The sequence below is a fragment of the Spirosoma sp. KCTC 42546 genome (genome assembly GCF_006965485.1).
In the GTDB taxonomy this organism is placed as follows: Bacteria; Bacteroidota; Bacteroidia; order Cytophagales; family Spirosomataceae; genus Spirosoma.
Window position 1 is genome coordinate 3228889 of record NZ_CP041360.1, and the last position, 57671, is coordinate 3286559.

Consider the following 57671-nt stretch of genomic DNA (forward strand, 5'->3'; position numbering starts at 1 on the left):
GACTTGGCCGACCGTAATTTTAACGAGTGGTGGTACGATCGGGGGCATGATTTTAGTCGGGTCATTTATGGGGGGCATCTTAGCTACCGTAACGTAACCGGCAATAATGACAAACTTCAGGTTATTTTTGAGCGTGGTTTTTTGCAGCGAACAATCCTATCCTATTCTAAACCCTATATTGACCGTGCCCAAAAAATTGGCTTACGCATGGACGTAGGGTATGTGACAAACAAGGAAATTCCCTACCGCACCCAGTTTGATAAGTGGGTCTATGTAAAATCGGAAGAGGTGCTACGGGAGCGAAAATATGCCGCCCTGACGCTTACCCATCGACGTGGCCTGTATCACTATCATACACTCGATACCCGTTATACGCAGAATACTATTGCGGACACGATTGCCAAACTTAACCCCGACTATTTGTTAGATGGCAGCACTAACCAGCATTTTCTGGCAATGAGCTACAACTATCGGTACGACCGCCGTGATAATGTAGTCTATCCATTACAAGGCACGCTGTTTTCGGCAGGCATCGGGGTTTCTGGAATACTGCCTACTGATAACTTTCATTTTCTGGATCTTGCAACCTCTATCACGCGCTACTGGCCGTTGGGAGGGCACTTTTATGCCGCAGGAAGCTTACGGGCTCGTTCCACCTGGCCCACACGTCAGCCTTATATAAGTTTGCGTGGCCTGGGCAGTTCCACTGATATGGTACGCGGTTATGAACTGTTTGTTGTGGATGGGCAACGAACCTTTATTTGGCGGAACAGCCTTCGATACCAACTCTTTAATGTTCGCAAACAGTTGAACTGGTTGCATGTCCGGCAGTTTAACACGGTACCCATTGCGGCCTATCTTACCGTTTTTGGCGACACGGGTTACGTTAGCAGTACCGTTGCTGAACAATACCAGAGCCGGTTAGCGAATCGCTTATTGGCTGGTACAGGGCTCAGCCTCGATGTGGTGTCTTTTTATAACCTGGTGATGCGCTTTAGTGGAACCATCAATGCACAGGGCAACACCGGATTTTTCTTCAATCTAGCGCAGGAGCTGTAATTAATTCCACTCATCAAATCCCCTGCACAAGTTGGTTCTCAGGTAACCAATCATCCGAATTCTGATGCGTTGGAACTGCGTTGATCTATACATTTGACGCGTCAATCTGACAAACTAATCACTACTCCGATGTAGACGTATCGTCTTCAATTTCCGCTTACTACAGCGAGTCATTCGACTCTGATTTTCTTCCGCGTACGTTTCATTTTCTTAACCGTTTAACATCAGTTTATTCATGGAATTTTTATCCCTTGTATCCACGTGGGGCTGGGTAGCTCTGCTCTTAATGGCCGTAGTGCTCTACAAATTAGTCTTACGGTTTCTGTTCGGGATGGTTATTGTTCCCGAAGACCGGATTGGTCTGGTGACCAAAAAATATGTGCTTGTGGGTACCGATCGGGGCTTGCCCGATGGGCGTATCATTGCCACCAAAGGCGAAGCTGGTTATCAGGCGCAAACGCTGGCGCCGGGCTTATACTGGTGGATGTGGCCCTGGCAATATGGTATTACCATGCAGCCGTTTATGGTTGTTCCCGAAGGCAGGATTGGCTTAGTTCTATCCAATGACGGAGCCGAATTGCCTACGGGTAATATCCTGGCCCGACGTGTCGATTCCGATAATTTTCAGGATACGGAACGCTTCTTATCCAGTGGAGGACAAAAAGGTCGGCAAACGGCTGTACTCACACCGGGTACGTACCGGATCAATCCCTATGCGTTCACGGTGACGATTGCCGACATGACCGTTATCAAGGAAAACATGGTCGGAATTATCACGACGCTCGATGGTGCGCCTTTGCAACCGGGTCAGATTGCCGGTAAGAATGTTGAGGGGCATAACAACTTCCAGAACGTCGATTTCTTCCTGCAAAACGGTGGTAATCGAGGGCTTCAACCGCAGGTTGTGTTGGCGGGTTCGTATTACATAAACCCCTGGGCTGTCCAGATCGAAGAGATTCCGATGACCGAAGTACCTATTGGGCATGTAGGTGTGGTGATCTCATACATTGGTGAAGATGGCGAAGACCTTACCGGTGAATCGTTCAAGCACGGGAATATCGTTCGGAAAGGCTTTCGGGGTGTTTGGATGGAACCGCTTGGGCCGGGTAAATACCCCGTCAATACCTTTACAATGAAGGTTGAAGGTGTGCCGACAACGAACCTGGTGCTGAACTGGGCCAATGCCCGTACCGAAGCGCATAATCTTGATCGTAACCTCTCGACGATCACTGTTCGTTCGAAAGACGGTTTCCCGTTCAACCTCGACGTGGCTCAGATCATTCATATCCCATCAGTGGAAGCGCCTAAAGTGATTGCCCGATTCGGGAGCATGACCAACCTTGTCTCGCAGGTACTGGAACCAACGATTGGTAACTATTTCCGGAACTCAGCGCAGGATTCGGATGTGATCGCGTTCCTGAGTACCCGGAAAGAGCGTCAGGAAGCCGCTCGTGAACACATCCGGGCGGTATTGGAAATTTATAACGTGAACGCTGTGGATACACTCATTGGCGATATTGTGCCACCCGATAGCCTGATGAAAACCCTCACCGATCGGAAGATTGCGCAGGAAGAAGAAAAAACCTACGAAACCCAGCGGATGGCGCAGGAAAAACGGCAGGGTATGGAACGCGAAACGGCCCTGGCCGATATTCAGCGCGAAGTCGTAAAAGCGCAGCAAAGTGTCGAAATTGCCCAGCGTACAGCCGATGCTGCCGTTAAAAAATCGGAAGGAGAGGCCCGTAGTTTAAAATTGCAGGTGGGGGCCGAATCGGAAGCAACGAAAGTGCGGGCAGAAGCTAATGCCGAAGCCCGTCGTCGGCAGGCCGCAGCGGATGCCGAAGCCACAAAACTAACCGCAGATGCCGAAGCGGAACGGATTGCTAAAACGGGTAATGCCGAAGCCGAGAAAATCCTTGCCATTGGCCGGTCCACGGCCGAAGCCTACGAATTGCAGGTACGCGCGATGGGCGACGAAAACTTTACGCGCTTCAAGATCACCGAAGAAATTGGCAAAGGTCATATTCGTGTCATTCCAGATATTGTCATCAACGGATCAGGTACTGGTACGGAGGGCTCAATGAACGGACTTATGGGTTTGAAATTGCTCGAGCAAATCGAAGAACGGAAGACGGGGCAGGCTACCAAAATTGTGGATGTAACGAAGTCTGTTGAGGTTGCGAAATAGGTAGTACGGACGGTCGTCCATAGCCGTGGAAACCCATGTAGCCGAAGGTTAAGTTGTAGGTACTATTCTTCTACAATTTAATCTCCGGCTACGCGGGTTTCCACCCGCGCTACTTACCTTTGTGCTAACCTTCACCCCAGTCCAAAGCGTCGTCTTTGGCATTTTTCATGGACAAAGCTATGCCGCAAAAAGAAGCCCCTAAAAAGCCTTCATCGTCTTTGTTGAGCCTGCTAAAGCCGTATTCCAGAATGATTTTGCTGCTGATTCTATTTGCCTTGATCAGCAATGGCGTCAACCTGGTTCTACCGATGCTCATCTCGCACGGTATCGACGATTATTCGGCTGGAAAATTTGTGTTGCGCACCATCGTCATCGAATTTCTGGTAGCTACGCTGTTCATTTTTGTGTTCACCTACCTGCAAAGTGTTGTTCAAACGTACGCTTCGGAGCGTGTAGCGCGGGATTTGCGTACACAAGTAGCGGCTAAAATATCTCGGCAGAGCTTTACCTATATTCAACAGACGAACCCGTCGAAATTATTGACAAACCTGACCTCGGATATTGATTCTGTCAAGCTATTTGTCTCGCAGGCTATTGTCTCTATTGTTTCATCGCTCTGTATCATTATTGGAGCGAGTATTCTACTCATCAGCATCAACTGGAAACTAGCGCTGGCTGTATTGACAATTGTGCCGATTATTGGCATTACGTTTTATCTGTTACTCAAGAAAGTACGGGTATTGTTTATGCGTAGCCGGGAAGTAATCGACTGGCTCAATAAAGTCATCAACGAAAGTATTCTTGGTTCGGCGTTGATTCGGGTAATTAATTCGCAACAGCTGGAGTACGACAAATTCCTGGCGGCTAATACCGACGCGAAAGACTTAGGTATAGCCATTTTACGCTTGTTCGCAGCCCTGATTCCGGTAATCAGTTTTACGGCTAATATGGCGGGCTTAACCATTCTGGTGCTGGGTGGCCATTTTGTCATTACGGGTAGCATGTCGCTTGGGGATTTTGCGGCCTTTAACAGCTATCTCGCTCTGCTGATTTTTCCGATTATTGTCATTGGGTTTATGAGCAACGTTATTGCGCAGTCGTCGGCTTCGTTTGAGCGGATCAATGCTGTGTTGCAGGCACCTGAAACAGTGCAAACCGGGAGCGTAGAAGCTACCCTTAAGGGCGACGTTGAACTCAAAAACGTGTCGATGTACTACGGCGATAAACCCGCGCTGAAAGACGTTTCTTTTTCGGTAAAAGCCGGTACCCGAACCGCTATTGTCGGCCCAACCGCGGCCGGAAAAAGTCAGCTCCTCTTTTTGCTGACCGGCTTGTTAAAGCCCACGTCGGGAACGGTCGAGTACGATGGCAGGCCCATTGATATGTACGACGAAGAGGCTTTCCACCAACAGGTTGGGTTTGTGTTTCAGGATAGTATTATGTTCAACCTGAGCCTTCGCGAAAATATTGCGTTCAGCGAAACCGTGACCGACGAGTCGCTGAAAAAAGCCATTGACACCGCCGAATTACGGGAATTTGTTGAGTCGCTGCCCAATAAACTCCAGACTACCGTTTCCGAGCGGGGCGCTAGCTTATCGGGCGGGCAAAAGCAGCGCATCATGCTCGCTCGTGCGCTGGCACTCGACCCCAAAGTCTTGCTACTGGATGATTTCACAGCGCGGGTAGATTCCAATACCGAGCAGAAAATTTTGGCGGGAGTGCAACAGAACTATCCCGGCTTAACCCTGTTATCGGTAACGCAGAAGATTGCTCCGGTTGAAGACTATGAGCAGATTCTCCTGCTTATGGAGGGCGAAATTATTGCCAAAGGAACCCATCCCGAATTGATGGCCACCAGTCCCGAATACGTTCAGATTTATCAGTCGCAACGCAGCACCAGCCAGTATGAACTACGATCTTAATCAGGCTACCGGGCAAAAAGAGGAGAAGAATGCCACCTACAAAGCCCTCCGGAAACTACTGACCCTTATTGAGGATGAACGCCCAACCTTGATTCTGGCGTTTGTTGCCATTCTGGTCAATTCGGGCCTGACGCTGGTTGGGCCAATGCTGATTGGTCATACCATCGACAACTACATTCAGACCAAACAGTACGATGGCGTTCTGCGGAATGCGGGTATTCTGATCTGCCTGTATGTCGTTGCGTTCGGGACCAACTATCTGCAAACTCGCATGATGGGGGAGGTAGGACAGCGCACCCTGTTCAGACTTCGGAATGCGGTTTTTAATAAATTACAGGAATTGCCGGTCGCCTTTTTTAACCAGAACAAAGCAGGGGATCTGATCTCCCGGATCAATAATGACACCGATAAACTGAATCAGTTTTTTTCGCAGTCATTGATGCAGTTCGTGGGCAGCATTTTTATTATGCTGGGCGCAGGGCTGTTTTTGCTGTTTATCGACTTGCCGCTTGGAGCCGCATCCCTGTCGCCAGCGATCCTGATGTGGATTTTTACAACACTGACGGCGGCCTGGATTAAACGAAAGAATGCGAGTAACCTGAAAAGTGTTGGTAACCTGAGTGCCGAGATTCAGGAGAGCCTGAACAATTTCAAGGTTATCATTGCCTTCAATCGACGAGACTATTTCCGGAAGCGCTTTGACGAAGCCAATCAGCAGAGTTACCAGACTGCCATTGGAGCCGGCCTGGCCAACAACGTCATGGCACCTGTTATTGGTATGGTAGCCAATTTCGGTCAACTAATTGTCCTCACATTCGGTATTTACCTGATCTCAACCGGCCATTTTACGATTGGTTTGTTGATCAGCTTTCTGTCGTATGTGAACAATTTTTATAACCCACTTCGGCAACTGGCCGCGTTGTGGACGAATTTTCAGGTAGCATTGGCAGGCTGGGATCGTATCTCGCACCTGCTGGCGTTGCAAACGAATCTGAAAACCGTTGAGAATTCAGTAACGGTACCGACTTCGGCACTTCTCTCATTTCAGCAGGTGTCATTCAGTTATCCGAATGGACAGGAGGTGCTGCACAACATCAATTTTGACCTGGAACGCGGCAAAACCTACGCGCTGGTTGGCCCAACGGGGGGCGGAAAAACCACGACAGCTTCGTTGATTGCCCGTTTATACGATCCAACCAGTGGAACAGTGCTGCTCGATGGGAAAGATATTCGCTCATATAAACCCGAAGAACGTACCCGTAAAATTGGCTTTATTTTGCAGGAGCCTTTTCTGTTTACCGGCACAGTTCGCGAGAATATTCTGTATGGGAATAAACAGTACGAGAATTATTCCAACGATCAATTGGCCAACGTAATTCAGCAGGCGAACCTGGAAGGGCTATTGGAGCGGTTCGACGATGGCCTGGATACCAAAGTGCAGACCGGTGGCGATGCGATCAGTCTGGGTCAGAAACAGCTCATTGCCTTCATGCGGGCCGTTTTACGCAACCCAGACTTACTTATTCTGGACGAAGCTACCGCCAATATCGACACCGTTACGGAGCAGTTACTGGAAGAAATCCTCCAAAATTTACCCGAAACGACCACCCGCATCATCATTGCGCACCGCCTGAACACCATTGAAAGTGCCGACGAAATATTCTTCATCAACTCGGGTCAAGTGACGCGAGCCGGTTCGCTCAATGATGCGGTCGATATGCTCCTGCACGACAAACGGACGAGTTAAGCCTTTCAATTTTCTACTGATGATAAGTCAGTTGTATATACCTCATTTTTGAGGTTCTGCTGAATAATGCTGGCTTGGACCAATGGCCAGTATTTATCAAATAAGGTTAGAAACCATAAGGCGGTGATGGTAGGCAACAGGTATTTGTCCCATGCTACATAAGCTTTACCAAGCATCAGGATATTCACAAGCGCTATCCATCCTGCGAGACCGCTGTTAAATCGGGCAAAGCGTAGCACCGTAAGTAACATTAATCCACCAAATACAATCTGTTTCGAAACATTGTTGAATCCAACTGACATCACAAGTCGATCAAGCAATCCCAGTTCAGCGACCTTAAAATAATCATTGTAGGTTTGACGGGCAGGAAACCAGACTATAATCGCACAAATTAGTAAGAGCCACGTTAGTACTAGGGCGGGTTGCCGTTTAACATAGTCAGAATAAAATGATAGGTGTGGTCTGATCAAAAACTCAGGTATAACGTAATACGCCCCTATACAAGCGGCTGCATACATCACGAATCCTGGACTATAAAGCAGATTATATTGCGTTCGATCGTACTCCTGGCGAGCTATTTCAGCCGAGGGCCCCAGTCCGTTCCAGAATAATATCCAGCCCACCAACGTTAGCAAAGCCGCTACATACCAACGCGAGAAGCGAAGGTATCGAATCAGGTAACCTACTCTGGTTTCGTGGCTCGATTGTTTGTATGCCTGTACAAGCTCGAATCCTAGAATAGCTAGCGGGAAAACAACCATATATTGACGTGTGCTGATTGCCAAGGCCAGACAAACGCCACTTAGCCAATGTATCCGCTTTAGGTAAGCTATCAACCCGACCATAACAAAGGCCACCGCTGTCATGTCTGTATAAAAGTAGACGCTGCAGTAATAATAGTACTGGCTAATAGCAAGACCTGCTACAACGATCCAGAAGCGTCGTGCCGGGCCCGGATTTAACCAAAGGAGTGTCGTCAACAGCAGAAAGCTCAGGGCAACATTATAAAGCCTGAGGGTCTGAATCGTCGGATCGAACAATCGGCAAATCCAGCCTCCGATGATAAAGGCAAGTGGCGTAATCACCTCTGAATAGGTTTGCAAAAGCCTGGCTGATGGAATTGGTTCGCGGGCGAACTGAAGGGTCGTTTTGAAAAAATGAGTTTCGTCGGAGTAAAGAAATACGGGTAATTGAAAGCCATTCCTGAGCCAGGCGACACCAGCGTAAATAAACAGCAGGGCCACGAAGCTGTACGTTTTGTAACGTAGCATGGGTGGGAAGATAGATTACGAAATGTGGTGGATAAGTTTTATTGCTAAAATAGCTAATAGCCACATTAATAAACAAGTAGCTACTAAAAACATTGGAAAATTTACAATTAATATTAGTAGCTTGTATTGTAGCTAATGGTAGTTTTATAATTGCCTGCCTAATTTGTTGGATAAGGAACAGTATGGGAATAGGCTAACGACCGATTAATAGGAAATCAGATAGGTACCTGAACTTCAGACGTCTCCTGAAGCATCTGCTGTTTTTTCTCTTCAGCAATTTTTACAGGGCTCCCGAATATGTAAAACAACTTTTTACGAATGCCCTTCGCTTTTCTGACATCGGCGACCATATCGCTGAGTTCATGGAAATTGATAAAAATTGGGTTCGCCTTGTTCGGGATATTGGTTGTGATGCCGTAAATAACAGGTTCATCTTCAGGCTCAAATGTGCCAAATATACGGTCCCAGAAAATGAAGGTAGCCCCGAAATTTTTATCGATGTACTGCTCCTGCGAACCGTGGTGTACCCGATGATTAGACGGTGTTGCAAAAATATACTCGACCCAGGCAGGCATCCGACGAATGTATTCGGTATGCACCCAAAACTGGAACAAGACCGCAATTTGATTGGTGACGAAGAAAATAATTGGGTGGAAACCCATAAACGCTACCGGCAAAAAGAACACGATCTTTAAGTGCTGAATCCAGCTCAACCGATAGGAGACTGTGAGATTGTAAAATTCACCTGAGTGATGAACTATATGCGTTGCCCACCAGAAGCGTTGTTCGTGCGAAACCCGGTGCGCCCAGTAACTGAAAAAGTCGTAGATAATGTAGCAGGGAATGAGCGTCCACCACTGCAATTCCATGCGCCAGGGAATCAGATTGTAAATCCAGATACAGAGGTAAAGTAACCCGAGCTTGAGGGCAGCCGTTACAACCAGATTCCCCAGACCAACCAGAATGGAGCCAATTGTTTCTTTTCTCTCGTAGAACTCTTTCTCCTGATAATAGGTAACGGCCATTTCGATAGCCGTAAAAAATAGCATGACAGGTACAGCCCACAGAATTATATTGGGGATGTTTTTCTCGATAGTATGTACACTGTCAAAGGGAATTTTGCTGGCACCAAATAAAGGAAAATGCATGATAGGCCATTCATCGCAATGCGTGTTATGCACTTAGGAACTGCATTTGATCCGTTGAGTTTTTGTATCCGAGTAATTGAACGGAATCGTATAAGATTAAATTCGTAAAATACTATCAATGGCGGCATAAGCGAATCATCTATGAAAAGCACTCGCAAACGAAGCTTGGCAGAGAATTAGGCTAATGCATTACTTTTGCAAAATCAACCTGACATGTATGAAGTACAACTATTTTACGATCGGCTTGCTTAGTTCAGCACTCTTTTTTAGCGCCTGTAGCAACCACAAGCAGACGGATACTCAAGCTACGGACTCCACTGCAATTGCCGCTACAACTGAATCAACTACCGATATTCCGATTACCGAACGTATAGCCAACTTAGGTTTAACCGCCGATAGCGACTGGCGTGGAATTAAGTTAGGTGATGAGTTCGCGAACGTGAAAGGGCTTGAAAAAGGGGAACCGTTCGAGAGTGATTCCGATCACATTGGCTACACAATTGAGTTGAAAAATCTCGAAACAGCAGATATACTCTATTATCAAACGGATAAAAAAGTGTCGGCGATTGATGTAGACTTATTTTTAAACACTCGCCAGTCGGTGAGCGATTATCAGAAAGACCTGGATTCGTACTTTACCGCCCGTTACGGAACTCCCAAACCCGGCGATGGGGGCACGGTTTGGTCGGGCTGGAAACGAGGGGCGGTCACCTTGAAAGATGTCTCGAAAGGCAAAGATTTTGGTTTGAAAATCAAAATAGCATCGACAAGTAATTCGGCAACAGCTTCCGCGAAATAACATCATTTCTGCCTTCGTGGGTAATTTGTTCGACTACTAATAAGAAGGGCAGCTCGTTTCCGAGCTGCCCTTCTTATTAGTTAATTTTCAAGCACGCCATAAAAGCTTCCTAGGGGATTTCGACATTACCGACTTGTCTATCAAGCAGCCCGTAAATGTATGTCGGCCCGTATGTTTAAGGACGCTAGTAATTCTTCTAGTTGCCCTATATATTGTTGCCTAAGCCGTTCATACCCTTCAACCGCTAATGAGTCAACAGACGGTTGTTTCTCATGCAACTGGACCATGTCATTAAGCCGCTCAATACGAGTTAGAACATCCACGATTTCACTATGTAAGTTTGAGCGTCGATTCATTGTTCCAAGTTATTTGTATAAAACCCTTAGGGAATTTCCGTCGCGTTACCCGGTCTGGTTTGGTCATTGTAAACTGGAATAACCATTCCGCACGGTCTGAAACATACAGAAAATGATCCCGTTCACGCTCATCAATCATCCGTACGAAATATACATCTAATCTAGCAAATTGATTTTTTAGTAGGCGTAAATCCTTCTCAAACTGATGATGGATTATTTTGGGTAAAACAAACACCACATCAAGATCATTCGGCTTCTCTTTTTTCGTGACAAAGCTTCCATCAATCCAAAGGGTAAGCGATCTGATAGAAAGTTTGTTAATATCGTTTAGAAGCGAATGTAACAACTCAATTAATTCAAGACGATGATCATTCCATCCGAATGTTTCAACAAACGACTCCCAATCAGTTGCAATTAAGTCATATGGAACCAGATGGCCCTGTGCGTCAAAATGAAGGGTTTGCAATGCCTTAATTAATCTTCAAAACTGCCATAAAGGCTTCCTGCGGGATTTCGACATTGCCGACTTGCCGCATTCGTTTCTTTCCTTTTTTCTGCTTGTCGAGCAGTTTACGTTTGCGGGAAATGTCGCCACCATAACACTTGGCCAATACGTCCTTTCGGAGAGCACTTAAGGTTTCGCGGGCAATAATTTTCTGACCGATAGCTGCCTGAATCGCAATTTCAAACTGCTGGCGGGGAATTAATTCGCGAAGCTTTTCGCAGAGTTTTTTTCCCCATTCGTACGACTTAGACCGGTGAACAATAGCGGAGAGCGCATCGACTTTATCGCCGTTGAGCATTACATCGAGCTTCACCATGTCCGATTCTCGGTTATCCATAAACTCGTAATCGAGGGAGGCATAACCGCGTGAGATCGTTTTGAGTTTATCGAAAAAGTCGAACACGACTTCGGCCAATGGCATCTCAAACTGAAGTTCAACACGATCGGCGGTCAGGTATACCTGATTTTTAAGCAAACTCCGCTTATCCATACAGAGGCTCATAATACCACCCACATATTCAGCCTTTGTGATGATCTGAGCCCGGATAAACGGCTCCTCAATGTAGTCGATCAGGTTTGGATCGGGCATTTCAGCGGGGGCCGATACCTGAAGTTCTTCACCTTTGGTGGTCATCACCTCGAAACGCACCGATGGTACCGTAGTAATTACGGTCATGTCGAACTCGCGCTCCAGACGTTCCTGCACAATTTCCATGTGGAGCATACCGAGGAAACCGCACCGGAAACCAAAGCCTAAAGCCGCCGATGTTTCGGGCTCCCACACGAGGGCTGCATCATTGAGTTGCAACTTCTCCATGGCATCGCGAAGGTCTTCGAATTCACTGGTTTCTACCGGATAAATACCGGCAAATACCATCGGTTTTACTTCCGAGAAACCCTGAATAGCCACACTGGCTGGATTATCGATAGTTGTAACGGTATCGCCAACTTTTACTTCTTTGGCTACTTTAATACCCGAAATCAGATACCCTACATCCCCACACTCAATCACATCTTTGGGCTCCTGGGTCAGGCGGAGCGTGCCAATTTCATCGGCGGTGTATTCTTTGCCGGTGTTCATGAACTTCACCTTATCGCCCTTGCGAATACGGCCGTTCTTAACCCGGAAAATAACCTCGATACCCCGGTACGAGTTAAAGTGCGAATCGAAGATCAGCGCCTGCAAGGGACCTGAGGGCTCGCCTTTAGGGGGCGGAATTCGCTCCACAATAGCGGCCAGAATTTCCGGAACACCAATACCCTCCTTACCCGATGCCGGAATGATATCGTCACGGTCACACCCGAGCAGGTCCACCATTTCGTCCTTAATCTCCTCGGGCCTGGCACCCGGCAAGTCGATCTTGTTCAGGACGGGGATGATAACCAGGTCGTTATTAAGGGCCAGATACAGATTTGAGATCGTTTGTGCTTCCGTTCCCTGCGACGCATCGACTAAAAGCAATGCCCCTTCGCAGGCGGCAATCGAGCGAGAGACCTCGTAACTAAAATCTACGTGACCCGGTGTGTCGATCAGGTTTAGCGTGTAGAGTTCACCCTTGTACATATAGTCCATCTGGATAGCGTGACTCTTGATGGTGATGCCACGTTCACGCTCCAGATCCATATCGTCGAGCAGTTGGGCCTGCATATCGCGGGAACCAACGGTCTTTGTGAACTCTAATAATCGGTCGGCCAGGGTGCTTTTACCGTGGTCGATATGGGCAATAATGCAAAAATTACGGATATGTTTCACGTAGGGAAATGATGTTTTCGGTTTGTGGTATTCGGTTTACGGTGGGCTGAGGCAAAGACTGTTAATGCGTCAGCCCACCGTAAACCGAATACCACAAACCGAATACTACCTTATTAATCTGCAAAAATACGCATAAAAAACAAACGCCGGACTCATCGGGGAGCCGGCGTGTTCAATTACACTTCATCAACAAACTAAAAACCAAATGCTGTAGGAGGGGGACTCGAACCGCCCACGGTGCAGTTAGCTACAGTACAACTCTGGTGGTCAACCCCAGTCGCCACGAAGGCGGCATTATGCTGCGTTTATCCTTTATCACCACCCCCGAGACAGGAGGGCACGTCTGCCAATTTCGACATCCTACAGTGTGAGGAAAAAAAGCCAAGAAGACCGGCGTGTGACCCCGCTCGATCAACTTGACAATACAAAGATAGCTCATTCAGTACATCTGTTGCAAATTTTACATAAAAATTTCCTAAAATTTATCATGCGTTCAGAAATATGTTACTTTTGTTATGATCCATCAAAAATATAGCTAAAATGTCCGAAAAAAATTTAGAAATTGATAATACGGATCTAAAAATCCTGAGTTTATTAATGCAGGATGCGAACATGGCTTATACGGAAATTGGCAAGCGAATATTCGTCTCGGGCGGGACAGTACACGTGCGAATGAACAAGTTGAAGCAGATGGGCATTGTTCGCGGATCGCAACTAGTAATCGATCACGCCAAACTCGGTTGGGATATCAGTGCGTTTCTGGGTATTTATTTAGATAAAAGCTCCCTCTATGAGGAAGTTTCCAGGCAACTGGAAAAAATACCCGAGGTGGTGAATGTGCATTACACAACTGGTATTTACAGCATTTTTGCCAAAATCGTTTGCCGGGATACACAACATCTGCGCGAAGTACTTCATGATAAGATTCAGAAAGTTGCTGGTATTCAACGTACAGAAACCTTTATCTCCCTTGAGGAAAGCGTTAACCGTCCTATTCCGTTTGCAGAGAGTTAGTTTGATGTTTGTAGTTCGGAGTTTGATGTTGAATAGCTCACGCAGGTTTATTCGTCAGCCAACGTCAAACATCGAACTTCAAACATCAAACTAAACGTTATACCTCCCAATAAACACAAATTCATGCAACCCAAAATTCATGCAACAACAGTGGTTGGTATTCGACACAACGGGCAGGTCGCCCTGGGTGCCGATGGCCAGGCCACTATGGGCAATACCGTTGCCAAAAGTAATGTTCGAAAAGTACGTGTTCTAATGGGAGGCAAAGTGCTGGCTGGCTTTGCTGGCTCTACTGCCGACGCTTTCACCCTGATTGAACGCTTTGAAGAAAAGTTAAATGCCTATGGTGGTAACCTAAAACGAGCCGCTATTGAGTTGGCAAAAGACTGGCGAACAGATCGTTATCTGCGTAAACTGGAAGCCATGCTTATTGTGGCTTCGAAAGATGACTTGCTCCTTGTATCGGGCACGGGCGATGTTATTGAACCCGATCATGATATTGCTGCTATTGGCTCTGGTGGTATGTATGCCCAGTCTGCGGCAATTGCGTTGAAAAAACATGCGTCATCGCTTTCGGCAGAAGAAATGGTTCGGGAAAGTTTACACATAGCCGCCGATGTATGTATTTACACAAACCATAATTTAGTGGTTGAAACGTTATAGTGGAGTGAGTGTAGTAAGTGGGATGAATCACTCCACTCTTTTTACTCCCTCAACCTACTGCACTTAGTCTACGATTAGTTACATTTGTTGCCGATAGATTGCTCTCCGTTATGAAAATTGCCGCTCCATTTGCTCCAAAGCTCATGAACCGTCGCATTGCGTTGGGGTTCATTGTAGCAATGGTGCTGATTGCGTCGGGGTTTATTATATCATTCTACAGCTACAATCAGTACAGTGAGGATACTAAGCGGGTTCGGCACACGTATGAAGTAACGGGCACGCTTGAAAAAATTCTGTCTCTGGTTAAAGATGTAGAGACTGGATCGAGGGGGTATATACTGACGAACGACGCGTCCTATCTGGCGCCCTATCGAACAGCACTGACGCTGCTACCTGAACAGATTAATCAGTTACGACTATTAGGTAACGACAATCGGATCCAAATTCAGCGACGGATTACACTCGAAAAACTAGTCAGGGATAAATTAGCGGTTACCAAAACTCGGATTGGGATTGGGGTCTCGGATAAACGAAGCCAGGCAATTAGTGCAGAAAGTAAGCGGAGCATGGATGCCCTACGGCGGCATGTGGCGCTCATGGTAGAAACTGAACGGATAATTATGGATTCCCGTAATCGGCAGGCTGCCCGTTCATTTCGAAATACACTCATTATTATTTTTGGGCTATCGTTGCTGACATTTATGGCTCTGGCTATTTCGTACCGATTATTGGAGCAGGAACTCATCTATCGTCAGACCACTGAAGACCAGCTACGGGAATATGAAGGCCAACTCAAGGGACAGATTCGGCAATTAGAGACGTCTAATGAAGAACTGGAACGATTTGCCTTTGTAGCCAGCCATGATTTGCAGGAACCCCTGCGAAAGATTCAGTCGTTTTCTAATTTGATTACGGATCGATACGGTAATCTGTTCGATGAGGATAGTATGCTCTTTATGAGCAAAATTTCGCATTCTGCCGAACGGATGTCCAAGCTAATTAAAGATTTATTAAACTTCTCGCGGATATCGAACCACCAGGAGAATTTTAAATCTGTCCCTTTAGGTGATATCATCCAGCGTATTCTTGATGATCAGGAACTACGTATTAAAGGCCTTGATGTTGCGGTCGAAGTAGGGGAGATGCCTGTTATTCAAGCTGTTGCCAGCCAGATGGATCATCTCTTTACTAATCTTATTTCGAATGCACTTAAATTCACGCGGCCTGGTATTCGGCCTTCACTACGTATTCAGGCAAGGTCCATCAATGGAGACGACTATGCTGGCTTGACTCCCGACCGGCCTTATGTCGAAATTACGATTGAGGACAATGGTATCGGTTTTGAGGAGAAATATTTAGACCACATCTTTAAGGTTTTTCAACGGTTACATGGCAAAACAGCTTTTGAAGGGACTGGCATTGGCCTGGCCATTTGTAAACGGGTTGTTATGTATCACCACGGATTTATTACGGCCCGAAGCCAGCCCACTCAGGGTGCTACTTTCGTAGTCGTTCTACCGGAAAGCCAATCGCTACAACATTATGACAGACCAACCTCAACCGAAACTTATTCATATCCTGCTCGTTGACGATGACGAAGATGATCGTTATCTTACACGAGAGGCATTTCATCAGCATTATCCGGCCAGTCGTATTTCGTTTGCTGAAGACGGAGAAGACTTGATGGATTTTCTGAATTACAAAGGGCGTTACGCACAGGCAGATCATACACTGCCCGAGTTGATTCTATTGGATTTAAATATGCCGCGTAAAGATGGACGTGAAGCCTTGCGTGAGATTAAAGCTGATGAACAGTTTCGGCATATTCCTATCGTTGTACTGACCACCTCAGATGCAAAGGACGATGTGGAAACGTCCTATTTCAATGGCGCGAATAGCTTTATTACCAAGCCACCTACCTTCCAACGACTGAGCGAAGTAACGAAAGCCATTGGCCAGTATTGGTTCAACGTCGTCACCATCTGCGAACACGAAGGGGGGAATTAGTGAAGTGGGTGGAGTAAGTGCAGTAAGTATCACAACTTACTGCACTTACTCCACCCACTTCACTAATTTACCTACTTCACTAATCCCTTCCTTTCAATCCGACCAGGCCCACAAAGATCTTTTCCAACTCGTTAGTCACAAGACGGCTTTGACCAGGTGTGAATTTGTTGACTAATACGCAGAAACTCATTGGCTCGCCATCTGCTGCCGTAAAATAACCCGCATAGGCCCTGACGCCTTCAATGGAACCACTTTTGGCCCGGATATTACCGGCTGCAGCCGTACCTCGTGCCAGACTGCGTACCGTTCCGGTTTGCCCTACCACCGGTATCGTTTCATAAAATTGTGGAAAGGTTTTTTCGCGACCCATGGCACTCAGAATACCCGTCATATTATCGGCGGTTAAGGCACCTACAGTTGAAAGGCCACTGCCATCCCGAATCCGAAATCCATCTACATTCACACCTTTGTTTTTCCAGAATGATGTCAAAGCTTCCAGGCTACCGCTTGTTGTCTTTACATTTTTGTTGAGGGTTAAAGCAGTTGTACGCAATAGTGCTTCGGCGTAGAGGTTGATACTCTGAAAGTTAGTTTGTTGAACCAACTCAGTTAAGGTTGGAGATTTATGCTGATTAAGAACGATTCGTTTGCCCGCTGTTGGAAGGCTTGTTGGTAAACCACCACCTATTGAAACGGGTTGGCTACTGATCGTAATATTATCCTGAATTAACTGATTCTGGAGTGCGTAAGCCGCAAAAAAAGCCGGGTCGGGCAAGGCTCCTTTTACACTAAATTCGTTGGCGGGTTCGCCTAGGGGTACCTTGCCGGTTAGCCACTGTTGGTTCATAAAGGGTACCCCATAAATATTCACCTGATCGCCCGTGTTGGCGGCATCGGTTGTAACCGTGTTACGGAAGGCGAGGTAGGGAAGGGGCGGGTCGGTGCGTAGCACACTAGTGGGTGCACCTACCGTTTTGCCTGGTCTGAAAAATACACGAAACAGATTTTCATTGATATTTAACGCGCTCAAACTGGCTCCGTAATAGTTGCCCAGATCGCCGAAAGGCCAGGTGTCGGGCGTTGTCAGATCATCATAAAGACTGGCATCACCCACAACCATACCCTGAATCCGCCGAATGCCGGCTGCTTTTACGGCATCCGACCAGCTTTTTAGTAAAGCTGTTAAGTCGGAATACGTGGTAAACCGCCAACTCCCCAGAGAAGGGTCGCCAGTCCCGTGGATGTATAGATTGCCGGTTAACACGCTGTCTTTGATTGCACCATCGTATTCGAGGGTAGTGGTATAGGTGTAATTACTACCCAGTACGGCCAGTGCCGTAGCCGTTGTAATGAGCTTCAGGGTTGAAGCAGAGGGTAAACTCATTCGGGCATTATACCCGATCAGCTCCTGACCATCACGCACACGCCGAACCGAGAGGGCCACTGTTCCGAAACGGGTGGCGGGTCCAGCCTGGAAAGCTTCCACCTGCTTCATTAGGTTCTGTGTAGCCAGCGAATCGGCAGGGCGAGTGGCTTGCGCGAAGGCAGTCGGAGTAGTGTAATGAACAAGTAAACAGACTAGGAAATTAAATAACAAATAAGCCGTAAAACGGGGAATACTGTGCATTTGGGAACAGTTAGGCGATTCGATGGGTATTTTGTACTTTTGCAAACTTACGGAATTCACACCACCTTACTTGCCTTAAGCCATCCTTCACAAGTCATCGAACATACGAAATTGATTAGTTAAAGTTGTACGCATGAAATTATCATTTCTGGGGGCAGCCCGGCAAGTAACAGGTAGTATGTACCTGCTGGAACTGGAGGATGATTACCGCATCCTGATTGACTGTGGCTCGGACATGGAGCGATCCAGTTCGACTGGTCAGACGGCCCCCGCCGTTACTCATCCGGGATTTTTCCCCTTTGAGGCTTCGAGTATAAATCTGGTTCTACTGACACATGCCCATGTAGACCACTCAGGCAATTTGCCTAACCTGTTTCGCGAAGGTTATGAAGGCCAGATTCTTTGCACTGAACCTACCTTTGCGCTGACCAATGTTCTGCTTAATGATGCGGCCTCGCTTAATCAAAAGCGAATTAACGAACTGAACGCCAGTAAGAAACAGCGGGTACGGGATCGTCAGTCGCAGATGCAGAAAGATCTGTTTTTGGGGCTGCAAGTTCGCGAGACTATGGAGAATGTTGTCCCCATAGCCTTTAACCGACGCTTTAAAGTAGCCGATGGAGTCGACGTTACGTTTATTCCGGCGGGGCACCTGCTGGGGGCGGCTCACATCGTGATTAATGTGCTCGAACATGGTGAACGTAAAAGCATCTGTTTCTCGGGCGATATTGGCCGCAAAAATTACCCGCTTTTAGTTGATCCTGCTCCCGTACCACCGGTCGATTATTTAATCTGTGAGAGTACCTATGGTAACCGGCTTCACGAGCATACCATGTCGCCCGAAGATGCGCTGGCTGATATTATTCAGCGAACCTGCATCGATATTCCAGGCCGACTGATTATCCCATCTTTCAGCGTTGGCCGAACTCAGGCGTTGCTTTATACACTGAACAGGCTCTACACAGAACGGAATTTTCCGCCCATCCGGGTTTTTTCGGATAGCCCAATGGGGTACGAGAGTACTAAAATTTACATGCAGCATGTAAAAATGCTGAATAGTGAAGCCAAAGAGTTTTATAAGGAAAACGAAACCTTATTTGACTTTGAGAATTTTCAGTTTCTGGAATCATCGAAAGCCAGTAAATCTGTTTCCGATTATGCCGAGCCCTGTATCATCATTTCCTCCTCAGGGATGGTGCAAGGGGGGCGGGTTGAATACCACGTCGCCGAAAACATTAGCAACCCCTATGCTACCATCCTGATTATTGGGTACTGTGCTGAAGGTACACTGGGCTGGCGGCTATTGAATGGCCAGCAAACGCTCAGTATTAAAGGTAAAGATCATCAGGTACTGGCAAATGTTGAGAAAATAGATGTGTTTAGTGGACATGGAGATCGGAACGACCTGGTTAATTTTGTGCAAATGCAGTCGCCCGAGACACTCAAGTCTATTTTTCTGGTTCATGGTGAATACGAGAGCATGGAGTCTTTCAAGACTACCCTGGCCGAAGAAGGCTATCCACAGGTGATTATTCCGAAAAAAGGCGAAAGTTTTGACCTATAAGGAGTAAAAGGAAGAGCGGGAGGAAAGGGAGAATGGTTTTTGCCTTCGTCCTTTTCCTCCCCTTCCTCCTTTCTCCCTCTTTTTATGAGAACATACCTCGATTTTGAAAAGCCAATTGCCGATCTCGAAGCGCGATTGGAAGAGACGAAAAAATTAGCCCAGACCAGCAACGTCGACGTGAGCGGAGCGGTTGCTATTCTGGAACAGAGCATTGATAAGCTGCGGCAGGAAATTTTTCAGAATCTGACGCGTTGGCAGCGTGTTCAGTTATCGCGTCATCCTGATCGCCCGTACACCCTGGATTACATTTCGCTGATGTGTGATCAGTTCATTGAACTGCACGGCGACCGTACCGTTCGTGATGATCCGGCGATGGTGGGTGGCTTCTGCGAACTGGGTGACCAGACGGTAATGATTATTGGGCAGCAAAAAGGCCGTAATACCAAGCAGCGGCAATATCGGAACTTCGGTATGCCAAATCCCGAAGGCTATCGTAAAGCGCTGCGCCTGATGAAGCTGGCAGAAAAATTCAACAAACCCATAATTACACTGATCGATACGCCGGGGGCCTATCCGGGCCTGGAAGCTGAAGAACGGGGTCAGGGTGAAGCCATTGCCCGCAACCTGAAAGAGATGTTCATGCTGACGGTTCCGGTTATCTGTATCGTCATTGGCGAAGGAGCATCGGGTGGTGCCCTGGGTATTGCCATTGGCGATAAAGTATTTATGCTGGAAAATACCTGGTACTCAGTCATCTCGCCCGAAAACTGCTCGACCATTCTGTGGCGGAGCTGGAACTTCAAGGAGCAGGCAGCCGAAGCCATGAAGCTAACAGCCCGCGATATGAAGCTGAATAAACTGGTGGATGAAATCGTAGAAGAACCCCTGGGTGGCGCGCATAACGACCATCAGGAAATGGCGAATCATCTGAAGGACGTAATCCTAAAAGCCCTTGCGGAACTCAATGCCATTGACCCACAGGAACGGATCAATCAGCGTATTGAGAAATTCTGTGATATGGGGGTTGTGCTGGAATAATTGCCTGGGCTAAGCTAGAGCTTGGCCCACATCAAACTATAAAAATAGCCGCTGGATGAATCATCCAGTGGCTATTTTTATGCTAGCTACTTAGCTCAAGTAATCAGCATATCAACCAACAAAAAAAACGCAACCCCTTGTAATAATTAGCGCTGTTTGGAGACTAATAGGGTAAAACAGCATAAAGCAATGCGTTCTACTCATCAATCCGCCAGTGCCAACCCACTATCCAACAAGGTCAACCGGATTTTATACGGGGCCTTTGTTCTGTTGAGCCTCTACTTCGGTCTGACCGGCTCATACGAAGATTCTGCCGTTAACCTCGGCATCGCGCTCATAGTTGATCCCTTCGACCAGACCGTACGCTGGGACAATCGGCCGCGTTGGCAACGTGGCTGGCTAATTGTCCATCTGCTGATTATGGTAGGAATTGGGGTGGTCTATTGGCGAACCTTCGGTGCCTAAGTTGAGCATGAAAAAGAAACAGGTTTTACCCATGTTGCTGGCCATGCTGGCCGGTGCCATTCTTAGTTTCGGAAGTATTCGGTTAATCGAGTATTCCTTCCCGATCGCTGTGCTGAAAAATATGTTTCGTTCCAGCACGGGCTGGGAAGATGCGGTGAAATTGGCAGGTGTTCTGGTGGCTATGTGGGCCGCGCTGCTGGTCCATGAATTAGGCCATTTGGTAACGGGCTTAGCGCTTAAGTTTCGCTTTCACATCGTAGTGGTCGGTCCATTAGGTATTCGCCGGAATCCGGATACAGACCGGGTGGAAGGCTACCTGAACCGGGATGCCCGGTTGTACGGAGGCATTGCAGGACCTGTACCACTAGAAAAAGGGCCACATCTGCGGTCTAAATTTGCGGCTATAGTCGCTGCTGGGCCTATTGTCAGCCTGTTTATGGGCGTGGTTGCACTCTGGCTCGGGTACATGAATGCCTACACACTGACGATCAACTCACTGGCAATGAGCCGGATTGCCGTTTGTTTCTGTCTGACCTTCGGGGCGTTTTCCTGCATGTTATTTCTGGCAACAACAGTTCCATTCCGAACTGGGCCTTTTTTCACGGATCGTGCTCGCTTTTTTCGGCTTATGGGTGGTGGGCATGCCGCAGCTATCGAACAAGCTACGCTCGAACTACTGGTGCATAGCCAATCAGGACAATCGTATGCAAATAGTAACCCCGAACAAATCGATCTGTTGCTCAATGAACCGGAATCGTCGCTTCGGTTATTTGCCCATATAATGGCCTATTACCGGCATCTGGATCGGCAGGAAATGATGGATGCGTTTGAGCGACTAAAGCTTGCGGAAACGTTGCTCGAAGGCCAGCCGGAAATGACGAAAATTGAAATTTGGAAGGAGCTAGCCTTTGCTTATGCGTATATTGAGTGGGATGTGAAGGAGGCTTTGGCCAATTGGGGTAAGATTAAGCCCTCACCCGAAAGTTTTCCGTCGGCTTTTGTGTATCTGTTCTGGGCATCTCTTTCGCGTGCCCAGGGCGAGCCAGTAGAGCAGATTAATGCGTGGGTTACCAAAGGGCTAGCCGCCTTACCTGCTACGTTAACGCGTAGCGAAGATCGGCTTCGACATAAATTATTGACCAGTTTGACTAAACTCAGCGTGCATTCGGTGCCTTAATTGACCCCTCGCCATCGCTCCTTATGTTGTCAGAGCAGGAATTTGTCCAGCAGATTCGCCAGCATCAGAAAATCATTCATAAAGTTTGTCACCTCTATGCGGACAAACCGGAAGATCGCGAGGATTTGTTTCAGGAAATTCTGCTGAATGCCTGGAAAGCCAACCGCAATTTTCGGCGGGATGCCAAGTTTACGACCTGGCTTTATCAAATTGGACTCAATACCGCAATCTCCTACTTCCGGCAAACGAAACGAAAACCCACGCAGGATGGGCTGGATGATGTACTGCACCTCCCTGACCTGACTGAAGATGCTACGGAGCAACAATTTATGGCCCTGTATCAGGCTATTGGACAACTTGACAAAATTGATAAAGCGGTGGTGATGCTCTATCTCGATGAGTACGATTATACGGCAATTGGCCAGCTATTGGGAATTACACCTAATTATGTAGCCGTAAAAATGAATCGAATCAGGCAGCAACTTAAGCAAACCGTACAACAAAACTAAAGGATGGAACTTGATGAGTTTAAAGCCCTCTATCAGTCTCGGTTTGAGCAGGTGCCTCAGAAGTCGGGTGCAGACCTGGAAGACATGCTTCGAAGACGATCATCTTCCGCTGTGGAACGAATTTTACGCAACCTGCTCTGGGAAGTCGGTGCAGCATTCGTAATCGTGCTTGGGTTGGCGTTTGTCATGGCTACCTGGTCGTCGAATATCTTTCGGTGGCTGGGTTTAGGGGTAGTGCTTCTTAGCCTTGTTCAGGTAATAGCCTTTAGCTGGCAATACCAACAACTGAAGGCCCAGCTTAGTCGGGCAACCGGATCGGTACGTCACCACTTACAGGACACCGTGGGGATTGTTAGCCGGTTTGTGCGACTCTATTACCGATATTGTATGCGTCTAATCCCCGTAGGAATGGTGGTTGGGGGCTTACTGGGCGGGTATGCTGGCGTTACCGGTAATACGACCGACCCTGCTTTGGCGGCTTTGCCCGAGAATTCTGGTCTCGTCTTTCTACTAGGCTCGCTGGTACTCGCTGTTGCCTTGGCAATCGGCACTTATTTTATGCTTACCTGGTATATTCAGCGATTGTACGGTCGGTATCTGGATGAACTCAATGCCTGTTTGCGTGATTTGACGGAGTTAGCCAGTTAATTAAATTGATACTGACAAATTACTTTGCCTTCGTTGTCTAGCTGTTTGTGAGCAAATCTAGCGTTATCTTTGGCCTCCGGTTTGTCTAACCTTCTACCACCGGTTGCGAATGGAATCCGCACATAACACCACAACGCTCAAAAACCTGATTTTCGACCTCGGTGATGTGATTATCCCGATTGATTTGACCGCCCCCATTCGAAACTTTGCCATGCTGGCGAACCTACCCGAAGAGGAAGTAAGGTCGATCTGGACGCAATTCGACATCATTGGTCAATATGAAACCGGCCTGATTGACGACACGGCCTTCCGTGATCATGTTCGGCGGGTGTTGAAAAATGACAGCTGGGCTGATGAAGTGATTGATACAGCCTGGAACACTATTTTGCTTGACTTACCCGTTGAGCGGGTTGAACGCATTAAAGAGCTACAACAAACGTATCGGCTATTCCTGCTTAGTAATACCAGCCCTATTCACATTCGACTGGTGAACAAAATGCTTACCAGTCTGAATCAGCCGACGCTGGAAGAACTCTTTGAGCGCGTATTTTATTCCTACGAAGTAAAACTAGCGAAGCCGTCGCCTGAAATTTACGAGCACGTTTTGGCCGAAGCGGGATTGGTTGCCTCAGAAACCGCTTTTTTCGATGATAATGCAGCAAACATCCGGTCGGCTGCCCAGTTAGGTATTCAGGCCGTACATGTGCAGCCCCCGATGACAATTCTTGATTACTTAACGAATGTATAATGGATAATGTAAAATGAATAGCTCAGTTCTGATGAACATTATTCATTTTACATTATCCATTGTTCATTACATCTATGAACCAACGCACCAAGACTTACCTCCTGCACGGAGGTCTTTTTTTAATTACCCTCATCACCACCACAATGGCCGGTGCCGAATGGATGTTCGGGAGTCTCTTTATTCCATTTGAAGGCGTAACAAAACCATTGGGCTGGTCGGAGTTTGTGGATGGATTTCAGTTTTCAGTCCCCTTTCTGGCCATTCTAACAGTCCATGAATTTGGGCATTATTTCACCGCGAAGGCCAATAAGGTACGTGTAACCTTACCCTTCTACATTCCACTCTGGCTGGGAATTGGACAAAGCATTGGCACCCTGGGGGCATTTATTCGGATCAAGGATTACATTAATAGCCGTCAGAAGTATTTCGATATTGGTATTGCTGGCCCGTTAGCGGGTTTTGTACTGGCGTTGGTCGTGTTATGGTACGCCTTTTCGCACCTGCCACCACCGGAATTTATCTTCACCATTCACCCCGAATATGCTAAATGGGGGCTTGATTATGGGAAGTATGCGTATCAACATCTGCCAGAAGGCGGAGCTGTTGGATTGGGCGATAACTTACTGTTCCACTTCTTTAAAACCTACGTTGCGGACCCGGCTCGCGTGCCTCATGCGTACGAAATGGTTCACTATCCGTATGTGCTGGCGGGTTACCTGGCCCTGTTTTTTACATCACTCAACCTGATTCCCATTGGGCAGCTAGATGGTGGTCATATTTTGTACGCGCTCATCGGGCGTAAACGATTTCAATGGGTAGCCCCTGCTTTGTTCATTGTATTTGCGTTTTATGCAGGGTTAGGCTTGTATAAACCTAGCGACTTTGCAGTGCCTACCGATGAAGCGTTTTTTGAAGTACTGGGCTATTTTGCGCTGTATGTGGTTTTCCTGTACTTAGCCTTTTCGCGGATCAGCGAGAATAAGATGACCTCGTTGATGATCACACTGTGTGTTGTATCGGCTCAGTTGGCCGTTTCCTGGATGAAACCAGACGTTGTAGGCTATTCAAACTTCCTCGTATTTGTGTTTGTCGTCGGGCGATTTTTAGGTATTTATCATCCAGTAACAGAAGTAGAAGAGCCACTTGACCTGAAACGACAAGTGCTGGGCTGGATTGCCCTGATTGTTTTTGTCTTGTGTTTTAGCCCGCGTCCCTTCCTGATTTCGTAGCCGTACTCCCCAAAGAATCAGTGGATTGGGGACATTGATATAGGGAAACGACGTTATTACATTAAATTATTAAACACAGAGTAACGGAGGTATAAACAGAGAGCACAAAGGGTGACTACTTAATATGTTATATCTCAGTGTTCTCTGTTTATACCTCTGTTACTCTGTGTTTGAATGTTTCAACTCGGCAGTTTCAGTTGCTCGCTCAATTCAAATACCTTTTTGAGGCATTGTGCGGTAAGTATCGCATCCTCAAGCGCGTTATGAAAGCCGTCTTCCCTGGCAAAACCGAAATAATTTGCAATGGCGGTCAGGCTTAATCGGTCTGGAACTTTGCGACCGTTAGCTTTTAACACTCGGAAGGTAAAATAGGCTAGCGTATGCAAATCAAGCAACACCCTGGAATAAGGCCACTTTAGTTTCTCATACCGATACGCTTCCTTCAGAAAGTTGATATCGTTTATTACGCTCTGTCCGCAAATGATCACATCGCGTAGAAAGGGTGTTCGGTCTAACTGACCTTTCGGAACGCGCAGGCCGAGTTCCTTACAAATCCATTCTTCCAGTTCGGGTAATACATCATAGATCATCGGGGCATCTTCCAGATCGGCCAGCGAGAGATTATGAATTTTCTCCGATGAGGACGAAAACGCATCTTTATTCTCCGGATAAACATTGGTGAGATAGCGACCTTTTTCAACCCAGTTGTCGTCAAACAGCACGGCTCCAATCTGGATAATTTCGTTATAATCCGGTTCTGGACCGGTCATTTCAAGGTCAAGTACTAAAAACGACATATGTTAATAATGTTTATTAAAAGCGGGTAAATGGTAACGACTTTGTTATTGAGAAGTAAAGTGAAAAATAATATGCTAATTTTTCAAGTGGACAACATTTCTGACCCTTCTGCTGTTTTAACTACATACACGCTAACAAAGCCCCGACAGTCTATCTGCCGGGGCTTTTTCATGCTGGTAAATTGCAGAATAGAAGTCAGAATTTTCGTGGCTTACAGATTTTCTCCCCAGATGTATTTGCTGAACCAGCGGTAGTTTTCTTCCATAACCTGCCGCATGGGTTTGGGCTTTGTAATGCCATGGCCAAACCCTTTGTAAACGACCATTTTTACCGGTACTCCTTTATCTTCCAGGGCCAGCCTGAGTTCATAGGCGTTAGCAATTGGAACGCGTCTATCCAACTCACCATGCTGAATTAGTGTAGGTGTTTTGGCCCGACTCACGTAAGTGATTGGGGAGGTTTTCTGATAAATGTCGGCGTTATCCCAGGGAGTTCCCTGCAAATACTGACGCGTAAAGGGTGTGATATCCGTATTCTGATAGTAGGTTGCCCAGTTTGAAATACCTGCTCCAACGGATGTGGCTTTGAATCGATCGCTGTAGGTGGTGATAAAGGCCGAAATATAACCCCCCTGACTCCAGCCCATGGCACCCACTTTATCTTTATCGACGATCCCTTTAGTAATCAAATAATCGACACCTGAGATCACGTCATCGTAATCGCCCAGCCCCAGATTCTTCACATTCAGCGAGCGGAATTTGCTGCCATAACCGGCCGATCCGCGGTAGTTTGGTCGTAATACAAGCGCGCCTTTTGCCGTAAATTGTTCGATCGGGTAGTATCGGTCGGCCGTTACAGAAGGTAAGTCGATACCCGTTGGCCCACCGTGAATAACAACCAGCAGTGGATATTTGCGGGTAGGGTCGAAATTGGCGGGTTTAATCAAAATGCCTTCAATCATATTTCCATCCACCGATTTCCAACTAATAACCTCCCGGCTCGATATACTGAATGGAGCCAATTGCTTGCCCATTGTTGTGATCGTTTTTGGGGCAAAATGACGTACCGAAGAGGTTTGAATTTCGGAATATTGATTTGGAAGCGCCCCAACAAACGCCATCTGCTGCCCATCTTTACTGAACGAAAATTGGTTGGCAATCAGATTATCTGGTTTTGTTAATCGTTCCGTTTTCAGCGTGGCCGGGTCAAGCCGGAACAAGTGGGCGGCTGTCTTCTGAAATCCGCTGAACAAAATGCCATCAGCCGTCCATTCCAGTAGGTTCGCATTTTCGTCAAACGTATTAGATAGTATTTTAGGCGTGCCGCCCGTAGCGGGCACCGTGGCAATGAGCCGATTCGTGTAGAAATAGAACTCATTCTCATTGGCCGTTGTAAAGGCAATTTGCTTGCCATCGGGCGACCAAACTGGGTTTTGATCGGGGCCTTTGAGCGAGACGATCTTAGTCGTAACGGTATCGCCAAGGGTTAGAACATATAGATCGGAGGTATGACCGTTGATCAGATCGGGGTTCTTTGAAGCATCAAATGCGATTTTCTTCCCATCGGGCGATACCACGAAGCTGCCTACCGAAAATCCAATTCCTTTGGTTAAAGCCTTAGCCTGAGCGGGTTTCTCATTTGTGAGACTGTCGAGTAGATACAAATGAACCATTTTGTAATCATCCCGAACAACTTCATAGTCGCTGTATTTTTCTTTACGCTCTTTGTCAAGTTTTCCATCGGGCACTGTGGCCGAAAAGACAATCTGCTTCCCCGTTGGTGACCATTTAAACGTGGTTACACCGGTTTCAAATTTAGATAATGGCCTTGCTTCACCACCCGTTGGGCTGATCACATACAACTGAGACTTGTCGTCACGCGTGGACAAAAAGGCCAGCCATTTACCATCCGGCGACCAGGCAGGGCTGCTGTTCGATTTTTTCGAGTTCGTTAGCTGAAACTGATCACCCGTTGTGGTATTGGCCAGCCAGATGTCGGTATCATAGGCGTTCTCATCCCAGTTCGTTTTTGTAACCGTGTAGGCAACCCACTTGCCATCGGGCGAAAGTTGTGGATTCGATACACTTTTCATATCAATCGACTGAACAATACTCGGTGCCTGAGCCCATGCAGGCGTGAAGCTAACCAGAAAGGGTAGCAGGTAGAGGAAGTAAATAGATTTCATGCGAGGAAGTGTCTGGTTGTATAAACCTCTAATATAGGGCAGTTTAGGCAGGATTGCCAGCAGTTTCCATTACGCAGTGTGGAAGCGTGTTTTAATGATCTGTTCCCGTGTTTCCAAACGGTCGATGATTTTACTGATGTCGCTGCTGACCTGTTGTATAAAATTCAATTGTTCCAGTAACGATGGGTCCGAAGGAGCCGTTGGAAGACTTACGTCTGGCACTGCTGTGTCCAGAGTCGATTTCTCCGTAGTGGAGTTGAGCCGGTGTAGACTTTCGGACAGTGTGAACAGGGCACGTTTGACTGGACGTAGTAACGGAGCCGGGTAAGCTTTAGGCTCTCCCGTTAGTTGGGCCGAGGTGATGGTGGCAATGTTGGCCGATAAAACGTGATTGAGCACTACGAACTCGTAGATGAGTTTTTCGTTGCGCTGCTTGTGCTTGGGCTCCGACAGCATTCGGTCAAATGCTGCGGAAAGGTTAGCTGATGAAACATAAATTTCCTTCCGTGCCAATTTGTACTCAACCAGACTGATCGGTCGCCCTGACAGGCTATCCAGTAAAAGTTGAACATACCTGACATTGGCTTTCAGTACGGTTTGCATGGGCTTCCGTAACTGCTCCGATTCCCATTGCGGAAACAGTAAATAACTCGCCATGAAGGCAATAACTCCCCCAAGCAAGGTGTCGAAGAAGCGCTCTTCAGCGGCACCTAAATAGCTGACACCAAGGAAATTGAAGAGGATCAGAATGAAAGGGGTCACGCAAATGACCATTACGATGTAGTTGATACGCTGGGCACTATACGTACCCAACATCAACAGCACCATAAAGCTGAACTGAACGGTTTTATTGGGTAGAAAGGTTAAAATAAGTACACCGATGATACCACCCGCCAGAGTGCCAATGATCCGTTCAATATTTCGTTGTTTGGTGAGACTGAATGCTGGTTTCAGAATGACCGAGATCGTTAGCAATACCCAGTAACTATGATGCCCGTAGGGGAGGAGTTTGGTAATAACGAAGCCGAGCAACATGGCAATGGCTACCCGTACCGAATGCCGGAATACCGACGAATTAAGGGTTAGGTTATCCAGAAACGATTTCAGATCAATCTCCTGATGAGAAACAAACCGCCCGAATTCCATGGCCTCATTATCAACCGGACTAATGGTAGGTAGCACAAGATTCTTTTGCAGACCACTTAATCGCTGGCTGATTGTTCGTAAACTGACCAATACTTTCTTAAGGACCAGCGTGCTGCCTTCCTGCTCGTTAAGGGCGTCGATGTGGCGCTTTAGCTCCTCCAGAACCGGGCTAATATCAATGGGTTTGTGAAACGGAACGGGCAACTGAATGGCTAAGCCGATGTGATCCAACTCAACGGATAACCGACGAATGGTGCGGGAAATCTCAGTCAACACAGTAGACTTGCCAAACCGTTCGCGGATATCGGAATAGTCGTAATACATGGCAATGATCTGCTCATACAGATCAACTACATCCACAAATGTGAGCAGCAGCAACCGCCCGGTACGCGTCGACTCGGTTACGATGCGCCGACTTTTGAACAGGACTTCCCGTACGGCATCCTGTTTTTCACTGACATCTACCTGTTGGGCAATCAGTCGACGGTAATTGTCGTCTAGTTGGGTCGATACGTCGTAGAAATCGGCTTTTATGGCCATGAGTTTGGCAATCTCATGGATGCACTGGCCCAGGGCTTGCTGGGCCAATCGGTAGGGCTGAAGCCGGGAAACCAACAAACTGATGGTACTATACCAAATACTCCCGGCCAGCACCAGAAAGCTCTCGTGTATAACACCAGTGGCATCCATCGGGCGGTCGAGCATCAGGATCATGATCAGCAAAGCCGCTGTACCAACAGATGTAGCTCGGTTGCCGTAAATGGCGAACATGGAGAAGAAAAAGCTGAACAGCAGAATCTCAATTCCCAATGTATACGGACTCATTCGGGCAAACCCCGTTATGAACGTTACTGAAAAGCTGATGAGCGCACTGGATACCATGCCGTTACGTCGGTGCGACACCGGGCCCGGTGCATCACTCAGGCTTACATTTAGTGCACCCAGCGACATGGCCATACCGGCCTGAAGCTGGTCGAACTGGGCTAATACAAGAGAAGGCAGCAAAATGGACAACGTTATTCGCAGTCCATCAGAAAAATACTGACTGGATAGAAAATAACTGACTTGCCGACTCCGCTTATTCATTCTGGTTTAGTTGTTAGCGTGATGTCAGATGCTTACATCTGACATTGTGAGGTTTCTTAAAACCGAATGAGCTATTTTAGGTTTTGAGAAACCTAAAATGTCGGTTATAAGTAACCGACATCACTAAAAACGTCTTAAGACCAAACTCTGTGTTCTCTGTGTCGCAACGGCGCACCGCTCTGTGGTTTAAAAAAATAAATTTAAATAGCTCTGCGCTCGCCGATTTGCTGACGCCACATAGCATAATAAAGCCCTTTTTGGGCGACAAGTTCTTCATGACTACCAGTTTCGACAATTTTACCTTTTTCAAGCACAAAAATGGTATTCGCATGTAAAATTGTTGACAGGCGGTGCGCGATTAAAATGGTAATCTGTGAATTCAGGGCGGAAACACTCCGGACGGTATCCGTAATTTCTTCTTCAGTAAGAGAATCAAGGGCTGATGTAGCCTCATCGAAAATCAGTAGTCGGGGATTACGCACCAAGGCACGGGCGATGGAGAGCCGTTGCTTTTCACCTCCAGACATTTTCAGCCCCCCCTCGCCAATTTGCGTATCGAGTCCTTTTTCAGAACGGGCCAACAGATGGTCACAGGCAGCTTTGTCCAGGGCGTCCAACATCTCTGCTTCAGTAGCGTCGGGTTTAACGAATAATAGATTTTCGCGAATGGTGCCGGCAAACAGGTGCGTATCCTGCGTGACAAAGCCAATTTGACGGCGCATCGGGTTAAACCGAATATCGTTTGTCGAGATATCGTTGTAATAAATTTCACCACCTACGGGTCGATACAGACCAACCAGTAACTTGACCATCGTTGATTTCCCTGAGCCCGATGGCCCAACGAAAGCTATCGTGTCGCCAAGAGAAGCCTCAAACGAAACGCCATCAATGGCATTCTGATTGGCACCGATATGCCGGAAAACAACATCAGCAAACCGGAGCCGCTCAATAGGGCCAACTTCAATTGGGGACTCTGGATTTCGTTCAATCGGCTTTTCCATCAGTTTTTCGAAGCTGGTTAGCCCTGCTTCGGCTTCCCGATAAGCCAGAATGATATTGCCCAATTCCTGCAACGGGTTGAAGATAGACACAGAAATAAACTGCATCGAAATCAACTCACCTGTACTTAGAACGTTTCTGAAAATGAGCCACAGCAAGGTGAAAAGTACAGATTGCTTCAGCACATTCAATGTAGTACTTTGCCAGAAGGAGAGTAGCCGTACCCTGCGTACCTTAAACATTTCCAGCTCGAAAATGCGGCCCGTTTGGGTTTTTAGTCGCCGGATTTCGGGGAATGTCAAACCCAGACTTTTAATCAGCTCAATGTTTCGAAGTGATTCGGTGATAACGCCCGACAGTAAGGCCGTCTCGCGATTGATCGAGCGTTGGGTTGTTTTGATCTGTTTACTGAGCAATCCGGTTAAGCCACCCAGCAATAAAACTCCAATCAGGAATACCGGAACCAGTGCCCAGTGTTTTGTAATGGCGTACCAGATGAGGAAGCCCATGCCCACAATGGACGAAAACAGAACGTTGACGAAGGAGTTGATAAACTTCTCGGTATCGGTTCGTACCTTTTGTAGGATAGATAGAGTTGCCCCGCTGCTCTGATCGCCAAACTCCTGATAGGATAGGCGCAGGGTTTGTTTAAGCCCGTCATTGAAAATATCAGTACCAAATTTCTGAACCACCAGTCGTGTCACATACTCCTGAAAGGCCTTGGTTATATTCGATAAAACGGCTACTCCGACAGCAATAGCCAACAGGTGAAGTACCCCTCTAACTTTTTCGGTTTCCGTTTTGGCACCGGGATGGGTTGCATATTGGTCAATAAGTTTCCCGAAGATAATAGGATCGACTAGTGCGAGAATCTGGGCGATACCAGCGAGTACTAATGCCAGCACAGCCAGCCAGCGATAAGGCTTAAGGTATTTCCAGAGAATCTGCATAGGGGATAATGGATCATGAACAATGTAAAATGGATAATGTATGGACTGGTAGGGTAGTATACATTATCCATTTTACATTGTTCATTAATACCTATCCAATTCCTGGATTCGTGCCAGATGCCGGCCTCCTTCAAACGGTGTATCGAGCCAGATCTGGACCAGTTTCAGGGCTGTTTCTTCACTCATCATACGTTCTCCCAGTGAGATAACATTGGCGTCGTTATGTTGCCGACACAAGCGGGCCGACTCTTCATTCCAGCATAAACCACACCGAACACCCTTTACCCGATTGGCAGCAATGGCTTCCCCGTTGCCTGATCCGCCCAGTACAACGCCACGTTCTACTTCGCCAGCGGCTACAGCCTCGGCAACAGGCCGAATAAAGAGTGGATAATCCACCGAAGGCGTAGCGGCATAGGTGCCTTTGTCGATAACGTCATGGCCGAGGTCGATAAGCAGTTTTTTGATGGCTTCTTTGTACTGAAAGCCAGCGTGGTCGGAGCCAATGGCAATTTTCATGGTAAACGTGAATTAGTCAGAAATAGAAATTAGTTCGGCAAATTTAGACGCTCTGGATACGATTGATGCTCTGGATGTGATGGATTCTATATATTTTTTGGATTCTTCTGTTGTTAATTTATTGATTTTCAGTGGTATAGATGTGTAAGGTCGATGCTGCTCCCAGAACGGGTAGAATCCACAGAATCTATTTTGTACTCTTGAATCAACCCGGTAACGTGTCGTTCGTTAATGTAGAGGGATACTGATCAACAATGGCCTGAAGCATATTGATGGTAAGCGGTTTAGTATAATACCCTTTCACATGCGGGAGTGTGGCGGCACGCTGTGTATCTCTGGGGGCAAGTGATGTAGTTAGCACCAGCACCGCCAGCCGACTCTTCAACTGGTCATCCAGGCGATGGTACTGCTCCAGAAACTCGAACCCATTCATGCCCGGTAAATTAACATCCGTCAGAATCAAATCAGGACGAATATAATCGGTATGACTGGTTTCCTGTAAGTATCGGAGTGCCTCTGTACCCGTTTCAGCTACCCGAACGTGATCGCACAATTCTGAATCTTCGATAACAACCTGATGGAGAAAATTATCATCTGGGTCGTCGTCAACTAGCAGAATGCAGTGTATCGGTCTGGGCATAATGATGAATGGTTTTAATAATTTTTGGAATCGTAAAATAAAAGGTTGTACCAACGCCAACTGTACTCTCGATCCAGATTTGACCGCCGTAAATATCGACAACTTTCTTGCAGGTTGCCAATCCGATGCCCGTCCCCGAAAATTCATTACGGCCGTGCAGTCGTTGGAAAATCTGGAACACCCGCTCAAAATACTGTCGCTCAATTCCTATGCCATTATCTCGAACAGAGAAACAGAACTGCTCCTTCTCGTCAACCGCCTGAATAACGATATGCGGTGCAACGCCCGATTTTCGATACTTTAACCCATTGGAAATCAGGTTCTGGAAAACTTGTTTAAAGTCGGTATAGTGGGCGGTCATGGTGGGGAGCGGGCCTACATCAACAGTGGCTCCACTTGCCCTGATTTCGGCCTGTTGTTCTTCAATCACTTCGGCAACCAAATTGTTTAGATCAACTCGAGTAAAAGCAACCTCACTACCCACGCGCGAGAAATCAAGGAGGTCGCTAATGAGGCTCCGCATTCGCTCGGCTGCATTTGTGGAGGTCTCAATAAGCTTATGTGCGTCTTGGGGAAGTTGTTCTCCATATTTGGTGTTAAGCAGTTTCAGGTAATTGGAAATGGTTTTCAGGGGCGACTGAAGATCGTGCGAGGCTACATAGGCAAACTGTTGTAGTTCTTCATTGGAGCGCGTCAGCTCCATAACCGCCTGCTGTCGGAATAGTAGTTCATGTTCGTATTCCCGGGAGGTACGCAAGCCAACAGCTTCATCGAAATACCGAAACAAAGCCACAACCGTAGCAATGGAAACAATACCTGTAAGGAAGCGCACCAACGCACTAATCCGGTAAACCGGTATCCAGAATATGACAACATCAATGAGGTGTGTAAGGCCACACAGTAAAATAAATGCTCCAAAAAGCCAGAAAACGCCCGGCAGGGGTACCCCTTTTTTTACGAATAGATAACGGATTAGAATGAGCGGAATGACCATATACGCCAACCAAATCATTAGATCCGAAGCAATATAAAGCCATCCATGAAAATCGGTCCATCGTCCACAAAACCAGCGTGGCGGCCAGTCACCCGAATCTGTAAGACGACTGAAAAACTCAATTAACTGTTCCATAATGGCGGATTAGAAAGGTGGTTATGAGCGCAAAAGCGATTTAGTTAAACTGATAAAGATAATTGCCCGAACGAAATAAAATTGGGGAAACTGAACAAAAAAGTTCGTAGGAATGGTTTTCCCGGAAAGTAAGGAGTGACAGTCTGGATGGAGGTGCGTTTTAGAAATCCTTACTCTTGATAAATTTGTTCAGTATGGGTCGCGTAGGTAATTTCGGCCCGTCAATATAATCGACTTATGATTCCAGCAACTAATCAGCGTCCAGCCGCTACTATTTTATTCATCTTTGGTGGTAGTGGTGACCTGAACCTTCGCAAACTGACTCCTGCGCTTTTCAATCTGTATATCGATAAGTATTTATCTGACCGCTTTGCGGTGGTTGGCTTAGGCCGAAGCCCTTATACCAATGAGTCCTTTCGGGAGCGATTATTGGAAGGTGTGCAGTCGTTTTCCCGGCGAAAAAATGGCCCTGAGGACCTGTGGAAGGCTTTTGCGCCTTCTGTATCTTACCTACAGATGGATGCTGGCGACAACGCAGCCTATTCGAAACTGTCTGATTTTGTTTCGGAAAAAGAAGGGGAATGGGGCGTATCGGCCAACGTCGTTTTCTACCTGGCCGTTGCTCCGCAATTAGTGCCTGGTATTGCCACAAACCTGGGTAAACTGGCGCTTTGTGGTGATAAATCGCGGGTTCGGATTGTGGTTGAGAAGCCATTTGGACGCGATCTTAAAACGGCTCAGGAACTGAATACGCTCCTGGGCGGGCTGTTTGCCGAAGAACAGATTTACCGAATCGACCATTATCTCGGGAAAGAAACGGTGCAAAATATTCTGGCGCTTCGGTTTGCCAATTCCCTGTTTGAGCCCATCTGGAACCGGCGTTATGTGGAATATGTGCAGATCACTGCCGCCGAAACCGTTGGCCTTGAAGGGCGAGGTGGCTATTATGAAGGCTCGGGTGCCCTGCGCGACATGATTCAAAATCACCTGCTTCAGATGTTGTGCATGGTTGCTACAGAAGCACCCATTTCGTTTGACGCCAATGAGGTGCGCAATAAAAAAGTAGATGTGCTCAATGCCATTCGCCGAATTAAGCCTGAAGAGGTAAAAAATGTAGCTGTTCGGGGGCAGTATGGACCAGGTGAATCCACGCCAGGTAAGAAAGACGGAAAAGACGTACCAGGTTATCGGGAAGAGGAAGGTGTAAAGCCAGACTCCGCTACAGAGACCTTTGCCGCCATCAAGCTGTTTGTCGACAACTGGCGGTGGGAAGATGTACCGTTCTATCTTCGTACCGGTAAATCGCTACCCGAAAAGGCAACGATTATCACGATTCAGTTTAAGCCTGCGCCCTATTACGCATTCCCGGATGAAGCTACGCATAGCTGGCAGTCGAACCGGCTCACGATTGGGATTCAACCCGCTATGGACATCCGCTTGCGATTTCAGGCTAAACGACCCGGCCAAACGCTGGCCATTGACCCCGTCGAGATGGTGTTTAGCTATAAAGATGCGTATGAAGGCCAAGAGCCTGAAGCCTACGAAACCTTACTGCTTGATGTTATGACCGGCGATGCTACGCTATTTATGCGGGCCGATCAGGTGGAAGCGGCCTGGAAAGTAGTGACGCCCATTTTAGAAGCCTGGGAGAATGAAACCCCCGACTTCCCGAACTATACCCCCGGTTCATGGGGTCCGGAAGCCGCTATGGAACTCGTTGAGAAAGACGGATTTCAGTGGATGGCTAAATAGAGTTTGACGTTTGTAGTTTGATGTTTGAAGTTGCTGACGCAACACTCAGGCGTCAACAACTTCAAACATCAAACTACAAACTCTAAACCAAAAAATATGACAACCCAACTTGCTGCTCTTTTTGTAGCTGATGATAGCCTACCCTGGGAACAGGTAGCCGAAGGTGTGAAGCGCAAAATCATGACCTACGATGCCAATCTGATGATGGTAAAAGTAGCCTTTGAAACAGGCGGAATCGGAGCGGCTCATAGCCATAGGCATACGCAAATGAGTTACGTAGCAAGTGGTGCATTCTCGATTATGATTGGGGACGAAACCCGAGTCGTTCGAGGGGGGGATGTGTATTATATTCCGCCGAATGTATGGCATGGTGCCGTTTGTGAGGAGGCCGGTGTACTGGTTGATATGTTTACGCCCATGCGCGAAGATTTTGTGTGATCGGTATCGCCGTTGAGATTTAAATCGTACATCGTAAACCGTAATTCGTAATTATCTACGTGCAACTCATTATCAAAAAGAACCCGACCGAATTAGCCAAAGCTGCGGCTGATTTTATTGCGAAACGTATTAAAGAGGTTCTGAAAAAACAGGATCGGTTTACGATTGCCTTGTCGGGAGGTAGTACGCCTAAAGCTCTGCACGAACTCCTGGCCAAATCGCCGTACGTTAACGAAATCCCCTGGTTACAACTACATGTATTTTGGGGTGATGAACGCTACGTGCCCATTGATGATGAGCAGAGCAATGCGGGCATGGCCTATGACACGTTGCTCGGACACGTATATACACCCGAAGAGCAGATTCATGTTTGGCGTACCAACCTCGAACCCGATGCGGCCGCTGCTGATTATAACCGGATTTTACACGAATACTTTGGTGACTCCGGCGAAGCGTCGCCCGGACCTTCGTTTGATCTGGTACTGCTAGGCATGGGCGATGATGGGCATACGCTTTCGCTATTTCCAGGTACCGAAGTGGTTCATGAGCAAACTGCCTGGACGAAAGCGTATTTTCTGACCCAACAAAACATGTATCGGCTAACCCTGACAGCGCCTATTGTGAATCGGGCGTCCTGTATAGCCTTTCTGGTGGCTGGCCCGAAAAAAGCGGAACCGCTGAAAGAAGTGCTGGAAGGTGACTATAATCCTGATAAGTACCCATCGCAGGTGATTAAGCCTACGGATGGGGAATTGATTTGGCTGGTGGATGAGAAAGCAGCGGCAGACCTAACGAAAAGCTATTCCTGATTCATAAATCTGTCTCTTATTAACAGAAAAGGCCCTCAATCAGGAGGGCCTTTTCTGTTAAAGAAAGCAAGTCGATTATTTGATCGAATCTTTCTTGGTGGTATCGCTCATCATCGTTGATGTCGAGTCTGTTTTGGTAGAGTCACTCATCATCGAAGTCGAATCCGTTACCGTTGTCGATGTTTCAGTGGTTTCAGTTTTGGTGCTCGAGCAAGCTGTAGCTAAAGCCATCATTGAGAGAACGAAGAAAGCAGATTTTACCATGATAGTAATGAATTTGAGTTAGTCAGATTGTTTAGTTGTTAATTCTTATAAATAAGAAAAGTAACCCATGTTCTTCTATAAATTTCAAATCTGGCCGAAGATTTTTAACTAATTCTCGAATTGCATGGGTATACTATCTCTTAAATGTCCCCTTACGAGGCTATTGGTTAATTTTACACTTCGTTAGCAATGGCGTCGTAGACCAACCCGGCAGCTACCGCGTACACCGCATGATGGAGGGCATCAATGGCTACATCTTTTGGTTTTTCTTCTGTAATTGGTGGGGCTACATCGAGTGAAGGCAACATTGTTAATTCAGTGGCCCAGATGGCGGCAAAATGAAGCAACGTTGCTGGCCATCCTGTTAAACCGGTAAGGCCAAGAATACCTCTTGGAATGCCCCAGGCTGTACCATATGTCCAGTGGATCTCCTGCGAGACCTTCTCATTTTTGTCTTTTCTAGTTGGCTTAACATTTAGCACTTTAGACACTGCTTTGACAGGTGTAGTGCTGGGCGAGCGTTTCGTAATGCTCATTTCGACCAGTTGAGAGATCGTGATGGCTGCTGTACCAGCTATTCCGGCCAGAACACCAGCCCCAAGCGCCATACTTAAACTCGTTAACGGTTTTTCGGTGATTTCACGTTTCATGCGTTGAGTCGATTAAACGGTTTTCATTCGTCAGAAGCCATCATGTACACAGAAGCAGATGAGGCTACTGATACATAAACCCTTACTCAACAAATTGTTATCATTTATTACTAAGTGGGCGGTGCGGCTGGGTAAGATTAACTTTCATTCAGTATGTGCCGGTCTTTAACGGCTGGTGTTATTAGTTAGGTGGGTTTTTCAGCATAGAGAACCGCTATTTGTCTAAAACTGTCAAACCGTATGGTAAAACACAAGCACCCACCTACCTTTGCAGAAAATCTAATGAGTGAATTAGTGAATGAGTGATTGAGCGAATAGGCTTCCTTTTTCATTCACGCAATCACTCATTCACTAATTCGCTCATTTATTCATGGAATACCGTATCGAAAAAGACACGATGGGCCAGGTGCAGGTACCGGCCAACGTTTATTGGGGTGCTCAGACCCAACGCTCCATCGAGAACTTCAAAATTGCTCAGGACATCAATAAAATGCCCCGCGAAATCATCCGGGCATTTGCGTACCTCAAAAAAGCGGCTGCGTTAACCAATCTCGATGCGGGCGTATTACCACAGGAAAAAAGTGATCTGATCGGTCAGGCTTGTGACGAAATTCTGGAAGGCAAACTGGACGATCAATTTCCGTTAGTCGTTTGGCAAACCGGTTCGGGTACGCAATCAAACATGAACGTTAATGAAGTGGTTGCGTATCGTGGGCACGTACTGCACGGTGGTCAGCTTACGGACGAAAAGAAGTTTCTGCACCCAAATGATGATGTAAACAAGTCGCAGTCATCAAACGATACGTTTCCGACGGCCATGCACATTGCGGCCTATAAAATCCTTCTCGACGTAACAATTCCAGGCATCACTAAACTGCGCGACACGCTGGCTGCCAAGTCAAAGCAGTTCATGCACATCGTTAAAATTGGCCGGACGCACTTCATGGATGCTACCCCGCTGACGGTTGGCCAGGAGTTTTCGGGCTATGTGTCGCAACTCGACCACGGCCTGCGGGCCATCAACAACTCATTAGCTCACCTGAGCGAACTGGCTTTAGGTGGAACCGCCGTTGGGACGGGGATCAACACGCCCCCAAATTACTCGGAAAACGTAGCAAAACACATCGCTACAGTAACGGGCCTGCCGTTCATTACGGCTGAAAATAAGTTTGAAGCCCTGGCTGCCCACGATGCCATTGTAGAAGCGCACGGCGCACTGAAAACGGTTGCCGCCAGCCTGATGAAAATCGGTAACGACATTCGGATGCTGTCGAGCGGCCCGCGTGCGGGTATTGGCGAGTTACACATTCCTGATAATGAGCCGGGTTCATCCATCATGCCGGGTAAGGTAAACCCAACCCAGTGCGAAGCCATGACCATGGTAGCCGCGCAGGTAATGGGCAACGACGTAGCCATCAACATTGGTGGTATGAGCGGCCATTTTGAACTGAACGTGTTCAAGCCGGTCATGATCTTCAATTTCCTACACTCGGCCCGGCTTATCGGCGATGTTTGCGTATCGTTCAACGACAAGTGTGCCGAAGGTATCGAACCCATCGAAGCCAACATCAAAAAACACGTCGATTCGTCGCTGATGCTGGTAACGGCGCTGAACACGAAAATCGGCTATTACAAAGCCGCCGAAATCGCCCAAACCGCCCACAAAACCGGCTCGACCCTGAAAGAAACTGCCTTAAAGCTCGGCTACATGACAGAAGAAGAGTTTAACGAGTGGGTGAAGCCTGAGGATATGGTTGGGGAGATTAAGTAGGGTTGCGAATAGTCTTTCTTCAATTATACAGACAAAGCTCTTTGCGTTTGGCGCAGAGAGCTTTGTCTGTATATATACTATTGCTTTTGGTTATATAAGACTTGCTGGTGCGGGATAGGGTATTAAAATTTCGTTAAAAATAGACGCATGCTTACTAAAGATAATAGCTTGATACTGCCTTCCTAACGCAAAAACCTAATTGTATTATTCTAATGGCTAGATTTTATTGTACTAATAAAAGTTAGTCTTCGTTTTGAGCTGTTTACGTAAACAATATCGGCCAAATTCTATTGTTTAAACGAAATTTGTTTAAACGAATATTGGTTATACCTTTGACACGGCCAATATGATATGAAAGAGCAATTAGTTAACGAGTACCACCGGCTCATCAAGAACCTGCATCAAACGGATAGCTACATCTTCAACTATTTTGGACAAAAGCTAGCCCCGTTTGATCTGTCGGTTCAACAGTATATCACCTTGCGTCGTCTGTCGGAGGTGTATCCTAATAGTTTGACGGCGGGTGAGTTGAAGGAAAAAATGAACGATATCAATTCAGATATGACGCGACTGACCGACCGGTTGGTAGCGAAAAATCTGATTGTTCGCGAAGTGGATTCGCAAAATCGTCGTCGGGTCAACCTTCGGCTAACCGAAGAGTCTTACCAGTTTGTAGAAACCGTAGCGACCAATTTCAAGAATTTCGAATCGATCGTTAGCCACCTGACCGACGAGGAAGTAAGCATCATGAACACACTCCTGGAAAAAATCAGAAATCAATCAGTAAAATGAAAAAGTACATAATAGGAGCAGGCCTGTGGGTACTCAGTCTGGGTTGGGCAACTGCCCAGTCAGCGCCATCGGCCATGCCACTGGACAAGGCTATTCAACTGGCCTTACAGAATAACAAAGGGATTAAATTAGCCGATACGCGGACGCAGGCTGCCGAAGCCCGTTTGCAGGAAAATAAAGATCGGAGTTTGCCAACGGCCAATGCGTCGCTTGCCTACTCTCGCTATAGCCTGACCGGGCCCTTTTCGTTCGGACAGGATGCGGATGGGAAAGCGCTGGTAACCATACCGGCGGGGGCTTTCAATGCGACTATTGGTGGCGTTACGGTCGCCAAGGAAATATTTGGGGGCTTTGCCGAGAAATCAGCCGAACTATCGGCTGATTTACTGGCGAAAGCTAGTCACCTGGATGCCAAGCGCAATCGGTCGGAACTGGTTTATACGGTCTCCGATGCCTATTACAATATCGTGAAGCTGATTCGCTCAGTTAGTGTGATCGAGCAGAGTATCAAACAGTTCGACGAAAAAGAGCGGGAAGCGCAGAATCTGCAAAAAGAAGGTGTTGTTACGGCCAACGAAGTATTGAAAATCCAGTTGCAGAAAAACAACCTGCAATTGAGCCGATTACAGGTCGATAAAGCACGTCAAACAGCGCTTTATAATTTCAACCTGCTCGTTGGGCTACCTGAAGACCAAACCATCACTGTCGATACAACTTTGTTGAATCCGGTAGCTACAGCCGAACCGTTGACTAGTTTCCTGACTCAGGCGGTGCAGGTTCGCCCTGAAGTACAGGCAAACGCGTTGCGTGTGCAATCGGCTGAGGCTATGCTACGAAACACCAAAAGTGTTATGTATCCGCACCTCGGCGCATCGGTTGGGTATAATTACATCAACCCAACAGCCCGACTTATTCCGGAAGGAAGTTCATTTGTGAGTGCCTGGAATATCGGTTTAGGGCTGACCTATAATATCGGATCGCTTTACAATATGAAAGGCAAACTGCATACTGCCCAAACCGCCATTGATCAGGCAAGTCTGCAAGGTCAGCAACAAACCGACCAGATTCGCTCTGAAGTTGTTACGGCGTATAACAATTACCAACTGGCTTTAGAACAGCAAAACGTAATCCGAACCGCCGTTGGCCAGGCACAGGAAAACTACCGCCTAACAGAGTCCCGCTTCCGGAACGGACTGGTTGGCTCGACCGATCTACTAGAGGCCAACAGCTTTTTGCTTCAAGCTCAACTTAATGTCATAAACGCAACCGTAGATGCGCAGCTGGCCTATCAGCGCCTGCTGAAAGCTACGGGTACAAATCTTTAAATGAATAATGGATAATGAATAATGGATAATACATAGTGCCATCATTGTTCATTTCTCATTATCCATTCCTTTTTAAATTAAAATCATGAATAAGAAAACTTTATTCCGCGTAGGGGGCATAGTAATTCTGGCAGTTGCTCTCTTTTTTGGGTACAGCGAATTCCGCTACCTCCAACGTCATGAAACAACCGATGACGCCCAGATTGACGGCGACGTAAACCCAGTGATTCCGAAAGCAAGTGGGTATGTAAAGGCCATTCGCTTCAAAGACAATCAGTTTGTTAAAGAGGGTGATACGCTTATTGTACTAGATGATGCCGATTACCGCATCCGGGTAGCACAGGCCGAAGCCGCTATACAAAGTGCGATGGCTGCCGATCGCGTGTCGCGTTCGCAGGTAGGTGTCGCGTCGGCAAGTGTGCAAAGCTCGCAGGCAAGTGTTCAAACGGCTCGTAATCAGGTGGCTACTGCCCAGGCCAACCTAGTGGCGGCTCAGGTTCGTGCCCGTAAAGCTAGTCTGGATTTTGACCGCTACAGCCGACTGCTGGCCGAGAAAACCGTTCCACAGCAGCAGTTCGACGCCATTCAGGCCGAACGTGATGCCGCTCAGGCACAAGTGCAGGCGGCTCAGGCTCAGTTACAAACGGCACAGTCGCAGGTGAATGCGGCTGGTACGCAAACGGGTGTAACGAGTTCACAACGGAAGGCAACCGAAGGACAGATTACGGTGGCACAAGCCGCTATCAAACAGCGTCAGACGGACCTGGACCTGGCTAAGTTGCAACTATCGTATACGGTTGTGCTGGCCCCGGCCTCGGGTGTTGTGTCGAAGCGTTCGGTACAGGTAGGCCAGCTGGTTCAGGCAGGACAGGCCCTTTGTTCGATTGTAGGTAACTCTTCATTATGGGTTACGGCGAACTTCAAAGAAACACAGTTAAAACAAATGCAGCCTGGTCAGACAGTAGACATTGATGTCGATGCGTTTGAAGGCGAAAAGCTGATTGGCCATGTCGGTTCATTTGCCGGTGCTACGGGTGCCAAATTCACCCTGCTTCCTCCCGATAATGCAACGGGTAACTATGTAAAAGTAGTGCAACGGATTCCGGTTCGGATCGACCTGGATAAGAACAGCCCGCTATACGCTAAACTTCGCCCCGGTATGAGTGCAACGGTGGCGGTGGATTTGCAGAAGTAAACTGTTTGAGGTTTGGTGTTCGAAGTCTGAAGTTGGTAAGATCGAACTTCAGACTTCGAACACCAAACCTCAAACCAAATTTAAGAAGTTATGAATAAGCTAGGTTTTGATAAATGGATCGTCGTAATAACCGTAACGACGGCCGCCCTGCTGCAAACCATCGACTCGTCGATCGTAAACGTTACGTTGAACCAGATGATGGGTAACCTTGGCGCATCACTGGGTGATATTAGCTGGGTTGTTACAGGTTACGCAGCCGCTAGTGCCGTTATGATCACCATGTCGGGCTGGCTGACAGCCAAGCTGGGTCGACGAAATTATTTTGCCGCGTCCATTATTATGTTCACCATTGCATCGGTGTTCTGTGGTACGTCGACTAACGTGTGGGAACTGGTATTTTTTCGGGTCGTACAGGGTATCGGTGGGGGAGGTTTGTTAACGACTGCCCAGTCCATTCTGATTCAGACGTTTCCGAAAGAAGATTTAGGTATTGCCAACGCCATCTTCGGGATGGGCGTAATTATTGGTCCATCGATTGGGCCAACCCTTGGTGGGTATATCACCGATAATCTCTCCTGGAACTGGGTATTTTACATCAACATTCCCTTCGGGATTCTCGCTACGTTCCTGACATACACCTACATTAAGGAACCTGCCGAGAAAATTGCCGCCGGTAAGATGGACTGGCTGGCATTGATCCTATTGACCATGGGTATTGGCGGGTTGCAGATCATCCTGGAAAAAGGCGAAGAAAAAGACTGGTTCGATTCGACGTTCATTGTAGGCATGTCTATTGCGGCTGCCGTTGGCCTGATTGGCTTTATCTGGCGTCAGTTGTCGGTTAAAATACCCATTCTGAATCTCAGATTATTGCTCCAGCGTCGATTTGCCGTAGGGACCCTGTTCAATTTTATCCTGGGTTTCGGGCTGTTTGCCTCGGTCTTCATTATTCCGGTTTTCTGCCAGACCATTCTAGGGTTTACGGCCAGCCAGACAGGATTACTGCTGATGCCCGGTTCGATTATGACGGGTATCATGATGCCAATTGTGGGTGGACTGATGGGTAAGAATTTCATCTCACCGATCTGGTATGCAGCCATTGGCTTTTTGATGTTCTTCGGCTTCTGTTTCGATTTGTCGGCCATCAATCTGGCGGCTGGTCCCGATTATTTCTTCTGGCCGCTTATTATTCGGGGTGTTGGTATGGGACTGATTTTCATTCCATTGACAACCATTACGTTAGCTGATCTGAAAAATATCGATATTCCTCAGGGATCGGCCCTCACGGGTATGATTCGGCAGTTGGGCGGTACGTTCGGAACGGCTATTATGACAACCTACATCTCAACGCGTACCATGTTTCATGCGTCGAGACTGGGCGATAATGTCTCGATGTATAACCCACTGTCGGTCGAACGGATCAAGCAATTTACGAACCTGTTCCTCTCGAAAGGAGATGCCCTGATGGCTGCTACCAGCAAAGCCTATGGTATGATGCAGGGTACCGTAATGAGGCAGGCATTAGTAATGACCTATGCCGATACTTTCCTCGTGATCGGTGCGTTCTTCTTGATTTGTGTACCCTTGCTATTGCTGTTTATCGGTAAGAAAATTGAAGCACCCGCCCATACTGAAATGGTGATGGAATAAGGTTGCATTAATTGTTTTTATTTGGTTCGCATAGTTAAAGACCGGGAGATATTCTTCCGGTCTTTTTGCGTTTCAGGCAGGTCTGGTAATAAACCGTCGGCTTAACCACCATTCAATAATCAGCAGATTAGGTACCCAACATAGCCAGGCAACGATCGGGTAGGCAACCCTAAATGGAAGGTGAAGAATGGCTAATTCAACTGGTAGAATAATGCGTAACGTAACGGCTGCCAGCGTTACCGCATAGCTTCGATACATCCAGGCCCGATGCTCATTAACTTTCTTTTGCCGAATGGTCTGATAAGCCCGCAAGGTTGTATAAAACCAGACGACGGCCAATGTGCCAAAACCTAAACTCGCTATTAAGCCCGTATCGGCAAAAAAGGAAGCGTAAAATGCGCCCAGGCTGGCCAGCAAAATACTGACTACATACAGTTTGCCCAATTGCCTGTGTAGCGATAGATTACGTTGTCGGCGTTTAACCGATAATTGAAAAGGGCCCAGGGCCAGGGCTACAGCGCCTAAGCCGACGTGCGTCCAGAAGGCAATGCGCCAAATGATATTCTCTAGCGGCTTATGCTCAAGAAATGGTGACGGACGATTTGGAATAAAATAAGTCAGGGCGTACAAGGCCACGATCAGAATGAAGGCGTAAGCTACATAAAGCATCCCCTTTTTTAGGTAGATAGTCATTGCTATGGTTTCTTGTTGTTTCTATAAGTTGTTGATCAGTAGTGAATAAATGCTTCAGACTAGTGGGAAATTAACTGCATTAACCAGGCGGTAATTAACCCACCGTAGACGCCCAACACGTGACTCAATACGGCCAGCAATACCCCAACAGGCGCGAGCGCCGGATGAAAAATGGACGCTACCGCCGGAGCGGTTGATACCCCGCCAATATTGGCCTGACTACCAACGGCCACAAAAAAGTAAGGTGCTTTAATGATTCGGGCCGTAACCAGCATAAACAGAATGTGAATGAGCATCCAGATAACAGCCACCAGAAACAACCCCATATTGCCTCCCAGATTGGAGAGGTCGAGTCGCATACCGATGGTCATGATGAGGAAATAAACAAATAACGTAGCCAGATCGGTGGTCCCAAGTTTTTCCAGTTTCCGTAATCCCGTAAACGACAACCCAATGCCGAGCGATGTCGACAGAATGACAACCCACAGAAAGTTAGAGGTGAACGGGTCCAGACCATAAGCCGCCAAGGAAGCTTTGTAAGGCTGAAGATTACTTGAGAGGACATACGCTAGCGCATGGGCCAGCGCACCGCCCCCAAAGCCAAGTGCCAGAATGGTGCTCAAATCCAGTAAGTTGGCGGGCCGGTCGGGCTCTTCTTTATACGCCAGAATTCGCTGTTTCACTTCTTCAATTGAACTGTTATCGGCGTGGAGCCAGCTATCGATTTTGTCTTTGTAAGCAGCTCCGTAAATAAGACAGGCCGTCCAGCTTGTGGAAACGACCGCATCAACCACGAGAATTATGGCAAAGAGTTCTTCACTGCACCCGTAAATTTCTTTCAGTGCTAACTGGCTGCTGCTACCCCCAATCCAGCTTCCCGAAATAGTGACCAACCCTTTCCAGTATTCATGGGCGATGGCCTGCTCCCGAAATCCGGGAATCAGCCACATAACCGCAAAAAATGCGATGGGCGCACCAACGATAATGCCTAGGGTGCCAGATAAGAATGTAATCAACGCTTTTTTTCCCAAACGCATAATCGATCGCAGATCGGCGGTGGAGGTTAGGAGAACCAGAGCCGCTGGCAGTAAGTAATTCGTGGAGACTTTATAAAGACTCGATTGTTCGCCCGAAATAATCCCGAAGCTATTCATCGTGGCCGGAAAAATATAACAGAGCAATAAGGCCGGAACGTAGGTGTAGGCCCGTACCCAGAATGGGTGGGCCGACTGCGACGTTTTGAAGATCAGGGTAAGTAGTACGAGGAAAATACCCAGAATGATGGCATCATTGGTGATGAGAGGTTGCATCGATACGTTGCTAACGGCCTGAATTTGATAAAGGAACGGGTGCCGAAACAAATTAGGCAGAAAATAGCAAATGGTTCCGATCCATTATGTCGAACATGACGGATCGGAACCATTTATCTGTGTTTCCTCTACCTAAAAAAGACTTCGCTCAATGCCCATTTCCAGGCCGCGTAACTCGGCCAGTCCCCGTAGTCGGCCAATGGCTGTGTAGCCGGGGTTTGTTTTCTTACCGGGCGTTAGGTCGTCGAGCATCCGGTGGCCGTGATCAGGCCGGAAGGGTAGGCGGTAATCCAGTCGACCCGATGCTTTTCGCTGATTCTGTTCAACCAGTAGCGCTTTCATGACACCATACATATCGACATCGCCAGCCAGATGGTCAGCTTCATGGAAATTGCCTTCGGCGTCACGTTGCGTGGCCCGTAGATGTACGAAGTTAATTCGATGGCCCAGTCGCTCAACCATACCAACCAGATCATTATCTGCCCGAACCCCATAGCTACCCGTGCAGAAACACAGTCCGTTATACTCACTTTGGTAAGCGTCCAACAGTTGACGAGCATCGGCTTCTGTACTGACAACGCGGGGTAAACCCAGAATCGGGAAGGGCGGATCATCGGGGTGGATGGCTAGCCGGATACCTGCGTCTTCGGCAACGGGCGTAATTTCCTGCAAAAAATGATACAGGTTATTGCGCAGGGCCGTGTCGTCAACCTGGTCATAGGTTGTCAGAACATCGGCAAAGGCCTCCAGTGTAAAGCTCTCTTCGCTACCCGGTAATCCGGCAATGATGTTGCGGGTTAGTCGTTGAATATCGGCGTCTGTTGCCCTATCCAGCCAACCTTTGGCCTGCGTTAACTGAGTTTGCGAGTAGCTTTTTTGGGCACCCGGACGCTTTAAAATGTACACCTCAAAGGCGCAGAACTCAGTTGTATCGAAGCGGAGAGCGGTTGAACCATCCGGAAGTGGGAAGTCGAGGTCGGTGCGCGTCCAGTCCAGCACGGGCATGAAATTATAGCAGACCGTATCAATGCCGACTGTTGCCAGGTTGACCAGACACTCCTTGTACGTGTCGATGTACTGTTTGTAATTGCCCGATCGTTTTTTGATGTCCTCATGAACGGGCACACTCTCTACTACCGACCAGCTTAGGCCAGCCTGTTCGATAATGGATTTACGGGTTTGTATTTCGTCAACTGTCCAGACTTTCCCATTGGGAATGTGATGCAGGGCCGATACGATTCCGGTTGCACCTGCCTGCCGTACATCGGCCAGGCTGACGGGGTCATTCGGGCCGAACCACCGCCATGTTTGTTCTAATGCCATATTGCAAAATTAATTAAGGGTAACTCAATCCGTCGCCGAAGGTGAAAAGCGCATAACCCTTTGGTTTTAAGTGTCCTGGTACATCGGATTGATTATCCAGGACAGCCTGTCGGGATACGGGTGTTGTAAATGGCATTTTCCCGGTTGGGTTAAACTTGCCACTCAATACGTCCAGTACGGCATCGGTTGTGGTGCCAAAGGTAGCAAGTACGGTTTTTACATTTGGATTATCAATCTCATCAATTACCCATGGACTGGTGTAATTGATGAGTACTACAGTTGGCTTTTGGCTCGTCAGGCCGTTTACATGTCCTACATCGACCTTGTTTTTTGATAACTGAAGTTCAATCGGTGCGCCGGCAGAACTAAACAAACTACCTCCGTTCGGCATAAGCCAAAGAACAACAACGTCAGCTTCTTCTTTAGTTGCTACAAACTGAAGCGTACCGGTGTTCGTAGTTGGTTTAATCACTGTAACAGGCTCTTTTGTCCGACCATTATCAAAGTAAGACTCCATGTAGACTTTCGTCTTGGGAGCCAGCGGAAGGAGCTTTGCGGAGTTGCGTAACAGCACAATGGATTTGCGCATGGCTAAATCAGCCCGCTCCTGAAAGGCGGTTTTACCAACGGTTTTCTCCGCTAACTCAGGATCAACGTAAGGATTTTCAAACAGGCCCAAACTAAATTTTTCCCGTAGCAAACGGGCAATGGATTCATTGATTCGCTTCTCGGTTACGAGCCCTTTTTTTACCGTTTCGAGCAAAAGTGATGGGTCGCCCGAACCGGAGAATAGATCCACTCCACAGTCGATGGCTTTCTGGTAGCGTTCCAGGATAGAGAGCTGTTCAACACCCCAGGGCATCATTTCAATAGGGCCGGTGTCGGAATTGATAATGCCCTGAAAGCCCATTTTGTCACGAAGTAAGTCCTTGATAATCGCTTTGTTATAGATAAAGGCAATCTCTTCATACTTGGTACCAATTGGCTTGGCATAATAGGGCATAATGGCCGATGTACCTGCATCAATGGCCGCCTGGAAGGGTTTTAGGTGATAATCGAATCGGTTACCGGGATAATGCTGATCCTTCCCCCAATCGAAATGTGGGTCCTGCCCTTCAACCTGTGGTCCACCACCGGGAAAATGCTTGGTCGTTAAGCCCACCGAATGGATGCCCAGTTTAGGTCCCTGAAACCCTAGCACAACTTCGCGGGTCATGCTGGCAACCCAATCGGCGTCTTCACCAAACGTGCCTTCAATACGTTGCCAACGAGGTTCAGTCGCTAAATCAGCCATATACTGATAGCCTTTCCGTAGTCCAACGGCCGCCCATTCCTGCCGGGCAATATCGGCAAACTCACGGGTGAGTTTCAGGTCATGCATGGCAGACAAGCCAAGTTCACCGGGCCATTTCGAGAAAACCGTCGTGCCTACACTGAGGCCGATGGAGGCATCGGCTGTAATATGGTTGCGTGGATTAGAGGCCACAATTGCTGGAATGCCTAGCCGGGAGCTTTCGCAAAGAGCCTGTAAGTTGTTACTCCAGTCGGCCATGATTTTGGCTGATGTGTTTGCCCGTAAAATGAAATGGCGCAGTTGGTTCTTCATCACGCCTTTGGTAGTTCCAGCGGCCATCATCATGGGGTAGGGCAGTGGCTTTCGGGTGAACATGTTCGTGTTCTGTACCAGATCTTCTTCATTAAAACCGCTGGTGATCTCTGATTTTGGCGCACCTTGTTGAAACGATGCATCGCCCGCCAGCCGGGTTGTGCTGATGAGCATGAAGCCTACTTTTTCCTCAAGGGTCATCTGGCTAATCAAGTCCTGGACTCGTTGTTCGACTGGTAAACGCCAGTCTTCATAAGTATCAAGTTTTCCGTTTTTATTCAGGTCTTTAAAGGATAACCCCTTATTTGTTAACGTCTTGACAGACCGATAGCCTAGCTGAGGCTGGGTTAGTTTCTGGGCAAGTACGCTCGTGGCTGTCTGTAATAGCACCAGGGCAAGGAGCGTAAAAGTAAACGATGGTCTACTAAGATTCATAAGATACAGTAGGTTAAGTTGGTTAAGGGGAAAGGTCATTCATTGTGGTCTGTTCGGCTTTATCCTTTATAGTAAAAAATCAAGATATAGCCCTTTACCATATTGTCGCTGCTACAGTAATGATTGACTAAGTTTAGCCTCATCCATTCGGGATTCCAACATTTTTCTCGGGAAAATTAGAGAAAGTTTACGCAAACGCTTTCGGGAACCTTTGCGTAAACTTGCAAAATTTTATATTTTTCTATGGAAAATATAAGTGTAAGGCTAATAACCATGAATTTGAGTAGTTATAATTCAATAGATAAGTACTGGTTAAAATATAATTATTTTGCTATTTCTGGCTTATGAAGACGATTACGATAAAAGATCTTGCGCGCGAATTGAATCTCTCGACATCTACAGTATCGAGAGCCTTACGAGATAGTTCAGAGATTGGGGTTGACACGAAAAAGCGTGTGCTCGACCTGGCTCAGCAGCTTGATTATAATCCAAATCCGGTAGCGCTCAGCTTACTGAGCAGTCAGAGTCACGACATTGGCGTTATCGTGCCAGAAATTGCTAACCCATTTTTCGCGATTGTGATTGCCGGAATTGAAGATGTCGCGTTTGCACAGGGTTACCATGTTGTCATCTATCAAAGTCACGAAGATTACGAACGGGAGGTCTTAAACGTAAAACACATAGCCAACCGTCGGAAAGATGGGCTTTTAGTATCAATTGCCACGTCAACAACCGACTATTCGCATTTCAGAAACCTGCATGATCGAGGATTTCCCATTGTGTTTTTTGATCGGATTTGTGAAGAGATCGACACGCACAAGGTCTTAGTCGATGATTTTGAAGGTGCCTATACCGCTACTGAGCACCTTATCAAGCAGGGATGTGAACGAATTGCGCACGTATCGGGCCCCGAACATCTGCTGATTAGCCGTCGACGTTTACATGGTTATCGTGCCGCCTTGCTGGATTATGGCAGACCTATTAAAGATGAGTGGGTCGTTTCATCAGTCTATAACGGAACTAGTTCGCTGGAGGTTACCCGTAGGTTATTGGCAAAGCCTGAACTCCCCGATGGTATTTTTGCCTCCAGTGATAACATTGCCATTGGCTGTCATGCGGCAATCATTGAAGCAGGCTTGTCGATGCCAGACGACATTGCGCTAATCGGTTTTTCGGACCTGCCGATCTCCGCCTTGTTAAATCCACCCTTAAGTTCAGTAGCGCAACCTGCCTTCGAGATGGGACGATCAGCCGCGGAGTTATTGATTAATCTGATCAAAAATCCAGGAAATTACTCGGCACCAATTAGTAATGTATTGAAAACCAGCTTAATGGCACGAAAATCTTCGTTGCGAAAAGCATTATAGCGTCTTTGTGATGTCAGCTTCTTAAAGCTGACATGATAGGTTTCTCAAAACCTACGGATCGCACCAGTAGGTTTTGAGAAACCTATAGTGGCGGTTAGAAGTAACCGCCAACACATCGACATGGGAATTACAGAAAAACAAAAATTAAAACCCGGCAGCCTGCCCATCTTTCCGGGATTCGGTAGCGCCGTGGTAGACTTTGTTTTTGGCGTCGTACATAATAGCCTGATAGCCGCCATAGCCCCCCAGTCCGTAGCCTATTTTATGCCCTTTGCGCATCAGGTCCCGGATGGTTTCGTAGGGGTAACCCGACTCCAGTGTAATTTGTCCAGCGTCGACCATTTTCTCGCCCGTTGGCTCCGAAGAACCCTGATGGTCAATTCGGGGAGCGTCGCCCGCTTCCTGGGGGTTCATGCCGAAGTCGATCATATTCATGATGATCTGAACGTGACCCAGCGGCTGAAAACTTCCACCCATGACCCCGAAACTCATAAAAGGTTGGCCGTCCTTTGTCACAAAAGCGGGAATAATTGTCTGGAAAGGACGTTTGTGCGGTTCAAACGTATTGTTTTGCCCTTCGGTCAGGCTATAGAGTTCACCCCGATCCTGAAACATAAAGCCGAGGCCATCAGCCACCATACCGGAGCCAAAGCCGCGATAGTTGCTTTGAATCAGCGAAACCATGTTGCCTTCTTCATCGGCTACGGTCAGGTAGATGGTGTCGCCCTGCCGGAGTGCCGGATTGCCCGCTTCCACACGGCTGGCCGCCCGATTGGCATCGATGAGTTTGCGCCGTTCGGCTGCATAGGATTTGCTGATTAGCTCATTGACGGGGATTTTGGCAAACGCTGGATCGGCATAGTATTTGGCCCGATCTTCAAACGCGAGCTTTTTAGCTTCCACAAACTGATGGATATGTTCAGGGCTGCCCCAGGCTACTTTCGAGAAATCGTAGGGTTCCAGCAGATTCAGCATTTGTAACGTAGCAATTCCCTGGCTGTTGGGCGGCAATTCCCAAACGTCGTATCCCCGATAGTTGGTTGAAACGGGTTCAACCCATTCGGAGGTATGATCCGCTAAATCTTTTGCGCTGAGGTAGCCACCTACTTTTTTCATGAAGGCATCGATGGTTTGGGCAATCTCGCCTTTATAAAACGCATCGCGGCCACCCTTCGCAATTTTTTCCAGTGTATTGGCAAGGGCTGGATTTTTAAAGATTTCTCCCCGTTTCGGTGCTGCCCCGTTGGGAGCATACGTCTCCTTTACATTTGGGTATTTACCAAACCGGTTAACCATAGATGTCCAGTAAAAAGACGCTTCGTCGTGAACCGGATATCCTTCCCGTGCGTAGCGAATGGCATGCGATAGAATTTTGGGCATGGGTGTTTTGCCAAACCGTTTGTGTAACTCAAACCAGCCATCTACGCAGCCCGGCGTCGAAACGGGCAACGGACCGTCAGACGGAATATGTGTCAGACCGCGTTTTTTGAATTCGGCCAGCGTGAGGCTGTAGGGAGAGCGGCCAGATGCATTCAAGCCGTATAATTTCCTGGTTTTGGCATCCCAGACAATGGCAAACAGATCGCCCCCAATACCGTTTACATGAGGTTCCACCAGTCCTTCCATGGCATTGGCCGCAATAGCGGCATCGATGGCATTGCCACCTGAGCGCAGCACGTCAATAGCTGCCTGCGTAGACAGAGGGTGCGAGGTGCAGGCCATGCCGTGTTGGGCCATCACAACAGACCGGTTTGCAAAGGATTTACCCATTAGCCGATCCTGGGCAAATGTTGGCGAGAGCAGGCTCGTGAGAAGGCAGGGGAGGAGGAAGAGCTTTTTCATGAAGAGGTTGTATGAAGTTCTAAATGGTTGTGCCACAGTTGTTACACCGTGGCACAAGTTAACGAAACGCTCATAAATTTTCTAACCGCAAAGGGTAAGACGCAAAAGCGCTAAGTGATACTATCCGCGTTCTTTGCGAATGTCTTTGCGACCTTTGCGGTTAGAAAAGCTCTTTTTCGCGCTTGCCGCCAGATGAAATACACAATTGCGCTTACGCAAACAACGCTCGGCAGAATCTGGCTATAGGGTTTAAACTGGGATAATACAGTACCTGAAAAGGCTGAGGCAAGGGCACTGTAAGCCGACATCATCTTATAAATATGTTCGTAAAGCCACCAGGTTTTGAGTTTGTGATAAAGCCAGAAATGTTTGACAAGATCATACCCCGCTACCAGAACAAGTGCCGATAGAGTTGGATAAACAACCGCTGGCGACCAGTTCCCTCCTGCTAACTGCATGGATCGTAGATACAGACCACCCGCCATGAGCACACTTATGGCTAGCAGCATGTCGAAATTGGACGTTCGTTGCTCACGGAGCCGGACAGCGCGGTAACCGGAATAACCTACATAGCCGCCTAATAGCGTTAAAATGAGCAAGAATGGATTTGACCGAAAGAAGAGAATACCGAAAAAAGCCGTGGCAACAACAACGATCAGGCAATACATAAAGTAGCGTCCGTAACGCGTATGTTGACGAGGGCGGTTTTGATAAAACAGGACAAATACGCCCAGGATTAGCCCAATAGTCCCGAAAAGTACATGAAGAACAACGTTAACCGAATGAAGCGTATGCATGGGGAAGCACGCCCGGATTTTAGTGCTGACCGGTGCGTCTCCAAAATTGGGTAGGGAAATTTATCCCGATCCGATAAACGTGACCAGATGCTATTGGCTGTGACAAACGCCTTTCGTCACGTACTGGATGGTGGTACTAATTCCAGGTCGTAACTTGCCGTATGCAACGTCCACGGCTTCTGGATCATTTCATTATTCGAAACCTGGTAGGGCTGGGTGCGCTACTGGCTGTTCATTTCATTACGGACTGGAATGCCATTGACCATCGCCCTGGCTTTTCAAAAGTATCGCCTTATTTATACCTGCTGTTGCTCTATGGCTGGATCGTATTTCATAACCGGATTCTGTTCGAGCGCTTGTTTCTGCACGACAAAAAAGCCGTTTACTTCGGCTGGTTATTGGTACTAATGGTGCTGGGGTCATTCAACATGAATTTTGTGTTGTATACCCAATTCGACATTACCCGTTCGCTACCCTTTATTGTCAACTTCTGGGTGTATACCGTAACGGGTTTGGGCGTGTATATCACGTATCGCTACCTGAGTGCACCTACTATGATCAGCCAAAGTCTACCTCCCTCAGCGCCTACGATACCTGAGGAGACAGGCTATTTTTCCTGTATGGTTGATGGTGCCCGCCAGACAATTGCCTGTGCGGACATTCTGTACGTAGAAAGCCTGGAAAACTACCTGAAGATTTTTACAAATCAGAAAGTCTACGTTACTCGATTGACCCTGAAAGAAGCAGAGGAACGATTACCAAAGCGTCAGTTTATTCGAATTAGTCGATCAGCGATCATAAATAGAACCCATATTGATCGGAAGGATGCAGATGCCATCTGGATTGGCACTAAAGAGTTACGGATCGGGAAAGTATACAAGCGATACGTAGCTGAGCAATTTGCCGGAGAGTAGTCGTTGATTAAATTAATGAATAATGAATAATGAATAATGAATAATGAATAATGAATAATGAATAATGAATAATGAATAATGAATAATGAATAATGAATAATGAATAATGAATAATGAATAATGAATAATGAATAATGAATAATGAATAATGAATAATGAATAATGAATAATGAATAATGAATAATGGATAACTATCCACGTAATTGCGAATTATTCATTACCCATTATTCATTGTCCATTTTACTAATAAGCCTAGTGGTTTTCGGCGGGCGTGAATTCATAGGAACCCAGTCCTAACACCTCACTTGTTTGTTTTCTAAGTTCCTGCCCAAGCTCAGGGTTATTGGCTAATACCTGCCCATAAGATGGAATCATTTCTTTGAGCTTTTGCTGCCAGGCTTCGGTTTCCAGTTTCTCCGGGTAGCAACGTTTTAGTAAGTCAAGCATAATCGAAACGGCGGTTGAAGCACCGGGCGATGCACCCAACAAGGCTGCTATACTACCATCGGCCGCACTTACGACTTCGGTGCCAAATTCCAGTACGCCCCCTTCCTGCTCATCTTTTTTGATGACCTGAACCCGCTGACCGGCTATCTCCAATTCCCAGTCTTCTAGCTTGGCATCAGGGTAATATTCCCGCAACGCATTCAACCGATCTTCCGGCGACTGCATAACCTGCTGAATAAGGTAACGCGTTAACGGAACGTTGTGCAAGCCCGCCATCAACATGGGAGCCATGTTGCTCAACTGAATGGACTTGGGCAAGTCCATATACGACCCACTTTTCAGGAATTTGGTTGAAAAACCAGCGTAAGGGCCAAACAGCAATTCGCGTTTGCCATCAATCATACGGGTGTCCAGGTGCGGTACCGACATGGGGGGTGCACCAACAGAGGCTTTGCCATACACTTTTGCCTGATGCCGTTCAACAACCTCCCGATTGACGCACTTGAGCCATTGTCCGCTTACCGGGAACCCGCCAAATCCCCGACTTTCGGGAATGTCGGACTTCTCGAGTAAACGGAGTGAACCGCCACCTGCGCCAATAAACAGAAAATCCGTTTGGATTTCACGCTCCTGATTTGTTGTTACATTCTCAACTCTTAGCTTCCAGCCACCCAGGCTTTTGGATCGCCATAAATCGCGAACTTCATGAGCGAAATACAAACGCACGCCCGGCATGTCAGACAACCGGCGGAACATAGCGCGGGTTAGTGCGCCAAAGTTCACATCGGTGCCAATATCCATACGCGTTGCGGCTACAGGTTGTGCAGGATCGCGGTCTTCCATCACCAGCGGCATCCAATCGGCTAGTTGGGCCGGATCTTCGGAATACTGCATGCCGTGGAAGAGGTAATTTTGCTGGAGGGCGTCGTACCGTTTGCGGAGATAGTCCACATTGTCAGTACCCCACACAAAACTCATATGCGGAATAGACCGAATGAAATTAGGGGCATCGTGCAGAAACCCCTGTTGAATCAGATAGGCCCAGAATTGCTTTGACTGTTCGAATGACTCCGCAATTTTAATCGCTTTCGAAGGGTCGATAGAGCCATCCTCTTTTTCGGGCGTGTAGTTGAGTTCGCAGAAAGCCGAGTGCCCAGTACCCGCATTGTTCCAGGCATCAGAGCTCTCAGCGGCTGCGCTGTCCAGCCGTTCATAAATTTCAATTGTCAGGTCGGGTTGCAGTTCTTTCAGCAATACGCCCAACGTTGCACTCATAATACCGGCGCCAATTAAGATGACATCGGGGCCTTTTTCAGTAGATTTTTTTCGTTTCGCCATGATATAAATAGGCAGGTATGTATTCGTATATAGCTATCAAAAACGTCATTCGTTGTTATTTGGT

The 57671-nt window shown here is 47.4% G+C and carries 48 protein-coding genes (1 of these 48 running past the window's edge); 27 read left to right on the forward strand and 21 right to left on the reverse strand.

Translation table 11 applies throughout. From position 1 onward, the window contains the following. The 4 genes from EXU85_RS13105 to EXU85_RS13120 all read left to right on the forward strand — a co-directional run. Positions 1–1059: the 3' portion of a BamA/TamA family outer membrane protein gene (locus EXU85_RS13105; protein WP_142772511.1), read on the forward strand. It extends 378 nt beyond the left edge of the window; only the last 1059 of its 1437 coding nucleotides appear in the window; the start codon falls outside the window, past its left edge; it ends in the stop codon at positions 1057–1059. Positions 1060–1294: 235 nt separating this feature from the next. Next, the gene (locus EXU85_RS13110) at positions 1295–3247 is read left to right on the forward strand and encodes an SPFH domain-containing protein (protein ID WP_142772512.1); all 1953 of its coding nucleotides are present in this window, start codon (positions 1295–1297) and stop codon (positions 3245–3247) included. Between the two features lie 179 nt (positions 3248–3426). Further along, positions 3427–5169 (forward strand): ABC transporter ATP-binding protein, encoded by a 1743-nt coding sequence (locus tag EXU85_RS13115; protein WP_246859546.1) that lies wholly within the window; start codon positions 3427–3429, stop codon positions 5167–5169. Next, positions 5153–6916, forward strand: coding sequence for an ABC transporter ATP-binding protein (locus tag EXU85_RS13120; protein ID WP_142772514.1), 1764 nt, complete (start codon positions 5153–5155; stop codon positions 6914–6916). The genes EXU85_RS13115 and EXU85_RS13120 overlap by 17 nt, the downstream gene beginning before the upstream one ends. A gap of 5 nt (positions 6917–6921) precedes the next feature. Here EXU85_RS13120 and EXU85_RS13125 read toward each other — a convergent pair whose 3' ends face one another. Together EXU85_RS13125 and EXU85_RS13130 are read right to left on the reverse strand one after the other, a co-directional pair. After that, positions 6922–8187 (reverse strand): hypothetical protein, encoded by a 1266-nt coding sequence (locus EXU85_RS13125; RefSeq protein WP_142772515.1) that lies wholly within the window; start codon positions 8185–8187, stop codon positions 6922–6924. A gap of 215 nt (positions 8188–8402) precedes the next feature. Continuing rightward, positions 8403–9335: a sterol desaturase family protein gene (locus EXU85_RS13130; protein ID WP_142772516.1), complete on the reverse strand. Its 933-nt coding sequence runs from the start codon at positions 9333–9335 to the stop codon at positions 8403–8405. Positions 9336–9552: 217 nt separating this feature from the next. Here EXU85_RS13130 and EXU85_RS13135 point away from each other — a divergent pair, with 217 nt between their 5' ends. Next, on the forward strand, positions 9553–10134 hold the full coding sequence (locus tag EXU85_RS13135; RefSeq protein WP_142772517.1) for a hypothetical protein: 582 nt from the start codon (positions 9553–9555) through the stop codon (positions 10132–10134). A 330-nt stretch (positions 10135–10464) separates the two neighbouring features. Here EXU85_RS13135 and EXU85_RS13145 read toward each other — a convergent pair whose 3' ends face one another. Together EXU85_RS13145 and lepA are read right to left on the reverse strand one after the other, a co-directional pair. Next, complete coding sequence (locus EXU85_RS13145) at positions 10465–10956, reverse strand: hypothetical protein (RefSeq protein ID WP_142772519.1); 492 nt, start codon at positions 10954–10956, stop codon at positions 10465–10467. 4 nt (positions 10957–10960) lie between these two features. Continuing rightward, entirely contained in the window at positions 10961–12748 is a 1788-nt protein-coding gene (lepA, locus tag EXU85_RS13150; RefSeq protein WP_142772520.1) for a translation elongation factor 4, read from the reverse strand. A gap of 540 nt (positions 12749–13288) precedes the next feature. On the opposite strand from lepA, the gene EXU85_RS13155 reads away from it, so the two are divergent. The 4 genes from EXU85_RS13155 (at position 13289) to EXU85_RS13170 (ending at position 16432) form a co-directional block, all read left to right on the forward strand. Further along, entirely contained in the window at positions 13289–13762 is a 474-nt protein-coding gene (locus EXU85_RS13155; RefSeq protein WP_142772521.1) for an Lrp/AsnC ligand binding domain-containing protein, read from the forward strand. Between the two features lie 123 nt (positions 13763–13885). Next, the gene (gene hslV, locus EXU85_RS13160) at positions 13886–14425 is read left to right on the forward strand and encodes an ATP-dependent protease subunit HslV (RefSeq protein ID WP_142772522.1); all 540 of its coding nucleotides are present in this window, start codon (positions 13886–13888) and stop codon (positions 14423–14425) included. A gap of 143 nt (positions 14426–14568) precedes the next feature. Then, positions 14569–16014 carry a CHASE3 domain-containing protein gene (locus EXU85_RS13165; RefSeq protein ID WP_142772523.1) on the forward strand — a complete coding sequence of 482 codons (1446 nt, stop codon included), beginning with the start codon at positions 14569–14571 and terminating at the stop codon, positions 16012–16014. Next, positions 15968–16432, forward strand: a complete 465-nt coding sequence (locus EXU85_RS13170) for a response regulator (protein ID WP_142772524.1) — start codon at positions 15968–15970, stop codon at positions 16430–16432. Before EXU85_RS13165 ends, EXU85_RS13170 begins: the two co-directional genes overlap by 47 nt. A 79-nt stretch (positions 16433–16511) precedes the next feature. Here the strand turns inward: EXU85_RS13170 and dacB are convergent, their stop codons facing one another. Continuing rightward, positions 16512–18059, reverse strand: coding sequence for a D-alanyl-D-alanine carboxypeptidase/D-alanyl-D-alanine-endopeptidase (dacB, locus tag EXU85_RS13175; RefSeq protein WP_142772525.1), 1548 nt, complete (start codon positions 18057–18059; stop codon positions 16512–16514). Positions 18060–18192: 133 nt separating this feature from the next. On the opposite strand from dacB, the gene EXU85_RS13180 reads away from it, so the two are divergent. The 8 genes from EXU85_RS13180 to EXU85_RS13215 all read left to right on the forward strand — a co-directional run bounded on the left by EXU85_RS13180 (position 18193) and on the right by EXU85_RS13215 (position 25437). Then, on the forward strand, positions 18193–19623 hold the full coding sequence (locus tag EXU85_RS13180; protein WP_142772526.1) for an MBL fold metallo-hydrolase RNA specificity domain-containing protein: 1431 nt from the start codon (positions 18193–18195) through the stop codon (positions 19621–19623). Between the two features lie 84 nt (positions 19624–19707). Continuing rightward, positions 19708–20661: an acetyl-CoA carboxylase carboxyltransferase subunit alpha gene (locus EXU85_RS13185; RefSeq protein WP_142772527.1), complete on the forward strand. Its 954-nt coding sequence runs from the start codon at positions 19708–19710 to the stop codon at positions 20659–20661. A 189-nt stretch (positions 20662–20850) separates the two neighbouring features. Beyond that, positions 20851–21126, forward strand: a complete 276-nt coding sequence (locus tag EXU85_RS13190; protein WP_142772528.1) for a hypothetical protein — start codon at positions 20851–20853, stop codon at positions 21124–21126. Between the two features lie 7 nt (positions 21127–21133). Further along, positions 21134–22303, forward strand: a complete 1170-nt coding sequence (locus EXU85_RS13195) for a M50 family metallopeptidase (protein WP_142772529.1) — start codon at positions 21134–21136, stop codon at positions 22301–22303. 23 nt (positions 22304–22326) lie between these two features. Next, on the forward strand, positions 22327–22812 hold the full coding sequence (locus EXU85_RS13200; RefSeq protein ID WP_142772530.1) for an RNA polymerase sigma factor: 486 nt from the start codon (positions 22327–22329) through the stop codon (positions 22810–22812). Positions 22813–22815: 3 nt separating this feature from the next. After that, positions 22816–23460: a hypothetical protein gene (locus EXU85_RS13205; protein WP_142772531.1), complete on the forward strand. Its 645-nt coding sequence runs from the start codon at positions 22816–22818 to the stop codon at positions 23458–23460. Between the two features lie 109 nt (positions 23461–23569). Further along, positions 23570–24208, forward strand: a complete 639-nt coding sequence (locus tag EXU85_RS13210; protein WP_142772532.1) for an HAD family phosphatase — start codon at positions 23570–23572, stop codon at positions 24206–24208. 74 nt (positions 24209–24282) lie between these two features. Next, complete coding sequence (locus EXU85_RS13215; protein WP_142772533.1) at positions 24283–25437, forward strand: site-2 protease family protein; 1155 nt, start codon at positions 24283–24285, stop codon at positions 25435–25437. A 179-nt stretch (positions 25438–25616) separates the two neighbouring features. Here the strand turns inward: EXU85_RS13215 and EXU85_RS13220 are convergent, their stop codons facing one another. The 7 genes from EXU85_RS13220 to EXU85_RS13250 all read right to left on the reverse strand — a co-directional run bounded on the left by EXU85_RS13220 (position 25617) and on the right by EXU85_RS13250 (position 34889). Beyond that, positions 25617–26234 carry a 3'-5' exonuclease gene (locus EXU85_RS13220; RefSeq protein ID WP_142772534.1) on the reverse strand — a complete coding sequence of 206 codons (618 nt, stop codon included), beginning with the start codon at positions 26232–26234 and terminating at the stop codon, positions 25617–25619. Positions 26235–26446: 212 nt separating this feature from the next. Further along, the gene (locus tag EXU85_RS13225) at positions 26447–28420 is read right to left on the reverse strand and encodes a S9 family peptidase (protein ID WP_142772535.1); all 1974 of its coding nucleotides are present in this window, start codon (positions 28418–28420) and stop codon (positions 26447–26449) included. A 69-nt stretch (positions 28421–28489) separates the two neighbouring features. Continuing rightward, the gene (locus tag EXU85_RS13230) at positions 28490–30652 is read right to left on the reverse strand and encodes an FUSC family membrane protein (protein ID WP_142772536.1); all 2163 of its coding nucleotides are present in this window, start codon (positions 30650–30652) and stop codon (positions 28490–28492) included. A gap of 200 nt (positions 30653–30852) precedes the next feature. Continuing rightward, complete coding sequence (locus EXU85_RS13235; RefSeq protein WP_142772537.1) at positions 30853–32601, reverse strand: ABC transporter ATP-binding protein; 1749 nt, start codon at positions 32599–32601, stop codon at positions 30853–30855. An 84-nt stretch (positions 32602–32685) separates the two neighbouring features. Next, positions 32686–33120 carry a ribose 5-phosphate isomerase B gene (rpiB, locus tag EXU85_RS13240; protein WP_142772538.1) on the reverse strand — a complete coding sequence of 145 codons (435 nt, stop codon included), beginning with the start codon at positions 33118–33120 and terminating at the stop codon, positions 32686–32688. Between the two features lie 205 nt (positions 33121–33325). Continuing rightward, a complete protein-coding gene (locus EXU85_RS13245) occupies positions 33326–33760 on the reverse strand; it encodes a response regulator (RefSeq protein WP_142772539.1) in 435 nt (144 codons plus the stop codon). After that, positions 33726–34889 carry an ATP-binding protein gene (locus tag EXU85_RS13250; RefSeq protein ID WP_142772540.1) on the reverse strand — a complete coding sequence of 388 codons (1164 nt, stop codon included), beginning with the start codon at positions 34887–34889 and terminating at the stop codon, positions 33726–33728. The genes EXU85_RS13245 and EXU85_RS13250 overlap by 35 nt, the downstream gene beginning before the upstream one ends. Before the next feature lie 237 nt (positions 34890–35126). On the opposite strand from EXU85_RS13250, the gene zwf reads away from it, so the two are divergent. The 3 genes from zwf (at position 35127) to pgl (ending at position 37888) form a co-directional block, all read left to right on the forward strand. Beyond that, entirely contained in the window at positions 35127–36641 is a 1515-nt protein-coding gene (gene zwf, locus EXU85_RS13255) for a glucose-6-phosphate dehydrogenase (protein WP_142772541.1), read from the forward strand. Positions 36642–36737: 96 nt separating this feature from the next. After that, on the forward strand, positions 36738–37079 hold the full coding sequence (locus tag EXU85_RS13260; protein WP_142772542.1) for a cupin domain-containing protein: 342 nt from the start codon (positions 36738–36740) through the stop codon (positions 37077–37079). A gap of 59 nt (positions 37080–37138) precedes the next feature. Continuing rightward, a complete protein-coding gene (gene pgl / locus EXU85_RS13265; protein WP_142772543.1) occupies positions 37139–37888 on the forward strand; it encodes a 6-phosphogluconolactonase in 750 nt (249 codons plus the stop codon). A gap of 75 nt (positions 37889–37963) precedes the next feature. Here pgl and EXU85_RS35335 read toward each other — a convergent pair whose 3' ends face one another. Continuing rightward, on the reverse strand, positions 37964–38152 hold the full coding sequence (locus EXU85_RS35335) for a hypothetical protein (protein WP_168207785.1): 189 nt from the start codon (positions 38150–38152) through the stop codon (positions 37964–37966). A gap of 173 nt (positions 38153–38325) precedes the next feature. Then, a complete protein-coding gene (locus EXU85_RS13275) occupies positions 38326–38802 on the reverse strand; it encodes a hypothetical protein (protein WP_142772544.1) in 477 nt (158 codons plus the stop codon). Positions 38803–39172: 370 nt separating this feature from the next. On the opposite strand from EXU85_RS13275, the gene fumC reads away from it, so the two are divergent. The 5 genes from fumC to EXU85_RS13300 all read left to right on the forward strand — a co-directional run bounded on the left by fumC (position 39173) and on the right by EXU85_RS13300 (position 45535). Further along, positions 39173–40573: a class II fumarate hydratase gene (gene fumC / locus EXU85_RS13280; RefSeq protein ID WP_142772545.1), complete on the forward strand. Its 1401-nt coding sequence runs from the start codon at positions 39173–39175 to the stop codon at positions 40571–40573. 351 nt (positions 40574–40924) lie between these two features. Further along, the gene (locus EXU85_RS13285; protein ID WP_142772546.1) at positions 40925–41365 is read left to right on the forward strand and encodes a MarR family winged helix-turn-helix transcriptional regulator; all 441 of its coding nucleotides are present in this window, start codon (positions 40925–40927) and stop codon (positions 41363–41365) included. Next, complete coding sequence (locus EXU85_RS13290) at positions 41362–42690, forward strand: TolC family protein (RefSeq protein ID WP_142772547.1); 1329 nt, start codon at positions 41362–41364, stop codon at positions 42688–42690. The genes EXU85_RS13285 and EXU85_RS13290 overlap by 4 nt, the downstream gene beginning before the upstream one ends. 85 nt (positions 42691–42775) lie before the next feature. Further along, complete coding sequence (locus EXU85_RS13295) at positions 42776–43885, forward strand: HlyD family secretion protein (protein WP_142772548.1); 1110 nt, start codon at positions 42776–42778, stop codon at positions 43883–43885. 90 nt (positions 43886–43975) lie between these two features. After that, positions 43976–45535 carry a DHA2 family efflux MFS transporter permease subunit gene (locus EXU85_RS13300; protein ID WP_142772549.1) on the forward strand — a complete coding sequence of 520 codons (1560 nt, stop codon included), beginning with the start codon at positions 43976–43978 and terminating at the stop codon, positions 45533–45535. A gap of 72 nt (positions 45536–45607) precedes the next feature. Here EXU85_RS13300 and EXU85_RS13305 read toward each other — a convergent pair whose 3' ends face one another. The 4 genes from EXU85_RS13305 to EXU85_RS13320 form a co-directional block, all read right to left on the reverse strand. Continuing rightward, the gene (locus tag EXU85_RS13305; protein WP_142772550.1) at positions 45608–46228 is read right to left on the reverse strand and encodes a DUF2306 domain-containing protein; all 621 of its coding nucleotides are present in this window, start codon (positions 46226–46228) and stop codon (positions 45608–45610) included. 59 nt (positions 46229–46287) lie between these two features. Continuing rightward, a complete protein-coding gene (locus tag EXU85_RS13310; protein WP_142772551.1) occupies positions 46288–47538 on the reverse strand; it encodes a DUF819 domain-containing protein in 1251 nt (416 codons plus the stop codon). A 132-nt stretch (positions 47539–47670) separates the two neighbouring features. Then, a complete protein-coding gene (gene uxuA / locus EXU85_RS13315) occupies positions 47671–48861 on the reverse strand; it encodes a mannonate dehydratase (protein ID WP_142772552.1) in 1191 nt (396 codons plus the stop codon). Between the two features lie 13 nt (positions 48862–48874). Beyond that, a complete protein-coding gene (locus EXU85_RS13320; RefSeq protein WP_142772553.1) occupies positions 48875–50902 on the reverse strand; it encodes a glycoside hydrolase family 3 N-terminal domain-containing protein in 2028 nt (675 codons plus the stop codon). 344 nt (positions 50903–51246) lie between these two features. On the opposite strand from EXU85_RS13320, the gene EXU85_RS13325 reads away from it, so the two are divergent. Then, positions 51247–52269: a LacI family DNA-binding transcriptional regulator gene (locus EXU85_RS13325; RefSeq protein WP_142772554.1), complete on the forward strand. Its 1023-nt coding sequence runs from the start codon at positions 51247–51249 to the stop codon at positions 52267–52269. A 144-nt stretch (positions 52270–52413) separates the two neighbouring features. On the opposite strand, the gene ggt is transcribed toward EXU85_RS13325, so the two are convergent. After that, positions 52414–54111 carry a gamma-glutamyltransferase gene (gene ggt / locus EXU85_RS13330; RefSeq protein WP_142772555.1) on the reverse strand — a complete coding sequence of 566 codons (1698 nt, stop codon included), beginning with the start codon at positions 54109–54111 and terminating at the stop codon, positions 52414–52416. Between the two features lie 110 nt (positions 54112–54221). Beyond that, on the reverse strand, positions 54222–54908 hold the full coding sequence (locus EXU85_RS13335) for a hypothetical protein (protein ID WP_142772556.1): 687 nt from the start codon (positions 54906–54908) through the stop codon (positions 54222–54224). 161 nt (positions 54909–55069) lie between these two features. On the opposite strand from EXU85_RS13335, the gene EXU85_RS13340 reads away from it, so the two are divergent. Continuing rightward, positions 55070–55822: a LytTR family DNA-binding domain-containing protein gene (locus EXU85_RS13340; protein WP_142772557.1), complete on the forward strand. Its 753-nt coding sequence runs from the start codon at positions 55070–55072 to the stop codon at positions 55820–55822. Positions 55823–56074: 252 nt separating this feature from the next. Here EXU85_RS13340 and EXU85_RS13345 read toward each other — a convergent pair whose 3' ends face one another. Beyond that, positions 56075–57607, reverse strand: coding sequence for a malate:quinone oxidoreductase (locus EXU85_RS13345; RefSeq protein ID WP_142772558.1), 1533 nt, complete (start codon positions 57605–57607; stop codon positions 56075–56077). Positions 57608–57671: the final 64 nt, after the last annotated feature.

What these genes read in the sequence shown, in the direction of transcription:
- EXU85_RS13110 (WP_142772512.1), top strand. Translation starts at nt 1,295, where the DNA reads ATGGAATTTTTATCCCTTGTATCCACGTGGGGCTGGGTAGCTCTGCTC.
- EXU85_RS13115 (WP_246859546.1), top strand. Translation starts at nt 3,427, where the DNA reads ATGCCGCAAAAAGAAGCCCCTAAAAAGCCTTCATCGTCTTTGTTGAGC.
- EXU85_RS13120 (WP_142772514.1), top strand. Translation starts at nt 5,153, where the DNA reads ATGAACTACGATCTTAATCAGGCTACCGGGCAAAAAGAGGAGAAGAAT.
- EXU85_RS13125 (WP_142772515.1), bottom strand. Translation starts at nt 8,187, where the DNA reads ATGCTACGTTACAAAACGTACAGCTTCGTGGCCCTGCTGTTTATTTAC.
- EXU85_RS13130 (WP_142772516.1), bottom strand. Translation starts at nt 9,335, where the DNA reads ATGCATTTTCCTTTATTTGGTGCCAGCAAAATTCCCTTTGACAGTGTA.
- EXU85_RS13135 (WP_142772517.1), top strand. Translation starts at nt 9,553, where the DNA reads ATGAAGTACAACTATTTTACGATCGGCTTGCTTAGTTCAGCACTCTTT.
- EXU85_RS13155 (WP_142772521.1), top strand. Translation starts at nt 13,289, where the DNA reads ATGTCCGAAAAAAATTTAGAAATTGATAATACGGATCTAAAAATCCTG.
- hslV (WP_142772522.1), top strand. Translation starts at nt 13,886, where the DNA reads ATGCAACCCAAAATTCATGCAACAACAGTGGTTGGTATTCGACACAAC.
- EXU85_RS13165 (WP_142772523.1), top strand. Translation starts at nt 14,569, where the DNA reads ATGAACCGTCGCATTGCGTTGGGGTTCATTGTAGCAATGGTGCTGATT.
- EXU85_RS13170 (WP_142772524.1), top strand. Translation starts at nt 15,968, where the DNA reads ATGACAGACCAACCTCAACCGAAACTTATTCATATCCTGCTCGTTGAC.
- dacB (WP_142772525.1), bottom strand. Translation starts at nt 18,059, where the DNA reads ATGCACAGTATTCCCCGTTTTACGGCTTATTTGTTATTTAATTTCCTA.
- EXU85_RS13180 (WP_142772526.1), top strand. Translation starts at nt 18,193, where the DNA reads ATGAAATTATCATTTCTGGGGGCAGCCCGGCAAGTAACAGGTAGTATG.
- EXU85_RS13185 (WP_142772527.1), top strand. Translation starts at nt 19,708, where the DNA reads ATGAGAACATACCTCGATTTTGAAAAGCCAATTGCCGATCTCGAAGCG.
- EXU85_RS13190 (WP_142772528.1), top strand. Translation starts at nt 20,851, where the DNA reads ATGCGTTCTACTCATCAATCCGCCAGTGCCAACCCACTATCCAACAAG.
- EXU85_RS13195 (WP_142772529.1), top strand. Translation starts at nt 21,134, where the DNA reads ATGAAAAAGAAACAGGTTTTACCCATGTTGCTGGCCATGCTGGCCGGT.
- EXU85_RS13200 (WP_142772530.1), top strand. Translation starts at nt 22,327, where the DNA reads ATGTTGTCAGAGCAGGAATTTGTCCAGCAGATTCGCCAGCATCAGAAA.
- EXU85_RS13205 (WP_142772531.1), top strand. Translation starts at nt 22,816, where the DNA reads ATGGAACTTGATGAGTTTAAAGCCCTCTATCAGTCTCGGTTTGAGCAG.
- EXU85_RS13210 (WP_142772532.1), top strand. Translation starts at nt 23,570, where the DNA reads ATGGAATCCGCACATAACACCACAACGCTCAAAAACCTGATTTTCGAC.
- EXU85_RS13215 (WP_142772533.1), top strand. Translation starts at nt 24,283, where the DNA reads ATGAACCAACGCACCAAGACTTACCTCCTGCACGGAGGTCTTTTTTTA.
- EXU85_RS13220 (WP_142772534.1), bottom strand. Translation starts at nt 26,234, where the DNA reads ATGTCGTTTTTAGTACTTGACCTTGAAATGACCGGTCCAGAACCGGAT.
- EXU85_RS13225 (WP_142772535.1), bottom strand. Translation starts at nt 28,420, where the DNA reads ATGAAATCTATTTACTTCCTCTACCTGCTACCCTTTCTGGTTAGCTTC.
- EXU85_RS13230 (WP_142772536.1), bottom strand. Translation starts at nt 30,652, where the DNA reads ATGAATAAGCGGAGTCGGCAAGTCAGTTATTTTCTATCCAGTCAGTAT.
- EXU85_RS13235 (WP_142772537.1), bottom strand. Translation starts at nt 32,601, where the DNA reads ATGCAGATTCTCTGGAAATACCTTAAGCCTTATCGCTGGCTGGCTGTG.
- rpiB (WP_142772538.1), bottom strand. Translation starts at nt 33,120, where the DNA reads ATGAAAATTGCCATTGGCTCCGACCACGCTGGCTTTCAGTACAAAGAA.
- EXU85_RS13245 (WP_142772539.1), bottom strand. Translation starts at nt 33,760, where the DNA reads ATGCCCAGACCGATACACTGCATTCTGCTAGTTGACGACGACCCAGAT.
- EXU85_RS13250 (WP_142772540.1), bottom strand. Translation starts at nt 34,889, where the DNA reads ATGGAACAGTTAATTGAGTTTTTCAGTCGTCTTACAGATTCGGGTGAC.
- zwf (WP_142772541.1), top strand. Translation starts at nt 35,127, where the DNA reads ATGATTCCAGCAACTAATCAGCGTCCAGCCGCTACTATTTTATTCATC.
- EXU85_RS13260 (WP_142772542.1), top strand. Translation starts at nt 36,738, where the DNA reads ATGACAACCCAACTTGCTGCTCTTTTTGTAGCTGATGATAGCCTACCC.
- EXU85_RS35335 (WP_168207785.1), bottom strand. Translation starts at nt 38,152, where the DNA reads ATGGTAAAATCTGCTTTCTTCGTTCTCTCAATGATGGCTTTAGCTACA.
- EXU85_RS13275 (WP_142772544.1), bottom strand. Translation starts at nt 38,802, where the DNA reads ATGAAACGTGAAATCACCGAAAAACCGTTAACGAGTTTAAGTATGGCG.
- fumC (WP_142772545.1), top strand. Translation starts at nt 39,173, where the DNA reads ATGGAATACCGTATCGAAAAAGACACGATGGGCCAGGTGCAGGTACCG.
- EXU85_RS13285 (WP_142772546.1), top strand. Translation starts at nt 40,925, where the DNA reads ATGAAAGAGCAATTAGTTAACGAGTACCACCGGCTCATCAAGAACCTG.
- EXU85_RS13290 (WP_142772547.1), top strand. Translation starts at nt 41,362, where the DNA reads ATGAAAAAGTACATAATAGGAGCAGGCCTGTGGGTACTCAGTCTGGGT.
- EXU85_RS13295 (WP_142772548.1), top strand. Translation starts at nt 42,776, where the DNA reads ATGAATAAGAAAACTTTATTCCGCGTAGGGGGCATAGTAATTCTGGCA.
- EXU85_RS13300 (WP_142772549.1), top strand. Translation starts at nt 43,976, where the DNA reads ATGAATAAGCTAGGTTTTGATAAATGGATCGTCGTAATAACCGTAACG.
- EXU85_RS13305 (WP_142772550.1), bottom strand. Translation starts at nt 46,228, where the DNA reads ATGACTATCTACCTAAAAAAGGGGATGCTTTATGTAGCTTACGCCTTC.
- EXU85_RS13310 (WP_142772551.1), bottom strand. Translation starts at nt 47,538, where the DNA reads ATGCAACCTCTCATCACCAATGATGCCATCATTCTGGGTATTTTCCTC.
- uxuA (WP_142772552.1), bottom strand. Translation starts at nt 48,861, where the DNA reads ATGGCATTAGAACAAACATGGCGGTGGTTCGGCCCGAATGACCCCGTC.
- EXU85_RS13320 (WP_142772553.1), bottom strand. Translation starts at nt 50,902, where the DNA reads ATGAATCTTAGTAGACCATCGTTTACTTTTACGCTCCTTGCCCTGGTG.
- EXU85_RS13325 (WP_142772554.1), top strand. Translation starts at nt 51,247, where the DNA reads ATGAAGACGATTACGATAAAAGATCTTGCGCGCGAATTGAATCTCTCG.
- ggt (WP_142772555.1), bottom strand. Translation starts at nt 54,111, where the DNA reads ATGAAAAAGCTCTTCCTCCTCCCCTGCCTTCTCACGAGCCTGCTCTCG.
- EXU85_RS13335 (WP_142772556.1), bottom strand. Translation starts at nt 54,908, where the DNA reads ATGCATACGCTTCATTCGGTTAACGTTGTTCTTCATGTACTTTTCGGG.
- EXU85_RS13340 (WP_142772557.1), top strand. Translation starts at nt 55,070, where the DNA reads ATGCAACGTCCACGGCTTCTGGATCATTTCATTATTCGAAACCTGGTA.
- EXU85_RS13345 (WP_142772558.1), bottom strand. Translation starts at nt 57,607, where the DNA reads ATGGCGAAACGAAAAAAATCTACTGAAAAAGGCCCCGATGTCATCTTA.